This window comes from Lysobacter sp. HA35, assembly GCF_054061195.1.
Window position 1 is genome coordinate 722096 of the sequence record NZ_JBSSDY010000001.1, and the last position, 57390, is coordinate 779485.

51 protein-coding genes, 2 tRNA genes and 3 pseudogenes (2 of these 56 only partly in view) are annotated in these 57390 nt (G+C 66.7%); 42 read left to right on the forward strand and 14 right to left on the reverse strand.

The genetic code is table 11. From position 1 onward, the window contains the following. On the reverse strand, positions 1-173 hold the start of the coding sequence (gene queG / locus ACVWZN_RS03755) for a tRNA epoxyqueuosine(34) reductase QueG (protein WP_456952666.1). The gene continues 913 nt to the left of window position 1, outside the view; the window shows 173 of its 1086 coding nt (coding positions 1-173); it begins with the start codon at positions 171-173; the stop codon falls past the left edge of the window. Positions 174-195: 22 nt separating this feature from the next. Between queG and ACVWZN_RS03760 the strand changes: the two genes are divergently transcribed. From ACVWZN_RS03760 to ACVWZN_RS03785, 6 genes are all read left to right on the forward strand, one after another. Beyond that, complete coding sequence (locus ACVWZN_RS03760) at positions 196-1653, forward strand: NAD(P)H-hydrate dehydratase (protein WP_456952667.1); 1458 nt, start codon at positions 196-198, stop codon at positions 1651-1653. Then, positions 1650-2123 (forward strand): tRNA (adenosine(37)-N6)-threonylcarbamoyltransferase complex ATPase subunit type 1 TsaE, encoded by a 474-nt coding sequence (gene tsaE / locus ACVWZN_RS03765; RefSeq protein WP_456952668.1) that lies wholly within the window; start codon positions 1650-1652, stop codon positions 2121-2123. Before ACVWZN_RS03760 ends, tsaE begins: the two co-directional genes overlap by 4 nt. An 80-nt stretch (positions 2124-2203) precedes the next feature. Further along, a complete protein-coding gene (locus tag ACVWZN_RS03770) occupies positions 2204-3718 on the forward strand; it encodes an N-acetylmuramoyl-L-alanine amidase (RefSeq protein ID WP_456952669.1) in 1515 nt (504 codons plus the stop codon). A gap of 67 nt (positions 3719-3785) precedes the next feature. Continuing rightward, positions 3786-5597 (forward strand): DNA mismatch repair endonuclease MutL, encoded by a 1812-nt coding sequence (mutL, locus tag ACVWZN_RS03775; protein WP_456952670.1) that lies wholly within the window; start codon positions 3786-3788, stop codon positions 5595-5597. Beyond that, entirely contained in the window at positions 5576-6502 is a 927-nt protein-coding gene (locus ACVWZN_RS03780; protein WP_456952671.1) for a DUF1684 domain-containing protein, read from the forward strand. The genes mutL and ACVWZN_RS03780 overlap by 22 nt, the downstream gene beginning before the upstream one ends. Then, positions 6502-7449: a TraB/GumN family protein gene (locus tag ACVWZN_RS03785; protein ID WP_456952672.1), complete on the forward strand. Its 948-nt coding sequence runs from the start codon at positions 6502-6504 to the stop codon at positions 7447-7449. Before ACVWZN_RS03780 ends, ACVWZN_RS03785 begins: the two co-directional genes overlap by 1 nt. Before the next feature lie 13 nt (positions 7450-7462). On the opposite strand, the gene rnfB is transcribed toward ACVWZN_RS03785, so the two are convergent. From rnfB to ACVWZN_RS03800, 3 genes and pseudogenes are all read right to left on the reverse strand, one after another. Beyond that, on the reverse strand, positions 7463-7900 hold the full coding sequence (gene rnfB, locus ACVWZN_RS03790) for an Rnf electron transport complex subunit RnfB (RefSeq protein ID WP_456952673.1): 438 nt from the start codon (positions 7898-7900) through the stop codon (positions 7463-7465). A gap of 28 nt (positions 7901-7928) precedes the next feature. Then, a pseudogene (metG, locus tag ACVWZN_RS03795) lies at positions 7929-10019 on the reverse strand (methionine--tRNA ligase); the annotation flags it as partial. Positions 10020-10118: 99 nt separating this feature from the next. Next, positions 10119-10547, reverse strand: coding sequence for a DUF2147 domain-containing protein (locus ACVWZN_RS03800; RefSeq protein WP_456952674.1), 429 nt, complete (start codon positions 10545-10547; stop codon positions 10119-10121). Positions 10548-10702: 155 nt separating this feature from the next. On the opposite strand from ACVWZN_RS03800, the gene ACVWZN_RS03805 reads away from it, so the two are divergent. Continuing rightward, positions 10703-12268 (forward strand): sulfotransferase, encoded by a 1566-nt coding sequence (locus tag ACVWZN_RS03805; RefSeq protein WP_456952675.1) that lies wholly within the window; start codon positions 10703-10705, stop codon positions 12266-12268. 57 nt (positions 12269-12325) lie between these two features. Here the strand turns inward: ACVWZN_RS03805 and ACVWZN_RS03810 are convergent, their stop codons facing one another. Next, positions 12326-15190 (reverse strand): TonB-dependent receptor domain-containing protein, encoded by a 2865-nt coding sequence (locus ACVWZN_RS03810; RefSeq protein WP_456952676.1) that lies wholly within the window; start codon positions 15188-15190, stop codon positions 12326-12328. Between the two features lie 325 nt (positions 15191-15515). Here ACVWZN_RS03810 and apbC point away from each other — a divergent pair, with 325 nt between their 5' ends. Continuing rightward, on the forward strand, positions 15516-16589 hold the full coding sequence (gene apbC, locus ACVWZN_RS03815; RefSeq protein ID WP_456952677.1) for an iron-sulfur cluster carrier protein ApbC: 1074 nt from the start codon (positions 15516-15518) through the stop codon (positions 16587-16589). A 61-nt stretch (positions 16590-16650) separates the two neighbouring features. Further along, a complete protein-coding gene (gene dcd / locus ACVWZN_RS03820) occupies positions 16651-17220 on the forward strand; it encodes a dCTP deaminase (RefSeq protein ID WP_456952678.1) in 570 nt (189 codons plus the stop codon). A 9-nt stretch (positions 17221-17229) separates the two neighbouring features. Here the strand turns inward: dcd and ACVWZN_RS03825 are convergent, their stop codons facing one another. Continuing rightward, positions 17230-17646, reverse strand: coding sequence for an HIT domain-containing protein (locus ACVWZN_RS03825; protein WP_456952679.1), 417 nt, complete (start codon positions 17644-17646; stop codon positions 17230-17232). Further along, complete coding sequence (locus tag ACVWZN_RS03830) at positions 17643-18305, reverse strand: dienelactone hydrolase family protein (RefSeq protein ID WP_456952680.1); 663 nt, start codon at positions 18303-18305, stop codon at positions 17643-17645. Before ACVWZN_RS03830 ends, ACVWZN_RS03825 begins: the two co-directional genes overlap by 4 nt. A 126-nt stretch (positions 18306-18431) precedes the next feature. Here ACVWZN_RS03830 and rimO point away from each other — a divergent pair, with 126 nt between their 5' ends. Next, positions 18432-19814, forward strand: a complete 1383-nt coding sequence (rimO, locus tag ACVWZN_RS03835; protein WP_456952681.1) for a 30S ribosomal protein S12 methylthiotransferase RimO — start codon at positions 18432-18434, stop codon at positions 19812-19814. 7 nt (positions 19815-19821) lie between these two features. Here the strand turns inward: rimO and greB are convergent, their stop codons facing one another. Further along, complete coding sequence (gene greB, locus ACVWZN_RS03840; RefSeq protein ID WP_456952682.1) at positions 19822-20325, reverse strand: transcription elongation factor GreB; 504 nt, start codon at positions 20323-20325, stop codon at positions 19822-19824. 27 nt (positions 20326-20352) lie between these two features. Beyond that, positions 20353-21825, reverse strand: a complete 1473-nt coding sequence (locus ACVWZN_RS03845; protein ID WP_456952683.1) for a helicase HerA-like domain-containing protein — start codon at positions 21823-21825, stop codon at positions 20353-20355. Between the two features lie 132 nt (positions 21826-21957). Between ACVWZN_RS03845 and ACVWZN_RS03850 the strand changes: the two genes are divergently transcribed. Beyond that, entirely contained in the window at positions 21958-23604 is a 1647-nt protein-coding gene (locus tag ACVWZN_RS03850) for a transglycosylase SLT domain-containing protein (protein ID WP_456952684.1), read from the forward strand. Positions 23605-23687: 83 nt separating this feature from the next. Here the strand turns inward: ACVWZN_RS03850 and ACVWZN_RS03855 are convergent, their stop codons facing one another. The 3 genes from ACVWZN_RS03855 to ACVWZN_RS03865 form a co-directional block, all read right to left on the reverse strand. Next, a complete protein-coding gene (locus ACVWZN_RS03855) occupies positions 23688-24071 on the reverse strand; it encodes a hypothetical protein (RefSeq protein WP_456952685.1) in 384 nt (127 codons plus the stop codon). A gap of 81 nt (positions 24072-24152) precedes the next feature. Then, positions 24153-24998, reverse strand: a complete 846-nt coding sequence (asd, locus tag ACVWZN_RS03860; protein ID WP_456952686.1) for an archaetidylserine decarboxylase — start codon at positions 24996-24998, stop codon at positions 24153-24155. Next, on the reverse strand, positions 24995-25633 hold the full coding sequence (locus ACVWZN_RS03865; RefSeq protein ID WP_456952687.1) for an SCO family protein: 639 nt from the start codon (positions 25631-25633) through the stop codon (positions 24995-24997). The genes asd and ACVWZN_RS03865 overlap by 4 nt, the downstream gene beginning before the upstream one ends. An 81-nt stretch (positions 25634-25714) precedes the next feature. Here ACVWZN_RS03865 and prmB point away from each other — a divergent pair, with 81 nt between their 5' ends. The 11 genes from prmB (at position 25715) to ACVWZN_RS03920 (ending at position 37677) form a co-directional block, all read left to right on the forward strand. Next, positions 25715-26647 (forward strand): 50S ribosomal protein L3 N(5)-glutamine methyltransferase, encoded by a 933-nt coding sequence (gene prmB, locus ACVWZN_RS03870; RefSeq protein ID WP_456952688.1) that lies wholly within the window; start codon positions 25715-25717, stop codon positions 26645-26647. A 4-nt stretch (positions 26648-26651) separates the two neighbouring features. Further along, positions 26652-27743, forward strand: a complete 1092-nt coding sequence (gene aroC / locus ACVWZN_RS03875; RefSeq protein ID WP_456952689.1) for a chorismate synthase — start codon at positions 26652-26654, stop codon at positions 27741-27743. Between the two features lie 131 nt (positions 27744-27874). Continuing rightward, the gene (locus ACVWZN_RS03880) at positions 27875-28888 is read left to right on the forward strand and encodes an aspartate-semialdehyde dehydrogenase (RefSeq protein WP_456952690.1); all 1014 of its coding nucleotides are present in this window, start codon (positions 27875-27877) and stop codon (positions 28886-28888) included. A gap of 81 nt (positions 28889-28969) precedes the next feature. Further along, positions 28970-30661: a type IV pilus assembly protein FimV gene (locus ACVWZN_RS03885; protein ID WP_456952691.1), complete on the forward strand. Its 1692-nt coding sequence runs from the start codon at positions 28970-28972 to the stop codon at positions 30659-30661. Beyond that, positions 30658-31491, forward strand: a complete 834-nt coding sequence (gene truA / locus ACVWZN_RS03890; protein WP_456952692.1) for a tRNA pseudouridine(38-40) synthase TruA — start codon at positions 30658-30660, stop codon at positions 31489-31491. Before ACVWZN_RS03885 ends, truA begins: the two co-directional genes overlap by 4 nt. Then, positions 31488-32156 (forward strand): phosphoribosylanthranilate isomerase, encoded by a 669-nt coding sequence (locus ACVWZN_RS03895; RefSeq protein WP_456952693.1) that lies wholly within the window; start codon positions 31488-31490, stop codon positions 32154-32156. Before truA ends, ACVWZN_RS03895 begins: the two co-directional genes overlap by 4 nt. Positions 32157-32205: 49 nt before the next feature. Beyond that, complete coding sequence (gene trpB / locus ACVWZN_RS03900) at positions 32206-33435, forward strand: tryptophan synthase subunit beta (RefSeq protein WP_456952694.1); 1230 nt, start codon at positions 32206-32208, stop codon at positions 33433-33435. A gap of 102 nt (positions 33436-33537) precedes the next feature. After that, positions 33538-34329, forward strand: coding sequence for a tryptophan synthase subunit alpha (gene trpA, locus ACVWZN_RS03905; RefSeq protein WP_456952695.1), 792 nt, complete (start codon positions 33538-33540; stop codon positions 34327-34329). 120 nt (positions 34330-34449) lie between these two features. Then, positions 34450-35328 carry an acetyl-CoA carboxylase, carboxyltransferase subunit beta gene (gene accD, locus ACVWZN_RS03910; RefSeq protein ID WP_456952696.1) on the forward strand — a complete coding sequence of 293 codons (879 nt, stop codon included), beginning with the start codon at positions 34450-34452 and terminating at the stop codon, positions 35326-35328. Next, complete coding sequence (gene glmM / locus ACVWZN_RS03915) at positions 35325-36674, forward strand: phosphoglucosamine mutase (protein ID WP_456952697.1); 1350 nt, start codon at positions 35325-35327, stop codon at positions 36672-36674. The genes accD and glmM overlap by 4 nt, the downstream gene beginning before the upstream one ends. A 61-nt stretch (positions 36675-36735) precedes the next feature. Then, positions 36736-37677, forward strand: coding sequence for an isopenicillin N synthase family dioxygenase (locus tag ACVWZN_RS03920; protein WP_456952698.1), 942 nt, complete (start codon positions 36736-36738; stop codon positions 37675-37677). 58 nt (positions 37678-37735) lie between these two features. Here ACVWZN_RS03920 and ACVWZN_RS03925 read toward each other — a convergent pair whose 3' ends face one another. Together ACVWZN_RS03925 and ACVWZN_RS03930 are read right to left on the reverse strand one after the other, a co-directional pair. Beyond that, positions 37736-38407 (reverse strand): DUF6445 family protein, encoded by a 672-nt coding sequence (locus ACVWZN_RS03925; protein WP_456952699.1) that lies wholly within the window; start codon positions 38405-38407, stop codon positions 37736-37738. Positions 38408-38414: 7 nt separating this feature from the next. Continuing rightward, complete coding sequence (locus ACVWZN_RS03930; RefSeq protein WP_456952700.1) at positions 38415-38942, reverse strand: DNA-deoxyinosine glycosylase; 528 nt, start codon at positions 38940-38942, stop codon at positions 38415-38417. Between the two features lie 58 nt (positions 38943-39000). Between ACVWZN_RS03930 and tpiA the strand changes: the two are divergent. From tpiA to nusA, 20 genes and pseudogenes are all read left to right on the forward strand, one after another. Continuing rightward, positions 39001-39754 (forward strand): annotated as a pseudogene (gene tpiA, locus ACVWZN_RS03935) (triose-phosphate isomerase). A 19-nt stretch (positions 39755-39773) separates the two neighbouring features. Next, entirely contained in the window at positions 39774-40238 is a 465-nt protein-coding gene (gene secG, locus ACVWZN_RS03940) for a preprotein translocase subunit SecG (protein WP_456952701.1), read from the forward strand. A 94-nt stretch (positions 40239-40332) separates the two neighbouring features. Further along, a tRNA-Leu gene (locus ACVWZN_RS03945) sits at positions 40333-40417 on the forward strand. A gap of 93 nt (positions 40418-40510) precedes the next feature. Then, positions 40511-40867, forward strand: coding sequence for an NADH-quinone oxidoreductase subunit A (locus tag ACVWZN_RS03950; RefSeq protein ID WP_027082978.1), 357 nt, complete (start codon positions 40511-40513; stop codon positions 40865-40867). Between the two features lie 7 nt (positions 40868-40874). Continuing rightward, positions 40875-41441 carry a NuoB/complex I 20 kDa subunit family protein gene (locus ACVWZN_RS03955; RefSeq protein ID WP_456952702.1) on the forward strand — a complete coding sequence of 189 codons (567 nt, stop codon included), beginning with the start codon at positions 40875-40877 and terminating at the stop codon, positions 41439-41441. After that, positions 41438-42178, forward strand: a complete 741-nt coding sequence (locus ACVWZN_RS03960) for an NADH-quinone oxidoreductase subunit C (RefSeq protein WP_456952703.1) — start codon at positions 41438-41440, stop codon at positions 42176-42178. Before ACVWZN_RS03955 ends, ACVWZN_RS03960 begins: the two co-directional genes overlap by 4 nt. Next, a pseudogene (locus ACVWZN_RS03965) lies at positions 42175-43477 on the forward strand (NADH-quinone oxidoreductase subunit D). Before ACVWZN_RS03960 ends, ACVWZN_RS03965 begins: the two are co-directional and overlap by 4 nt. 25 nt (positions 43478-43502) lie before the next feature. After that, complete coding sequence (nuoE, locus tag ACVWZN_RS03970; protein WP_456952704.1) at positions 43503-44030, forward strand: NADH-quinone oxidoreductase subunit NuoE; 528 nt, start codon at positions 43503-43505, stop codon at positions 44028-44030. A gap of 7 nt (positions 44031-44037) precedes the next feature. Further along, on the forward strand, positions 44038-45405 hold the full coding sequence (gene nuoF, locus ACVWZN_RS03975; protein ID WP_456952705.1) for an NADH-quinone oxidoreductase subunit NuoF: 1368 nt from the start codon (positions 44038-44040) through the stop codon (positions 45403-45405). Further along, positions 45402-47633, forward strand: coding sequence for an NADH-quinone oxidoreductase subunit NuoG (gene nuoG, locus ACVWZN_RS03980; protein WP_456952706.1), 2232 nt, complete (start codon positions 45402-45404; stop codon positions 47631-47633). Before nuoF ends, nuoG begins: the two co-directional genes overlap by 4 nt. 3 nt (positions 47634-47636) lie before the next feature. Next, complete coding sequence (gene nuoH / locus ACVWZN_RS03985; RefSeq protein WP_456952707.1) at positions 47637-48698, forward strand: NADH-quinone oxidoreductase subunit NuoH; 1062 nt, start codon at positions 47637-47639, stop codon at positions 48696-48698. A gap of 16 nt (positions 48699-48714) precedes the next feature. Further along, complete coding sequence (gene nuoI / locus ACVWZN_RS03990; protein WP_027082986.1) at positions 48715-49203, forward strand: NADH-quinone oxidoreductase subunit NuoI; 489 nt, start codon at positions 48715-48717, stop codon at positions 49201-49203. Between the two features lie 7 nt (positions 49204-49210). Then, positions 49211-49849, forward strand: coding sequence for an NADH-quinone oxidoreductase subunit J (locus ACVWZN_RS03995; protein ID WP_027082987.1), 639 nt, complete (start codon positions 49211-49213; stop codon positions 49847-49849). Beyond that, positions 49846-50169 (forward strand): NADH-quinone oxidoreductase subunit NuoK, encoded by a 324-nt coding sequence (gene nuoK / locus ACVWZN_RS04000; protein WP_036141954.1) that lies wholly within the window; start codon positions 49846-49848, stop codon positions 50167-50169. The genes ACVWZN_RS03995 and nuoK overlap by 4 nt, the downstream gene beginning before the upstream one ends. A gap of 13 nt (positions 50170-50182) precedes the next feature. Further along, complete coding sequence (gene nuoL / locus ACVWZN_RS04005) at positions 50183-52333, forward strand: NADH-quinone oxidoreductase subunit L (RefSeq protein WP_456954706.1); 2151 nt, start codon at positions 50183-50185, stop codon at positions 52331-52333. A gap of 27 nt (positions 52334-52360) precedes the next feature. Further along, positions 52361-53875: an NADH-quinone oxidoreductase subunit M gene (locus ACVWZN_RS04010; RefSeq protein WP_456954707.1), complete on the forward strand. Its 1515-nt coding sequence runs from the start codon at positions 52361-52363 to the stop codon at positions 53873-53875. A 10-nt stretch (positions 53876-53885) separates the two neighbouring features. Next, entirely contained in the window at positions 53886-55340 is a 1455-nt protein-coding gene (gene nuoN / locus ACVWZN_RS04015) for an NADH-quinone oxidoreductase subunit NuoN (protein ID WP_456954708.1), read from the forward strand. 79 nt (positions 55341-55419) lie between these two features. Continuing rightward, positions 55420-55496 (forward strand) — tRNA-Met (locus ACVWZN_RS04020). Between the two features lie 153 nt (positions 55497-55649). Continuing rightward, positions 55650-56255, forward strand: a complete 606-nt coding sequence (gene rimP, locus ACVWZN_RS04025) for a ribosome maturation factor RimP (RefSeq protein WP_456952708.1) — start codon at positions 55650-55652, stop codon at positions 56253-56255. A gap of 5 nt (positions 56256-56260) precedes the next feature. Beyond that, a protein-coding gene (gene nusA, locus ACVWZN_RS04030) for a transcription termination factor NusA (RefSeq protein WP_027082993.1) crosses the window boundary here: on the forward strand, positions 56261-57390 show its 5' portion. The gene runs 382 nt beyond the window's last position; 1130 of the gene's 1512 nt are visible here — the first part of the coding sequence; the start codon lies at positions 56261-56263; the stop codon falls past the right edge of the window.

The following is a 57390-nucleotide window of genomic DNA, read 5'->3' on the forward strand; positions in this document are numbered from 1 at the left end:
ATCGTTCCGTGCAGGCCGCGATCGAGCCAGTCGGCGAGGAACGCTTCGTCCTCCGCCAGCTCCACCCCGCTGATGCCGCAGCGCTGGAAGCCCATCTCGCGCGCAAGCTCGCGCACCCGCGCGCCCATGGCGGCGAGATCGACGGGCGCGTCGGACACGGCGGCGAGGCTCATGGGCCAAGTATAGAATTCGGCCATGCGCGACCTTCCGCCGCTGTTCGACACCGATTCAGTGCGGCGCTTCGAGGCGGCCGCGATCGCCGCGGTGGGCGACGAATCGATCCTCATGGAGCGTGCCGGGCAGATGGCCTGGCAACGCGTGCTGGAGCTCTGGCCCGCAGCGGCGCGATTGCTCGTGGTCTGCGGTGCGGGCGGCAATGGCGGCGACGGCTTCGTGCTGGCGCGATTGGCCCGTGCGTCGGGGCGCGACGTGCAGGTGATCGAATATCGACCGACGGGCTCCGCGCACGTCGCGGCATGCCACGCGCGCGATGCCTATGTCGAAGCAGGCGGACGACTCGATCGCTGGGGCGGCGCACTGCCCGAGGCCGATGTCGTCGTCGATGCGCTGTTTGGCATCGGACTGTCGCGCGAGCCGCGTGCCGAAGCCGTGGCACTGATCGACGCGATCAACGCACACGGTGCACCTGTGCTTTCGCTGGACGTGCCCAGCGGGGTGGATGCACGTGGCGTCGCGGGCACCGCCGTACAGGCGACGTCGACGCTCGAGTTCCTGCTGCCGAAAGCGGTATTGCGCAGCGGGCCGGCGCTCGGACATGCAGGTGCAAACGCGTGTGCGCCGCTCGATATCCCGGCGTCGATCGACGTTCCCGCGCGTTGCGCGAGCCTCGCATCCGTCGACGCACTCGCGCACTGGCTGCGCCCGCGAAGTCGCGACAGCCACAAGGGCGACAACGGTCGCGTCACCTGTATCGGCGGCGATCACGGCAGTGGCGGCGCCGTACTGCTTTGCGCAGACGGCGCCTTGCGCGCAGGCGCCGGACTGATGCGGGTGCACACGCGCGACGCGCACCTCGCGCCCCTGCTCGCGCGGCTGCCGGAAGCGATGGCGGCGCCGGAGGCCGGTGAGTTCGATGCCGACTGGCCCGACGTCGTGGTCATCGGTCCTGGCCTCGGGCAAGGCAACTGGGGCTTCGCCCATCTGCACCACGTGCTCGACAGCGACGTCGCGACGGTGTTCGACGCCGACGCGCTGAACCTGATCGCGCGCCACGCGTTCAAGGTCAAACCCGATTCGGTGCTGACGCCGCATCCGGGCGAAGCTGCGCGTCTGCTCGGCATCAAGACCGACGCCATCCAGCGCGATCGTCTCGGTGCCGCGGTACAACTCGTCGAGCGCTACGGCGCGGTCGTCGTGCTGAAGGGCGCCGGCACCGTGATTGCGGCGCCGGGCGGGGTGCCTGTAGTTCTCGATGCGGGGAATCCAGGCATGGCCGTCGGTGGCATGGGCGACCTGCTGGCCGGCGTCATCGCCGCGCTGCGCGCGCAAGGTCTCGCGGCGTTCGACGCCGCCTGCTGCGGCGCACTGCTGCACTCGGCCGCTGCGGATATCGCTGCGGCGGACAATGGCGAGCGCGGAATGCTGCCGTCGGATGTATTGCCGCCGTTGCGGCGGCTCGCGAATCCCGCATGAAGTTCGAACTCCCCGACGCCGACGCCACCGCCGCGCTCGGCCGCGCATTGGCGCGCACGCGACCGTCGCATGGCGTCGTCCATCTGATCGGCGATCTCGGTGCGGGCAAATCGACGCTCGCACGCGCGCTTCTTCGCGAGCTCGGCGTCACCGGCGCGATCCGCAGCCCGACGTACACGCTGGTCGAGCGCTACACGGTGGAGGGCGGGGAGGCGTGGCATCTCGACCTTTACCGCATCGGCGATCCGGGCGAGCTCGACTTTCTCGGCCTCGACCCGGCCGATGCGGTGCTGTGGCTGGTCGAATGGCCGGAGCGGGGCGGGGCGGCACTACCGCCGCCCGATCTGCTTATCCATCTGGAACTGTCGGCAACGGGACGCAACGTCGAAATAACGCCCAATTCACCCGCCTCTGACCGGTGGTTGACGGACGCGTCGGCCGTCTTCACATCTGGCGATCTTCACGGCTGACGGAGAAGTCCGCGCCAGGTCACGGATTCACAAGGGAAAAGTCGCTTGCATTGCGGGTCCCGCAGTGCTTGACTACTGACATGCGCGTGAAGGCCGACACTGTGCAGAAATTCCTCCTCGGGGCGGCGCTCATCGCCGCGCTTGCGTGGAACCTTGCGCAAGCGGCGGAAGTCCGCAGCGTCCAGCTCAGCCGCGGTGCCACCGGCACGCGTGCGGAAATCGCGCTGGATGCAGTACCGGGCGACTACCGCCTGATCCATCTCGCTGATCCCGACCGCCTCGTCGTGGATCTTCCGGCTTCGTCAGTGCGTCACGGTGCGTCGCTTCCGGCACCTGCCGGTGTGGTCCGCAGCGTCCGCTACGGCCAGCCCGAGCCGGGCGTCGCCCGCGTCGTGTTCGATCTGGCTCAGCCGATCGCCGCACTTCGCCCGCAGATCGAGCCGTCGGCCAATGGCAGCCGCCTGGTTATCGAATGGCCGGGCGACGATGACACCGCGACCGCGACGGTTGCAGCTGCGACGTCGGCACCGCTGACTGCGAGCCCGTCACCGTCGACCGGCGCTTTGGTCGCGATGGATGTGCCGTCGCAGGTGCCCGCCTCCACGCCGGTGTTGACGCCGACCGTCACCGCGGCCTCGCAAAATTCGTTGGATCGCCTCGTTGCTGGCGTTTCGACCGCCCCGACGACTTCGGTGCCGGTTCCGGCTTCCACGCGGATCGATCCGCCGGCACAGCAGGCCGTCTCGATCGCGCCCGTCTCCACCTACACCTACACCCCGCCGCAGACCACCGTCTCGCCGTCGCCGGCCCGGCCGCTGCGCGACGCGTCCGGCCGACCGCTGCGTCCGCTGGTCATCGCGATCGACGCCGGCCACGGTGGCCAGGATCCCGGTGCGCATGGCCCGACCGGTCGTCGCGAGAAGGACGTGACGCTCGCGATCGCGCGCGAACTCGCACGCCAGGTCAACGCGACGCCGGGCTACAAGGCCTACCTGACGCGCGACTCCGACTTCTTCATACCGCTCAACGAACGTGCACGCCTCGCCAAGCGCGCTGGCGCGGACATGTTCGTGTCGATCCACGCCGACGCCGCCGAAAACGCAGCGGCACGTGGCTCGTCGGTCTTCGTGCTGTCGCTCAAGGGCGCGTCGTCGCAGCGCGCGCGCTGGCTGGCCGACAAGGAAAACTCGGCCGACCTGATCGGCGGCGTGCCGGTCGAGCCCGGCAATACGCTCGCCTCGGTGCTGCTCGACCTCACGCAGAGCGGCAACCTCAAGGCGTCCGAAGACGTGGCCGGGCAGGTGCTGTCGGGCCTCGCGCGCCTCGGGCCGAACCACAAGTCGACCGTCGAACGCGCGAACTTCGCCGTACTGCGCACGTCCGACATCCCCGCGATGCTGGTCGAGACCGCCTTCATTTCGAATCCCGACGAAGAGCAGCGCCTGACCGATCCGGTGCAGCAGGCCGCGATCGCACGCGCGGTGTTCAGCGGCGTCAACGGCTACTTCGTGCGGACGCCGCCGCCGGGCACCATGCTCGCGGCGCAGGGCGCATCGCCGGCTCTTTCCGGCGGCCCCGCGGGCGGCGGACGCTGAGACATTCGACCGCGCGCCCAGAGTGGCGCGCGTCTATCATCGACGGCCGTAACCGCGCGCGAGCGCGATGAATTCCGCCGTGCCGATCCGACAACTTCCTGACGTCCTCATCAACCAGATCGCTGCCGGCGAAGTCGTCGAGCGCCCGGCGTCCGTGGTCAAGGAACTCGTCGAGAACGCTCTCGATGCCGGGGCAGGGCGCGTCGACATCGACCTGGAGGACGGCGGCATCCGCCTGATCCGCATTCGCGACGATGGGCTGGGCATCGATCCGGACGAGCTCGCGCTTGCAGTGCAGCGCCACGCGACGAGCAAGATCGCTTCGTTGGATGATCTGGAAGGCGTGGCAACCCTCGGTTTCCGCGGCGAAGCGCTGCCGTCGATCGCGTCGGTGAGCCGCCTCGCGCTGGTGTCGCGCACGCGCGATGCCGAGCACGCGACGGCGATCGAAGTCGACGGCGGCACGGTCGGTGCACCGACGCCGCGCGCGCATCCGCAGGGCACCACTGTCGAAGTGCGAGACCTGTTCTACAACGTGCCGGGGCGACGCAAGTTCCTGCGCGCCGAACGCACCGAGCTGTCGCATATCGAGGACTGGCTGCGGCAGCTCGCACTCGCGCGTCCCGATGTCGAGCTGCGCGTCTCGCACAACGGAAAGGCGTCGCGACGCTGGAAGGGCGAGCGCGACCTGCTGTCGGGGGAGCGCCTGCACGAAGCGTTGGGTCCGGACTTCGTGCGCCATTCCCTGCGCGTCGAGCAGGGTGATCTCGGCGACGAAGGGCGCGGTCTGCGACTGCAGGGCTGGATCGCCGAGCCCAGCTACAACCGCGCGAGCACCGACCAGCAATTCCTGTTCGTCAACGGGCGTGCGGTGCGCGATCGCGGTGTCGCGCATGCCGTTCGCCAAGCGTTTGCGGACGTGCTCTTCCATGGCCGCCACCCGGCCTACGTGCTGTTTCTTTCGCTCGATCCGCGACGCGTCGACGTCAACGTGCACCCCGCCAAGCACGAAGTGCGTTTTCGCGACAGCCGCCTGATCCACGACTTCGTCTATCGAACGCTTGCGGGCGTGCTCGCGGAGACGCGCGCGGGTTCGAGCGTCGCGACGTTCGGCGCACCGGCGACGGCCGTGCCTGCACCGGGTGCGTGGTCGCCACCGATGCGGCAGTCGCCGCTCGGATTGCAGGTCGCGGAAACCCGGGCGGGGTACGAAGCGCTGTATGCATCGCCGGAGCGCGCTGCGGCGCCGTCGATGCAATCGCTCGTCGACCCGGCCGCGAACGACGAGCCGACGCTGCCGCCACTCGGTTACGCGCTGGCGCAGCTGCAGGGCATCTACATTCTTGCCGAGTGCGCCGACGGTCTGATCGTCGTCGACATGCATGCCGCGCACGAGCGCATCGGCTACGAGAAGCTCAAGAGCGCGCACGACGGTGAAGGCCTGCGCACGCAGCCGCTGCTGGTGCCGCAGACGGTGCCCGTGTCGGAGCGCGAAGCCGATGTCGCCGAGCGCGAAGTCGCGACCCTCGCGGAACTCGGCTTCGAAGTCTCGCGAACCGGGCTGCAGTCCGTGTTGTTGCGCGCTGTACCGGCGCTGCTCGCGAACGGCGATACCGAAAGCCTGCTGCGCGACGTGCTCGCCGACCTGCGCGAGCACGGCGAAACGCGACGCATCGCCGCCGCGCGCGACGAACTGCTTTCGACCATGGCCTGCCACCACGCCGTGCGCGCGAATCGCCGTCTCACGATCCACGAAATGAACGCGCTGTTGCGCGAGATGGAAGCGACGGAACGCTCCGGTCAATGCAATCACGGGCGTCCGACCTGGGCGCGTTTTTCGCTGGCGGAGATCGATAAATGGTTCCTGCGCGGACGCTGACCCGCATCCTCGTCGCGACGGCGTGCATTGCGCTCGCCGCGTGCAATCGCCAGTCGCCGCCGGCGAAGCCCAAGGCGTTGCCCGCCGCGTACCTGCAGGCGGAACAGGCATGGCGCGCGCAGCGCCTCACCGAGCTGACGAAGCCCGACGGCTGGACGTCGCTGATCGGCCTGCATTGGCTCGATCCCGGTTCGCATTACGTCGGCAGTGCGTCCGACAACGGCATTCGTCTCGCGGCGGGCCCTGCGCAGTTCGGCATGTTCGACGTGCGCAATGGTCATGTGCGCTTCGTGCCAAATGCGAAGGCCGGGCTCACCATCGATGGCCAGCCCGCACGCGCGAGCAACCTGCGCGCGGATGACGATCCTGCAGGCGCGAACGTGATCGGCTTCGACGACGGCAAGGGCATCGCGACCGTCATCCATCGCGGCGATCGGTTCGCACTGCGCGTAAAGCATGCCGACGCGCCGACACGTGTGCAGTTCCACGGCCTGCAGTACTGGCCGGGCGGCCCCGACTGGATCATCGACGCAACCTACGTGCCGAATCCGCCGGGCCAGAAGCTCGACATCGTGAACATCGTCGGCATGGTCGAGCCGACGCCGAATCCCGGCCACGTCGAGTTCAAGCGCAACGGCAATCGCTACCAACTTGAAGCGCTCGCGAACGACGATGGCGGTCTGTTCCTCGTGTTCGCCGACCGCACCAGCGGTCACGGCAGTTACGGCGCCGGGCGTTTCGTTGACACCGCGCCGCCGGCGAACGGACATGTCGCCATCGACTTCAACCAGGCCTACGACCCGCCATGCGCGTTCACTCCGTTCGCCACGTGCCCGCTGCCGCCGCCGATGAATCGCATCGACCTCGCCGTCAAAGCGGGCGAGAAAGCGTACGGCGGCCACTGATGCGCGCCATGCACCGTTACGCACTCGCGCTGATCGGCCTACTGCTCGCGCTTCCGGTCGCGGGTTCGACGCCGGTGTCACCCGCGCCGTCGACGCCGCCGGTTCCGCTGCTGTGGAGGGTGTCGGACGCCGACAACAGCATCTACCTGCTCGGTTCCTTCCACCTGCTCGCCAAGTCGGACTATCCACTGTCGCCCGACGTCGACCGCGCGTTCGACGACGCGGAGTCGCTGGTATTCGAAGTCGCGCCGGAAGATCTCGACGATCCGTCGGTGACCGGGCTGATGCTCGGACTCGCGAAGTCCGACCCGGCGTCGTCGCTTGCCAACACATTGCCGGCCGACCTCAAGACGCCGCTCGACGCGCGTCTCAGCGCGATGGGTCTGCAACCCGAACAGATGGGTGGCTTCGAGCCGTGGTTCGTCGACACCATGCTGGTGACGTTGCTCGGACAGCGCAGCGGTTATGCGCCGGACGACGGGCTGGATCGCAACCTGATGGCGCGCGCGCGTGCTGCCGGTAAGCCTACGGGCGGCCTCGAAACCGTGCGTCAGCAATTGGCCACGCTTGATGGCACGCCGCTCAGCGAACAGATCGCATCGTTGCGCGAGTTCGTCGATGAGGGTGACAACGCAGGTACGCGGCTTGATGAACTGCACAACGCATGGCGGGCGGGCGACATCCCGACACTCGAGCGTTTGACGCGCGAGGAAATGGCCGGCTTGACGCCGGTGACGTACCAGCGCCTCAACGTCGATCGGAATCGTGCGTGGATTCCGCGATTCCAGGCCTTGCTCGCGCAGGGCGCCGGGCACGACACGTTGGTCGTCGTGGGCGCCCTGCATCTGCTCGGCGACGACGGTGTGGTCGCCTTGCTGCGCGCGAAGGGTTATCACGTCGAGCGCATCTGCACCGCGTGCGGGGCGGCGAAAGCCACGACGCACTAAATGCCAGTGCGGCTCAGGCCGCGGGCACCAGCACGATGCAGTCCACCGGGCACGCCGGCACGCAGAGCTCGCAACCAGTGCACAGCGGCTCGATCACGGTGTGCATGTGCTTGGCGCCGCCGATGATGGCGTCGACCGGGCAGGCCTGGATGCACTTCGTGCAGCCGATGCAGTCGTCTTCGACGACGAGCGCGACCTGCGGCGGTTTGTGAGTGCCGCGCGTGCGGTCATAAGGCTTGGGCGCAACGCCCAGGACGCGTGCCAACACGCGCGCGCCGTCATCGCCACCCGGCGGACAGTGATCGACATCCGCTTCGCCGCGCGCCATCGCCTCCGCATACGGGCGACAGCCTGCGAATCCGCATTGCCCGCACTGTGTCTGCGGAAGCAGGCGATCGAGCCGCTCGACGAGTGCATCGAGCGGCGTAGCGATGGTCGAGGGTGTGGACATCGACGTCAGGCGCAGTCGCGCCGAAGGATCAGCGTACCGGCATGCCCGGTGCGGCGCCGTTGTCGGCGTCGAGCAGGAACAGCCCGCCGCCGTCGAAGCCTGCCGACAGAATCATCCCTTCGCTCACGCCGAAACGCATCTTGCGCGGCGCCAGATTCGCGATGAACACGACGCTGCGGCCCACGAGCGTGTCGGGCTCGCCATACGAGGCGCGGATGCCCGAGAAGATCTGGCGCTGGCCGAGGTCGCCGGCGTCGAGCAGGAAGCGCAGCAGCTTGTCCGAACCCTCGACGAAGCCGCACTCGAGCACCTTGCCGACGCGCAGGTCGAGCTTCGCGAAGTCGTCGATGCCGATCGTCGAGGTGGACGCAGGGGCCGACGCCGCGGCGGGCGCAGCCTCCGGCTTCGCGACAGGCGCGGCGGTCGCGGCCTTCGTCGCCTCGGTGGTCTGCATCGTGTCTTTGCTGGCGTCGGTCATGGCGTCGATCTGCTTCGGGTCGATACGGGTGAACAGCGGGGTGTACGGCGCGATCTCACGTGCAACCAGTGGCGTAGCGACAGTGCCCCAAGCGGCCACGGGAGCACGCAAGAAGGCTTCGGCCTGCGACGCGACGCACGGCAGCACGGGCTTGAGCGCGACGGCGAGTACACGGAATAGGTTCAAACCTTGCGTGCACACGGCCTGCAGTTCGGCATCCGCGCCTTCCTGCTTGGCGAGCACCCACGGCTTGGTCTCGTCGATGTAGCGGTTCGCTTCATCAGCGAGCGCCATGGTCAGACGCAGCGCGGTAGCGGCTTCGTTGCGCGCGTATGCGTCGGCGATCGGCTGCAGCTGCGCGACGAAGCGTTCGTACGTCGCCGCATCGGGCAATGCGTCCGCGAGGCGCCCACTGAAGCGCTTCTCGATGAAACCAGCGCAGCGGCTCGCGAGGTTCACGAACTTGCCGACGATGTCGGAGTTCACGCGCGCGATGAAGTCGGCGAGGTTGAGGTCGACGTCGTCGACGCCGCCCGACGTCTTCGCTGCGAAGTAGTAACGCAGCGCTTCAGGATCGAGACCCGCTTCGAGGTACGTACGCGCCATGACAAATGTGCCGCGCGACTTCGACATCTTCGCGCCGTCCACCGTCAGGTAGCCGTTGACGTGCAGGCGCGTCGGCGCGCGCAGCCCCGCACCGTTCAGCACCGCCGGCCAGAACAGGCCGTGGAAATTGACGATGTCCTTGCCGATGAAGTGATGCATCTCGGCCGCGGAATCGGCGCGGAGGTAGGCGTCGAAATCGATCCCGTTCTTCGCCGCGAGCGTCTTGAAGCTCGACAGATAGCCGATCGGCGCGTCGATCCAGACGTAGAGGAACTTGCCCGGATGGCCCGGGATTTCGAAACCGAAATACGGCGCGTCACGCGAGATGTCCCACGCGCGCAGCCCGCCTTCGGCATCGAGCCACTCCTGCAGTTTCGCCTTGACGCCGCCGATGGCGACGTCGCGCGATAGCCAGTCACGCAGGAACGCGTCGAAGTGTCCGAGCTCGAAGAAGAAGTGTTCGGACTCGCGCAGCTCCGGCGTCGCGCCGCTGATGACCGAGCGCGGTTCCTTCAGCTCGGTCGGTGCGTAGGTCGCGCCGCAGTGCTCGCAGTTGTCGCCGTACTGGTCGGGCGTGCCGCAATTCGGGCAGATGCCTTTGACGTAGCGGTCCGGCAGGAACATGCCCTTGACGGGATCGAACAGCTGCGCGACGGCACGTCGCGTGATGTGGCCTGCGCCTTCGAGCGCGCGGTAGATCGTCTGCGTCAGCTCGCGATTGGTTTCGGAGTTGGTCGAGTCGTAGTGATCGAACGCGACACCGAAGTCGGCGAAGTCGCGCTCATGGCCGGCCTGGATGCCGGCGATGAAGGCTTCCGGCGTCGTACCGGCCTTTTCGGCGGCGAGCATGATGGGCGTGCCATGGGTGTCGTCGGCGCAGACGAAGTGCACCGTGTCGCCCGACATGCGCTTTGCGCGGGTCCAGATATCGCCTTGGACGTACCCGACCAGATGGCCCAGGTGCAGCGGGCCGTTGGCGTAGGGTAGGGCACAGGTGACGAGGATCTCGCGGGACATGGCGGACGCGTGCGCAGGGGGTCGGAAAGTATCGCACGCGGCGTTTTGCGGGCCGACCTGCCAAAAGAAAACGGCCCGGTTTCCCGGGCCGTTCGAATTACCAGGACGACGAGCCGATCAGTGAACGCGGACCCAGGTCGCCGTCTTGCAGATAAACAGCTTGCAGCCGGTGACTTCGAGCTTGTTGCCGGCATCGACGAGCTTAATGCTCTTGGCCTTGAAGCTCATGCCGGCCGACGGCTTGTAGCCCTCGCCGCCGCCCCAGCCGCCATCGATCGGCGACAGGTTCCAGAGGATCGGCATGCCGACGGTCGCCTTACCCTTCTTCGCGCCGTCGCACTTGGTGCACGTGGCCGCGGCCGGGTCGACAGCCTCGACGATCTTCGCGGCGAGCTTGCCGTTCTGGGCCTGGTAGACCTCGGCGATGGTCATGACCTTGCCGGTCTCGTCGTCGAGCGTCTTCCACTTGCCGATCGGCGAGTTGTCGGCGGCGCCGGCCGCGAGCGGCAGCGCGAGCAGGAGCAGTGCGGTGAACGTGGTGCGCATGGATCCCCCTTGGATGTGATGGCCCGCCGCGGGTGCGGGTGGGTGGCCTTATATAACCCGAATTGCGACGCCGCGGTTTCACCTACGGTCGGTTGTTCAGCATCCGGGGCAGGCAGCGCGGCTCAGCGTTCACATGACCGCCTAGAATTTGCGGAATGGATCCCGCATCGCTGTACGCCGAGGCGATCTCGGCGCTGAACCGTAACGAGTTCCCGCGCGCGTTCGAATTGGCTGGGCAGCTGGCACGCGTGGCGCCGCAGCACGGCGGCGTGCATTTCATCGGCGGCGTCGCGGCGTTGCACATGGACCGGATTCCGCAGGCGATCGCACTGCTGGATCGTGCATGCGTGTTGAGCCCGACACGCCCGGACTACCACGCACAGCGCGCGCGTGCTCTCGCTGCTGCACGGATGTTCCGGGAGGCGATCGATGCCGCAGACCGTGCATTGGCGGCGTCTCCGCAGGACCCGCTGACGCTCGACACGCTGGGCGTCGTGCTGACGCAGGCGAACGACTACGTGCGCGCGGGCGATCTGTTCCGCCGTGCGGTACACGCCGCGCCCGACGTCGCGACATTCCACTTCAACTACGCGACAGCGTTGATGTTCGCCGGGGAGATCGATGACGCGGAGCGCGAATACGAGGCTTGTCTCGCGCTCGATCCGCGCTACGGGCGTGCGCACCTCGCGCTCGCCCAGTTGCGCAAACAGACGGCCGAGTCGAATCATCTCGATCGCCTGCAAGCTCTTCTTGTCGACGCCACGCCCGGCGAGGCTGCGATGTACCTCCAACTGTCGCTCGCGAAGGAAGACGAAGACCTGCAGCACTATCCCGAAGCGTTCGCCCATCTCGTCGCGGGCAAACGCGAAGGTGCTCGCGGACGCAGTTATCGCTTCGAACGCGACGAGCAATTGTTCGCGGCCATCGAGCGTTCGTTCGAAACGCTTCCGACGCCTGCAGCGCCGTCGTCCAGCAGCGAACCGATCTTCGTTTTCGGAATGCCGCGGTCGGGCACGACGCTCGTCGATCGCATCCTCTCCAGCCATCCCGACGTGCAGTCGGCCGGCGAGCTTCAGAACTTCGGCGTATTGCTCAAGCGTTTGTCGGGCACGAGGACGCGCGCGCTCATGGATCCAGAGACCATCGCGGCTGCGCGTCGCGCCGACCTGTCACCGCTCGGCGATGCCTACACCGCAAGCACGCGCCCGGTCACCGGCAACAAGCCGCACTTCGTCGACAAGCTCCCGCACAATTTCCTGTACGCAGGTTTCATCGCGGCGGCATTACCCAATGCGCGGCTCGTGGCGGTTCGTCGCCACCCGATGGATGTCTGCTTGAGCAACTTCCGTCAGCTTTTCGCGCTCACCTCGCCGTATTACGACTACTCGTTCGATCCGGTCGATACGGCGCGCTATTACGTGCTGTTCGATCACCTCATGACGCACTGGCGCGCGTTGGTCGGTGATCGGCTACTCGAAGTGCGCTACGAAACGCTCGTGGATGAGCAGGAGGCCACGACGCGGACGCTTCTCGGGCACTGCGGGCTGGATTGGAGCGACGCCTGTCTCGCGTTCGAGAAAAACGAAGCGCCGGTCGCAACCGCCAGCGTGGTGCAGGTCCGGTCGCCGATGTTCCGCACGTCGCTAGGACGATGGAAACGGTACGGCAATGCGCTCGACCCGATGCGACGAGTGCTTGAAAACGCCGGCATCGAAATCTGAAACAGAAAAAGGGCCCCGGGAGAGACGGGGCCCTTTCCATTTCCATGGGTGACTCGATTACTTCTTGCCGAACTGGTAGCGCGCTTCCAGGTAGAACGCACGGCCCATCGGGTTGAAGTTGTAGCTGTTGTACGGCGCGCTCGACGTGCCCGGATAGGTCCAGTCCATGTCCGGCATGCGGTCGGCCAGGTTGTTGACCATCAGCGACAGCGTGAGCGCCGGGTTGACCTCATAGTTCACGCTGGCGTTGAGCAGCGTGTACGAACCGAGCTTCGCCGCATACGGCGAGTACGCGTAACCGGCCGACGTCAGCGACGCCAGATAGTTCGGCGTCGGGCCGATGTAGTTGGCGTACACCGTTGTCGTCCACTGGTTCTTGTTCCAGGACGCCGACACGTCGGCCTTGTACTTCGGGTCCGTGCTCCAGTACGGGTTGTTCAGCACGTCGATCGACGGATCGGTCGGGTACTGCTGATACTGGTGCTTGAGGTTGCGCGTCCAGTTGCCGTTGAGGTGCAGGTTGCCGTACGCACCGAGGTCGATACCGTAGTGCGTGTCGACGGTCACCGCGTTCAACGTTTCGTTGGACACGTTGACCTTCTTCACGAAGATCGAGTCGATGTTGTTCTGCGGACCACGGGTAATCTGGCCCAGTGCAGCGACGCAGGTACCCGACGTCGCGTCGAGCTGGCCGGTGCGGCAGGCCAGTTCGTCACGCAGCAGCTGGTCGACGCTCTGCTGCGACACCTCGTTGTCAATGCTCCAGTGGTGGTAATCGGCGCCGATCGAGAACTTCGCGGTCGGTGCCCACACCACGCCGTAGCTCCAGACGTCGGCGTTGATCGGCTCAAGGTCGGGATTGCCCGACTGCTGCCCGAAGTACTGCGTCGAGTCGTACGGGCAGGCGTCGGTGTTGCCCGGCTCGAAGCCAGCGACATGGCAGCGGTAGTAGTCGGTCGCCTGGCTGTAGAAGCCGCTCAGGCCCTGGAACTGGTCCGCCAGGGTCGGCGCCTTGAACGCGGTGCCGTACTGGCCGCGCAGCAGCAGGCTCTGCACCGGCCGGTACTCGAGGCCCAGGCTGTACGTCGGCTTGGCCACGTTCTCGTTCGCAACGTGGTAGCTGTCGTAACGCGCGGACGCCGACAGCGTCAGCGGCGCGAAGATCGGCAGACGCATTTCACCGGTCACCGCATAACGCGAACGCTGGCCACCACCGCTGACCGCCGTCGTGCCCCACACATCGCCGTTGAGGAGCAGCGGATCGGGGTTGTATGCCCAGCCCTGGTTGCCCGCTTCCACCGCGACCGCGATACCCGCATCACCGCCCGGCAGCGAGAACAGCGAGCCGTTCGTCACCTGTGCGCGCAACATGTTGTCGTAGGTGCGGCTGTGGCTGTTCGTGCGCGTGGTGAAGCTGTCGAAGTCGGCCGGCGTCATCGGCGTGTAGAACGCCGCGTAGTCCGGCGTGAACACCGGATAGGCGCCGTAGTACGGGTCCAGGCCCTGCTGCGGCCCCAGCACGTGGTCGAGGAACCACTGGTTGATGGGATCGCCGAGACGGGCGAGGCTGCTCTCGTTGAGCTTGTACTCGGTGCGCGTCAGGCCGACGTCGTAATCCCAGTCCGAGTCGCCGATCGTGCCGTTGACGCCGAGTGTGAGCGCGTAGGACTTGTTGGTGTCCTGGTTGTGCGACTTGCCCCACCCGCCGATTTCTTCCGGCGCGAACGCACGCTGCAGGTTGACGAAGTCGTCGAGCGCCGGGTCGTAGTAGTAGCCCCATTCGGCGCCGGTGCCCCACCACAGGTAGTTCGAACCGGTGTTGTACTTGACCTTCTCGTGGGTGTAGAGGAAGTCGCCGTACAGCTGCGTGTGATCGTTGAGGTCGAAGGTGGAATGCGCGTAGACCTGACCTGAGCTCTTGCCGTTCTTCAGCGTGCGATAGCCCGGGGTGTAGAACGAACCGCAGTAGGGCTCAGCTTGGCTGGCGCGCTTCTGGAAGCCTTCCGTCCCGTCGAACAGATTCGTCAGGTTCGAACAGTTGTTCGGATCCAGGAAGTAGTAGTGGTTTGCCGCGCTATAGACGAGGAAGTCGCGGCTGGCGACCGCGGGAGACACGGCCACGATCGACCGCTTGCCCGTCGCAGGGTCGATCTTGAAATCGTGCCCGTTCTGGTTGTACTGGTCGGTCAGGTCGCGCTGGCTCGCGTACACCGGATCGGTCTTCTCGAGCTGGACGCCGAACAGCGTGTTGAAACGGCCGTCCTTGCTGCCGAACGTGTCGGCGAAGCTGACGCGACGGCTCGCGCCGCCGCCATGCTCGTAGCCACCGATCCGCGCGCTGAGCGTAGCGCCGTCGATGTGCTTCTTGAGGATGATGTTGATGACGCCCGCGATCGCGTCCGAACCGTACAGCGACGACTGGCCGCCCGGCAGGATTTCAATGCGATCGACGAGATCGACCGGAATGCCGCTGATGTTGTTGAACACGTCCGAGCCGTTGTACAGCGCCGGATAGTTCGCCATCGGGCGACCGTCGATCAGGTACTTCACGTAGCTCGCCGACAGACCGAACAGGCTGAGCGTCTCGGCGCCCTGCGTGAACGACGCCGATGTCTGGTTGCCCTGGACGCCGCCGGTCGCGAACGAGCTCTGCTGGAGCGCATCGGCGACGCTGGTGTAGCCGCGCGCCTGCAGGTCCTCGGCCGTGATCACGGTGACCGGCTTGAAGGTTTCCTTGTCCGTTTGAGGGATCAGCGAACCCGTGACGACAACCTTGTCGAGTTCGGTGGTCTTCTTGTCATCGGACGACGTGGAGGAAGTGGTAGTCGCGGTGCTCTGTGCTAGTGCGGCCGTCGGCAACAGCAGTGCGGCCAGAAGTGCGGTCGTAAGACGACTGCGCACGATGGTTGAGTTGCGTGACATCAACTTGGATACCCCGTGGGAGAGAGAAAGGCTTCCGTGCGTTTCGTGAGTCAGTGCATTGACCGCGCCGACCGTAACATTCGCGTAACACGCGTCTGACAGGTCATTGGTCATGCATTAGATGCGCGAAACTGAAGTTGTCAGCGACAACGGAAATTCGTGTGTGACGCGCGCCTCAGGCACTTCCACCTTCAAACCTGCATCAGTCATCAGCGAGCGATCGGTGTGTCTCATTGGCTGAGACGAAAGAACGTGCGCTTGCCCACGGCGCGCGCGACAATGCGTGCATGACGTCCGCGACGTCGCGTCTCCATAAGGCAACGTCATGACCACCACCGACATCGAATCCCTCCTGCTCGCCGCCGACGCACCCATCCCCGGCACGACGCTTCGCGACGTCGCGAGCCGAGTGGGGACGAGTAGCCGCGGTGACTTCACGGACGTCGATGTCATCGCCAAGGTGCCGACCGCCCGCATCGACGGCGACCTGAAATCGCGTATCGCCTCGACCCTCACCGCCGCCGGCTACGCGCCCGGCAACGTCACGACCCGCCAGCGCATCGACGCACATGTGCCTCAGACCGGCCTATCGCCGCTCACCACGGTGCGCAACCTGATCGTCGTGGGATCGGGCAAGGGCGGGGTCGGCAAGTCGACCGTTGCGGTCAACCTCGCGGTCGCGCTGGCGCAGGAAGGTGCGCGTGTCGGAATCCTCGACGCCGACATCTACGGGCCCAGCGTCCCGACGATGCTCGGTCTGTCGGGCCGGCCGGAGAGCCCGGACAACAAGTCGATCCAGCCGCTCACGGCGCACGGCATCGAAGCGATGTCGATCGGCCTTCTCGTCGAGCAGGACACGCCGATGATCTGGCGCGGCCCGATGGCGACGTCGGCGCTCACGCAGCTTCTCAACGACACGCGCTGGGGCGATCTCGACTACCTCATCCTCGACCTCCCGCCCGGCACGGGCGACATCCAGCTCACGCTCGCGCAGAAGATTCCGGTGGCCGGCGCGATCATCGTGACGACGCCGCAGGACGTCGCGACGCTGGACGCACGCAAGGCCGTGCGCATGTTCGAGAAGGTCAACGTGCCGATCCTGGGTTTCGTCGAGAACATGGCGCTGCACGTGTGTTCGAACTGCGGCCACGCCGAGCACATCTTCGGCGAGGGCGGCGGCGCGCGGATGGCGGCGGACTACGGCTATCCGCTGCTCGGCAGCCTGCCGCTGGAGCGAGGCATCCGCGAACACGGCGACTCCGGTGCGCCCATCGTCGCTGCGGATCCGGAATCCACCGCGGCGCAGGCCTTCGTCGCTACGGCGCGGCAGGTCGCCGTCGCATTGGCGCGTCGGCCGACGGTCGCGCGTTCGCTGTCGATCAGCCTCGCCGGGGAGTAACCGGGGCCGGCGGGCTATCGCCACCGGCTAGAATGCGTTTTTTAGCCGCACGGGCCGCACGATGAGCATCAAGAGCGATCGCTGGATCCGCCAGATGGCGCAGGAGAAGGGGATGATCGAGCCCTTCGAAGCCGGCCAGGTCAAGCGTTCCGCGTCCGGCGAGCGCCTCGTCAGTTATGGCACGTCCAGCTACGGCTACGACGTGCGCTGCTCGCGCGAGTTCAAGATCTTCACCAACATCAACTCGACGATCGTCGACCCCAAGCATTTCGACGAAGGCAGCTTCGTCGATGTCGAGTCGGACGTCTGCATCATCCCGCCGAACTCCTTCGCACTGGCGCGCACGGTCGAGTACTTCCGCATTCCGCGCGACACGCTGGTGGTCTGCCTCGGCAAGAGCACGTACGCGCGCTGCGGCATCATCGTCAACGTGACGCCGCTCGAGCCCGAATGGGAAGGCCACGTGACCTTGGAATTCAGCAACACGACGCCGCTTCCGGCGCGCATCTACGCCAACGAAGGCGTCGCGCAGATGCTGTTCTTCCAGTCGGACGAAGTCTGCGAGACGTCGTACCGTGACCGCGGCGGGAAGTACCAGGGCCAGGTCGGCGTCACGCTGCCCAAGACCTGAGCTGCCGGCTCAGTCGCTGCGCCCGAACCGTTCCCGCAGCGACTGCAGGACGCCTGGCAACACCTCGGACGAGTAGGGCGCCGCATCGCCGACGCCCCACACCGGCCGCGGCCAGGCGGCGTCGGTACGGAACCGTGCGATCACATGCACGTGCAGCTGCGGGACCATGTTCCCGAGCGCCGCGACGTTGAGCTTGTCCGGCGCATGAAGGTCACGCAGCGCCTCGCTCGCCGCGGCGATCTCGTCGGACAGCCGATGCTGCGACTCCCGATCGAGATCGATCCAGTCGCGTGCGCCGTCGATCCGCGGCACGAGGATCAGCCACGGCCAGCGCGCGTCGTTCATCAGCAGGACGTCGCACAGCGGTAGCGACACCACGCGGTGTGTGTCGGCCGCGAGCTGCGGATGCAGCGACCAGTCGGTCACTTCAGCGCGCCCCTGAAGAAGCGCACTGTCTGCGACCACGCCTCGGCGGCGGCCTTCGGGTCGTAGTCGTCGCGACGGTCGCAGTTGAAGCCGTGGTTGGCGTCGTAGACGTGCACTTCGGCCTGCGGATACGCGCGGCGATGTGCCTCAATGTCGGCGGCCGGGATGCTGGAATCGCGCTCGCCGAAGTGGAACATCATCGGTGCGCGCAGCGGTTCGCCGAGGAACTGCATCGATCGCGCACCGTAGTAGCTCACCGACGGCAGCCCGAGCCGCGTGTTCGCGAGAAGCGCCACGCTTCCACCCCAGCAGAAGCCGACCGCGCCGACCTTGCAGCCGCGGCCGCGCAACCAACCGGCCGCGGCGTCGACGATCGAAATCGCCGTGTCGAAGCCCAACTTGCCGACCAGCTCGCGACCTTTCGCGACGCCAGCGGCGTCATATCCCAGCTCCACGTTCGGCTCGACCGGATCGAACAGCGACGGCGCGGCGACCTCGAAGCCCTCCGCTGCGAAGCGGTCCGCCACATCGCGGATATGCCCGTTCACGCCGAAGATTTCCTGGATCAGGACGATGCCGCCTGCCGGTTCGCGATCAGGCATCGCGTGCCAGGTGCGCACCGCGCCCTGTGGGGTTTCGAGTTCGTGCCACGTGCCCATCGGGCCTCCTGAATGCGATTTACGGCCGCTCGGGACGGCCAATCCCGGCCGTTATACTGGACACCCGCCGCGGCCGATGTCGCGGCCTCCGGGCCGTCGCTTCCGACCGCCCCTCGAGACCACGCCATGTCCGCCCAAAATCCCGTCCGGAACCCCAAGGTGGGTTTCGTCAGCCTCGGCTGCCCGAAGGCCCTCGTCGACTCCGAACGCATCCTCACGCAGCTGCGCGTGGAGGGTTACGAGCTCGTGCAGACGTACGACGACGCCGACGTCGTGGTGGTCAACACCTGCGGCTTCATCGACAGCGCGGTGGAAGAGTCGCTCGACGCGATCGGCGAAGCGCTGGCGGAGAACGGCAAGGTCATCGTCACCGGCTGCCTCGGCAAGCGCGCCGATGTCATTCGTGAGGCGCATCCCGACGTGCTGGCGATCAGCGGCCCGGCCGACTACGCGAGCGTGATGTCCGCCGTGCACGTCGCGGTGCCGCAGGTGCGCAATCCCTTCATCGACCTGCTGCCTGCGAACGACGTCGGGATCAAGCTGACGCCGAAGCACTACGCGTACCTCAAGATCTCCGAAGGCTGCAACCACCGCTGCAGCTTCTGCATCATTCCGTCGATGCGTGGCGACCTCGTTTCGCGCCCGGTGGACGACGTGCTGCGGGAAGCCGAGAAGCTCGTCATGGGCGGCGTGCGCGAGCTGCTCGTCGTCTCGCAGGACACCAGCGCCTACGGCGTCGACGTGCGCTATGCAGAACGCGAATGGCGCGGCCGCGCGTACCAGACGCGCATGAAGTCGCTGTGCGAAGGGCTGTCGCAGCTCGGCGCGTGGTCGCGCCTGCATTACGTGTATCCGTACCCGCACGTCGACGATGTCATCCCGCTGATGGCCGAGGGTAAGGTGTTGCCGTACCTCGACATCCCGTTCCAGCACGCCAGCCCGCGCGTCCTGCGGCTGATGAAGCGCCCGGGTGCGGTCGAGAAGACGCTGGAGCGCGTGCAGAACTGGCGTCGCATGTGTCCGGACCTGACGCTGCGCAGCACGTTCATCGTCGGGTTCCCGGGCGAGACCGAAGCGGAGTTCGAAGAACTTCTCGACTTCCTCGACGAAGCGCAGCTCGATCGCGTTGGCGCGTTCGCGTATTCGCCGGTCGAAGGCGCGGCGGCCAACGATCTGCCCGATCCGGTGCCGGAAGAAGTGAAGCAGGAGCGGCTCGCGCGCTTCATGGAGCGGCAGGCCGAGATTTCGGCCGCGCGTCTCGAGGCCAAGGTCGGCACGGTGCAGAAGTGCCTCGTCGACATGGTCGACGGCGAACTCGCGATCGCGCGTTCGAAGGCCGACGCGCCGGAGATCGACGGTGTCGTGCAGATCCAGAACGGTGGCGAGCTGGGCCTGAAGCCCGGTCAGTTCGTCGACGTCGAGATCATGGGCAGCGACGAGCATGACCTGTTCGGCGAAGCGCTCGTGCCGGAGCTGCCGACTCTCGCTCCGCTGCCCGTTCGCGCCTAAACGCGAGTCAGCCCGGATACGCGACGTCGACGATAACGACGCGTCGCGGCCCGCTTGGGAGCTGCACTTCGACCTCGTCGTCGACGTGCTTCTTCAGCAGCGCGCGCGCCACGGGTGAGTCGATGCTGATGTCGCCCTTTGCCGCGTCGGTTTCGTCCGGCCCGACAATGCGATAGCGCAGCGATTCGCCGGTCACGGCGTCTTCCAGTTCGACGGTCGCACCGAAGAAAACCGCGTCTCGGTCCGACGGCGCACTTTCGATCACCTTGAGCGACGGCACGCGCTTGCTGAGGTAACGCACGCGCCGATCCAGCTCGCCGAGTTGCTTCTTGCGATAGATGTATTCGGCGTTCTCCGAGCGGTCGCCTTCCGCGGCGGCAGCCGACAACGCGCGCACGATCTCCGGGCGTTTCACGCGCCAGAGATCGTCCAGCTCGGCCTTCATGCGCTCGAAGCCTTCGCGCGTGATCAGCGCGGTGCTCTGTTCGCCGGGTGGACGCCAACGGCCCATCGCGTCAAACGAACCTACAGTTCGTGATCACCGGCCACGCCCGCCGAGCAGGCTGCCCAGCAGCCCGCGCACGATCTGCCGACCGAGCTGGCTGCCGACGGTGCGTGCCGCCTGCTTGGCCATCGTCTCGACGATGCCCTGACGATTCGACGCGCGCGGCGCAGGCGCGGAACGCGGCGGGGGTGGTGTCGCGACGGGCGTAGCCGGCGGCGCTTCCGCGCGGCGCGCGAGCATCTCCGACGCGGATTCGCGATCCAGCGCCTGGTCGTACTTCGCGCCCACCGGACTCGTCGCGCGTAGCTGCTGACGCTCGGCCGGCGTGATCGGCCCCATGCGCGAGCGGGGCGGCGCGATCAGCACGCGCTCGACGGGCGAGGGCACGCCTTCGGCCGACAACACCGACACCAGCGCTTCGCCGATCGCCAGCTGCGTAAGCGCGGCTTCGATCTCGATCTTCGGATTCGGCACGAACGTTTCGGCCGCGACGCGCACGGCCTTCTGGTCGCGCGGCGTGAATGCGCGCAGCGCCTGCTGGATGCGGTTTCCGAGCTGGCCAAGGATTTCGCCGGGCACGTCGTCCGGAAACTGCGAGCAGAAATAGACGCCGACGCCTTTCGAGCGGATCAGCCGGACGACCTGCTCGACGCGCTGCTGCAGCGCGGGCGTCGCGTCGTCGAACAGCAGATGCGCTTCGTCGAAGATGAAGACGAGCTTCGGTTTGTCGACGTCACCCACCTCCGGCAACTGCTCGAACAGTTCCGACAGCAGCCACAGCAGGAACGTCGAATACAGCCGCGGCTTCATGACGAGGTTGTCGGCCGCGAGGATGCCGATCACGCCGCGCCCGTCGGGCGTGGTGCGCATCAGGTCCGCGAGTCGAAGCGCGGGCTCGCCGAAGAACTGGTGGCCGCCGTCCGACTCGAGACGCAGCAGCGAACGCTGGATGGCCGCGATCGACTGCGCGCTCACAAGACCGTATTGCGTCGAGATCGACTTGCGCTCCTCGGCGAGATGGCCAAGCACCGCGCGCAGGTCGTCGAGGTCGAGCAGCAGCAGGCCCTGGTCGTCGGCCAGCTTGAACGCGATGTCGAGCACGCCGGACTGCGTGTCGTTGAGCTCCAGCATGCGCGACAGCAGGATCGGGCCGACCTCCGACACCGTCGCGCGGATCTGGTGGCCGGCGGTGCCGAACAGGTCCCAGAAGATCACCGGATTCGCTTCCGGCGCGTGGTCGGTGACGGCGAGCGTCGACAGCCGCGACTGCAGGCGTTCGTTCGGCACACCCGCCATCGAGAGGCCGGCGACATCGCCCTTCACGTCGGCCATGAACACGGGCACGCCGATGCGCGAGAAACCTTCGGCGAGGGTCATTAGCGAGACGGTCTTGCCGGTACCGGTCGCGCCGGCGACGAGTCCGTGGCGGTTACCGGTGCGGGCGGGGAGTTCGACGGGCTTGAGCTCGGGCGGAGCCGTCTTGCCGAGCAGGATCGAAAGCGTCATCGCGAACTCGCAGCGGGGGATGACTCGATTCTAACCACGCGATGCGAACAGCCCGGATTGCGGATGAGGTTCCTTGCCCCGCCGCGCGGGCGGGGGATACCCTCGGCCGTTCCCGCCGTACCGTCCCCCGTGATGACCCCCCAAATTCTTCGATACCGGCTGTCGCTTGCGTGCGCCGCCGCGCTTTTCCTCGTCCCCTCGCTCTCGTTCGCCGCCCGCCGCGAGACCGTCAATGTCGACGCGCTGACCTCGCGCATGCAGGCCGCCGAGGCGCGTTTCACCAAGGCATCGATCGGCGTCCGCAACGACGACCCCGGCGCGCAGACCGAAAGCGACGCCGCGCTGCAGGAGATGGAAGAGGTGATGACCGCCTGCATCCAGCTGCGCGGATGCCCGGTCAATACCTTCCTTGCGACGTACAACCGGCTGCTGAAGCAGTCCGTCGACACCGATGCCGACGATGACGACGACGCGCCGCTCACCGCCGATTCCATCGGCCACGAAGGTGCCGCCGCGAACGTTCCGCAAGCCGCGCACGCCGCGGCGCTTCTGTCGGAGGACCACCGCTTCGATCGCATGGTCGAGTACAACCCGGCCGTGCAGCAGGCGATCCGTCGCTGGCTGACTGACATGCGCGGCTCGCTGCTGTCGAGCTACGAGAACTACGAGAACATGCGCTACCTGATGTGGCCGGAATACGAGCGTCGCGGCCTGCCGGAAGCGCTGCTGTTCGGCATCATGGCCAAGGAATCGAACGGCAAGGTGCATGCGACGTCGCGCACCGGCGCGGCGGGCCCGATGCAGTTCATGTACGCCACTGGCAAGCGCTTCGGCCTCGGCGACGACGGCACCGGCTTCGACACGCGCTACGACCCTCGCTCGGCCGCGCAGGCCAGCGCCGAATATCTCAACGAGCGCATGGGTCAGCTCAACCGCAACATCGAGCTGGCGCTGGCCGCGTACAACGGCGGCGAAGGCCGCGCGCTGCGCGTCTACCAGGGCACGTCGGCGCGGTCGTTCTGGGACGAGTCGGTCTACAACCAGTTCCCCGCGGAAACGCGCGACTACGTGCCGATGGTGATCGGCGCCGCGTGGCTGTTCCTGCACCCGAAGGAATACGGCCTGACGTTCCCGAAGGTGTCGGCCAGGCCCGCGCCGCTGCGTCTCACGCAGTCGGCGTCGATCTACCAGCTAGGCATCTGCCTCGGAAACAAGGGCGTGCGCGAGGGTTACATGCGCACCTTGCGCAACCTCAACCCGCGCTACCAGCCCGAGACGTTCCTGCCGACCGGTACCAGCCTCGTTGCGACGACGCGCATCGTCAGCGCCTACAACCGGTGGTGCGTGAGCGGCGCGCGTGCGGATCTCGCGAAGACGCTGGTGCTCAGCGATCCGAGCCGCGCGGTCGTGCGCACCGGCTCGCTGCAGACCATTCCTGCGGACGACACCGATACCTCGCCGTCCGACACGGTGCCGACTGGGCCGTCGTCGCAGGTGACACCAATCGTCGCACCGCCGGCGCGCGTGGTGCCTGCACAGACGCCGGACGCCGACACGCGTCGCACTGCGAAGGCCGACGCCGATGCGAAGTCGCGCAGCAAGACCGATTCGAAGTCACGCGCGCCGAAGAGCTATCGCGTGCAGGAAGGCGAATCGCTGTCGACCATCGCGAAGAAGTTCGGCTGCGACGCCGACGACCTCGCCAAGGCGAATGGCGTCAAGCGCGCGAATGCGTTGAAGCGCGGCCAGACGTTGATGCTGAAGGGCTGCGAGGGCTGATCGCCTTCCGTTCAAACGAAACGAAAAACGCGCCGGATCACGGCGCGTTTTTCTTTGGAGCTGATGGAGCTGCGCCGCGGCGGTCAGTGCGTCGCCGGCGTGCACTTGATCGCAGCCGACGGGTGCGGCCCGACCGGATCATCCTGCTTCGGGCCGATCGCGATCGCGCCCGTCGACGACGCGAGCGCGCCGGATGTCGCGGCGCTGTTCGGATGCGGCCCGACTGGATCGTCCTGCTTGGGACCGATCGCAGCGCTCGGCGTTCCGCTCATCGAACCGCCGGTTGACGGACCGCAGCCCGGCTGTGGCGTGATGCCGCCCTGCACGATGATCGCGGGCGATGGCGTACTGCGACCGACCGTCGCGGTCGGCGGCATGGGCTTCGGAGCGGGATGCGGCGCTTGCGCAACCGCGATGCCGGCGGTCGCCAGCCCGAACGTCAGAACAAGAGTATTGATGGTGCGCATAGCGATTCCTTCGCAACAGGAATGCCGATGCTAAGAGTGCTCCGACACCGTGATGCCACCGTTCGTCGCGTTAACCGGGCTCTAACGTGGAAGCAGTGTGGCCAGCCGCTCGCCGAGACGTACCGCCGATTCCGCCTGCAATGACGGATCGAGTGTCGCAACACCTGCCGGCAGCAGCACGATCACCGTCGAGCCGTAATTGAAGCGCGCCATCTCGGAAAAGCGCTCCAGCGTGATGCCGCGCTCGTACGTTTTGACGTTGATGCGGTCGCCGTACTGCGGAATCTCGATGCCGCTCCAGACGGTTTCGACGCCCGAGACCAGCAACGCGCCGACCATCACCATCACCATCGGTCCGAAGTCGGTGTCGAAGTGGCAGACGAGGCGCTCGTTGCGTGCGAACAGTCGCGGCACGAGTCGAACGGCGTTCGGGCCGACGCTGAACAGCCGACCCGGCACGTGCACGGTGCGCGTCAGCGTGCCGGTCCACGGCATGTGCACGCGGTGGTAGTCGCGCGGTGACAGATACACCGTCGCGAACACGCCATCCGCGAATGGACGCGCATCCTCTTCGCTGCCGAGCAGTTCCGCAGCGGTGAAGCTGCGTCCCTTCGCCTGGAAGATCTCGCCGTTGCGGATCGGCCCGCACTGACTGATGCGGCCGTCGGCCGGCATCACCAATGAGTTCGCGTCGACGTGCGCCGTGCGCGCGCCGCGCTTCAGCGAGCGGGTGAAGAACGCATTGAACGAGTCGTACGAACGTGGGTCTGCTTCAGCAGCTTCCTCGAGGTCGACGCCGAACTTGCGCGTCACCGTGTCGATCAGCCAACGGCTGACGCGCGGATGCTTCGAGTACGCAAGCGAACGCGCCAGCGACGACAGGAAGCGATGGGGCAGGGCGTAGGTGAGGCGGGTGACCAGGCTCATCGCATCGTCTTCGTCAGGGTCGTGAGGTCGCTGGCGATCGCGGCGGGATCGAGCGGCGGCTGCAGCAGACCGGCCATGCGGCCTTCGGGGTCGAGCGCGATCATCGCCGCGCTGTGGTCGACGGAATATGCATCCGCGGGTGCGCCCGGCGCGGGCGGCGACTTCTCGAACACGAGGCCGATCGAGCGCGCGAAGCGTTCCAGCGTCGGCACGTCAGCGGTGGCCGCGAGCGTGTCGCGATGGAAGGCGTGTGCGTATTCGCCGACGCGATCGGGCGTGTCGCGGTCCGGGTCGACCGACACGAACAGCAGGCGCGGGCGCGTGGTTTCGGGCAGCGATTCCCACTGCTTCTGCGCGCGTGCCATCTCGGCAAGCGTGGTCGGGCAGACGTCCGGGCAATGGGTGAAACCGAGGAACACCAGCGTCCAGTGACCCTTGAGTTCGCCGGGCACGAGCTGGGTGCCGTCGGACTGGCGCAGCGCGAAGGCCGGAATGGGGCGCGGGTCGATCAGGTGCACTGCTTTCAAGTCGGGCGCCGTCGAGGCCGCAGGCGCGAACACGTGGCGTGCGGCGAGCAGCCCGAGGCCAGCGGCGAGCGCGGCGGCGAGAACGATCAGCGTCGTCCGGTTGAACATGGTCGGCTCCAGGCCCGACGGGACCGGCGATGATACCGGCCGCCCGCTATAATCGCGGGCCTTCCTGCGTGTGCGACGTCAATGGGCGCTGGCCTTCCGAACTTTCAGCAGGTCTCGATCATCGACCTGATCCGCCACGGCGGGTCCTTGTTCAATGCATCCGACCTGACCTTCGGCCACAGCTACGACAACGCGCTGGACGAAGCGACGCAGCTCGTCCTGCATGCCTTGCACATGCCGCACGACCTGAATCCGATCTACGGTGCGTCGCGCGTGACCGACGACGAGATGCGCGCCGTGCTGGATCTGTTCCGCCGCCGCATCGACGAGCGCGTGCCCGCCGCTTACCTCACCGGCGAGGCGTGGTTTGCTGGCCTCAGCTTCAAGTCCGACCGCCGCGCTCTGGTGCCGCGTTCGCCGATCGCCGAACTCATCACCGCCGGTTTCGAGCCGTGGCTGGGCGAGCGCGATGTCGAACGTGTGCTCGATCTCTGCACGGGCTCGGGCTGCATCGCGATCGCGACCGCGCACTACCACCCGAACTGGGACGTGGTCGGCATCGACATCAGCGACGAAGCGCTTTCGCTCTCAGCCGAGAACAAGGAACGCCTGCATGTTCCGAACGTCTCGTTCGTGAAGTCCGACCTGTTCGACGGGCTGCAGGGCGAGCGTTTCGATCTCATCGTCACCAATCCGCCGTACGTCACGAACGACGAAACGGACGCGTTGCCGCGCGAGTATTCGTACGAGCCCGAGCTCGGCCTGCGTGCCGGCGACGACGGCCTCGACCTGGCGCTGCGCATCCTGCGCGACGCCCCCGAACATCTCACCGAGAACGGCCTGCTGATCTGCGAAGTCGGCGAAGCCGAGCGGGCGCTGGGCGATCTGCTGCCGGAGCTGCCGATGGCGTGGGTGGAGTTCAAGGTCGGGCAGATGGGCATCTTCGTCGTCGAGCGCGACGACCTGGTCGAGCACCACGCGCGCATCCGCGAACTCGCCGACGCACGCGCCTGACGCCTTGAACACCTTCGGCCATCTGCTGCGCGTCACGACCTTCGGCGAAAGCCATGGTCCGGCGATCGGCTGCGTGGTCGACGGTTGCCCGCCCGGTCTGCCGATCGCGGTCGAGGATTTCGCACGCGATCTGGAACGACGCGCGACGGGCCGCACGCGCCATACCTCGCAACGCCACGAGGCCGACGAGGTCGAAATCCTCAGCGGCGTGTACGAGGGCGTCACCACCGGCACGCCGATCGCGCTGCTCATACGCAACACCGATGCGCGCAGCAAGGATTACGCGGCGATCGCGCAGCAGTTCCGGCCCGGGCATGCCGACTACACGTACTGGGCGAAGTACGGCGTGCGCGATCCGCGCGGCGGTGGTCGTTCGAGTGCGCGCGAGACGACGATGCGCGTCGCCGCCGGCGTCATCGCGAAGAAGTGGCTGGCATCCGCATTCGACGTGCAGGTGCGTGGCTACCTGTCGCAGCTCGGCGAGATCCGTTCGTCGTGCCCGGATATTCCGGACTGGACCGACGTCGAGGCCAATCCGTTCTTCTGGCCCGATGGCGCGCAGGTCGCCGAGCTCGAGGCCTACATGGATGCGCTGCGCAAGTCCGGCGATTCGGTCGGCGCGCGCATCGAAGTCGTCGCGCTCGGTCTTCCGCCGGGCTGGGGCGAACCCATTTACGGAAAGCTCGACGCCGAGCTCGCTGCGGCGCTGATGAGCATCAACGCGGTCAAGGGCGTCGAGATCGGTGATGGGTTCGACGCGGTGCCGATGCACGGCTCGGTGCATCGCGACGTCATGCGTCCTGGCAGCGATGGCCTGCCGCAGTTCGACAGCAACCATGCCGGCGGCATCCTCGGCGGAATCAGCACGGGCCAGCCTCTGCGTTGCTCGGTCGCGTTCAAGCCGACGTCGAGCCTGCGTCTGCCGGTCGAAAGTGTCGACGTCGACGGCAATGCCGTCGAAGTGATCACCACCGGCCGTCATGACCCCTGCGTCGGCATCCGCGCGACGCCGATCTGCGAGGCGATGGTCGCGCTCGTACTGATGGACCAGGCGCTGCGCCATCGCGCGCAGTGCGGCGACGTGAAAAAACGATAGCGGCCAGCCGCTGCGCGCGCCGAGAGCGCGACGCTCGCCTGCGCCGCGACGTGCGTTGCCCGACACTCCAACTATTCGCCAGCGCGCACGCAGCCCAGTGCCGGCGCGACGGCCCCAGAGAGAACGAACACATGAAGAACCCCGTGAATGTCGCAGTCGTGGGCGCCACCGGCGCCGTCGGCGAAACCATGCTGAAGGTGCTCGCCGAGCGCGAATTCCCCATCGCCGAACTGCACCTGCTCGCGAGCGAACGCTCGGCCGGTGAAAAGATCGACTTCAAGAATCGCAAGATCGTCGTGCAGGACCTCGCCACGTTCGACCCGACCGGCGTCGACATCGCGCTGTTCTCGGCGGGCGGCGACATCTCGAAGGAATACGGCCCGAAGTTCGCGCAGGCTGGCGCCGTCGTCATCGATAACTCGTCGGCGTTCCGCTACATGGACGATGTGCCGCTGGTGGTGTCCGAAGTGAATCCCGAGGCGCTGAAGAACCGGCCGCGCGGCATCGTCGCCAATCCGAACTGCTCGACGATGCAGCTGATGGTCGCGCTCGCGCCGATCCATCGCGAAGTCGGCATCGAACGCATCAACATCGCGACGTACCAGTCGGTGTCGGGCACGGGTCGTCGCGCGCTGGAAGAGCTCGGTCGCCAGACGGCCGCGATGCTCAACTTCCAGGACCCGAAGCCCGAGGTCTACCCCGTGCAGATCGCGTTCAACGTCATCCCGCACGGTGGCGACTTCCTGGAAAACGGCTACACCAGCGAGGAAATGAAGCTGGTCTGGGAGACGCGCAAGATCCTCGGCGACGACTCGATCCTGGTGAACCCGACCGTCGTGCGCGTGCCGGTGTTCTACGGCCACTCCGAGGCCGTGCACATCGAGACGCACGAGAAGATCACCGCCGAACGCGCCCGCGAGCTGCTCGAAGCGTCCCCGGGTCTGGAAGTGGTCGACGACCGCGAGCCGGGCGGTTATCCGACGCCGGTGACGCATGCGTCGGGCAACGATGCCGTCTACGTCGGCCGCATCCGCGAGGACATTTCGCATCCGCGCGGGCTGTCGCTGTGGGTGACGGCGGACAACATCCGCAAGGGTGCCGCGCTCAATGCGGTGCAGCTCGCCGAGCTCGTGATCGCCGAATAAGCCGGTACCGGTCGCGTCGCACGGCTCGTGCGACGTCGGCCCGGCCTGCTAGAGTCGCGGCGGAACGTAGGGGAGACATCCGTGAGGCCATTGTTGCGATCCGTCGGGCTGCTGGCTCTCGCGCTGGCGAGCGGGTCGGCCCATGCCCTCGGTCTGGGACAGCTGCAGGTGAAGTCCGGGCTCGGGCAGCCGCTGCTGGCGGAGATCCCGGTCGTCAGCAACGACCCGTCGGAACTCGTCGACCTCCAGGCCGCGCTCGCCTCGCCCGAAACGTTCACCCGCGTCGGGCTTGAGCCGCCGATCGGCATCGTCGCCGACCTCCAGTTCACCGTCGGCAGCGACCTGCAGGGCCGCCCGGTGATCCGCATCACCACGGCGCAGCCGGTCACCGAGCCGCTGCTCGATTTCCTCATCCAGGTCGACTGGGGCGAAGGTCGCCTGGTTCGCGAATACACCGCGACGGTCGCGCAGCCGGGTTCGATCGATTCGCAGCCCGCGGTCGTCGTGCAGGCGCCTGCGGTCGAGTCGCCGGCGGTAATCGAGCGCCCGGTCGCGGTCGAACCGACGCCTGCGCCGACTCCCGCAGCGCCGACAACACCTTCGGCGACGGCGAGCGCGACTCCGACATCCGCGCCCGCGCCGGCACCGATCGCTGCGCAGCCCGCACCGAGCTCCGCGCCGGGCACCGAATACCGCGTCCGTCCGGGCGACACCGCGTCGCGGGTCGCCTCGCAGGTTGCGCCGCAGGGCGCGAGCAACGAGCAGACGATGATTGGCCTGCTGCGGGCGAACCCCGAGGCGTTCATCGGCGGGGACCTCAATCAACTTCGCAGCGGCAGCGTGCTGCGCGTGCCGGCGACGTCGGAACTGCAGGCGGTCGAGGCGCGCGAAGCGGCCGACCTCGTGCGCACCTACGCGCGCCAGTACCGACAGGCGCGCACGCAGCCGCAGGCGCCCGTGGCGCAGGCGACGCAGCCGAACCGTCCGGCGTCGGCTCCGGCCGAGGCGGGCGGTCGACTCGAAATCGTGCCCCCGGGCGCCGGCCGAACGGCCCGCGGCGGCACCCAGTCCGGCATCGATGCCGGAGGCGAGGGGGAAATGCTTCGACAGGAACTCGTGCAGACCAAGGAAACGCTCGCCGCGCGCGACGCCGAAGTGCAGGAACTCAAGAGCCGCGTCGCGGAACTGGAAAAACTGCAGACCGATCGACAGAAGTTGCTGGCGATGCAGAACTCGCAGCTCGCCGCCGCGCAGCAGCGCAAGGCAACGCAGCCGCCGGCCGTGCAGCCGCCGCAAGCGGAACATTCGTCGCCGCTGCCGTGGATCGGTGGGGGAGTGCTGGTGCTCCTCGGTCTCGCCGCCGCGGCCTGGGCGCGCCGTCGCTCGCGTCCGGAGCCCGTGTTCCGCGCGCCGTCGACCGAGCCGCGTTCGTCGCTGGCCGACGCGTTCCCGGCCGGCCCGGCCGCGCCGATTTCCGCGCCGGAGCCGGAGCCCGTCGATGCCACGCCGTCGTGGGACCGCTCGCCGGCAGCGGCCAAGACGCCGCGTCGCAGGGCTCCCGCGAAGGCCGCGGTCGCACCTGCTGCCGCCGTCGAGCTGCCGCTCGAACCGTCATCGGCCGACGCCAACAGCGTCGAGCGTCTGGAACTCGCGCAGGCCTACCTCGACATGGGTGACCGCGAGCGCGCACGCAATTTGCTCGCCGAGGTCGCCGAAACCGGTGACGCCACCACCCGCGGCGTCGCCGCGAAAATGCTGCGGGACATGGGATGACCGACGGCGCGGCCACGGAGCCGGCCGGCGGCGAGACCACGCGATACGCGATCGGCGTCGAGTACGACGGCACCTGTTTCAGCGGCTGGCAGCGCCTGAGTGCGCGCGGTGAGCCCGAACCCACACCGCTCCCGACCGTGCAGGCCACGGTCGAGGCCGCTTTGTCGTTCGTCGCGGGCCGGTCGATCGAAGTGACCTGCGCCGGCCGCACCGATGCGGGCGTCCACGCCGCTTGCCAGGTCGCGCATTTCGACTCCACCGTGCAGCGCGATCCACGCGGCTGGATGCTCGGCGCGACGTCCCGGCTTCCGCCCGAAGTCGCCGTGCTCTGGTGCCGCGAAGTGGCGCACGACTTCAACGCGCGGTTCTCTGCACGCGCCCGACGCTACGTCTATCGCATCCTCAACCGTCCCGTCCGCCCGGCGCTCAAGCGCCAGGTGCTGGCATGGGAACGACGACCGCTTGACGCCGCCGCGATGCACCGGGCGGCACAGTCCCTTATCGGCGAGCGCGATTTCTCGGCGTTCCGCACCGTGCACTGCCAGGCTGCGCACGCACGGCGCGAGATGCAGGAGGTGCTCGTCCGCCGCGCCGGCGACGTGGTCGAAGTCGAAGTCCAGGCCAACGCGTTTCTGCACCACATGGTCCGCAACATCGTCGGCAGCCTGCTGATGGTGGGTCGTGGCGACAGGCCGGAAGGCTGGATCGCCGAGCTGCTCGAAGGCCGGGATCGCACGCGCGCCGGCCCGACGGCGCCGTCGGCGGGCCTGGTTTTCCTGGGCCCGCTCTACCCCGCGGAATGGCACCTTCCCCCCGAGGTCACCTTGTGAATCGAACTCTCTTCCGTACCCGCATCAAGTTCTGTGGCTTCACCCGTCCGGGCGACGTGCGCCTGGCCTGCGAGCTCGGCGTCGATGGCATCGGCTTCGTGTTCGCGCCGAAGAGCCCGCGTCGCATTGCGCCGGAAGAAGCGCGTGCGATGCGCCAGGCGCTCGCGCCGCTGGTCGATGCGGTCGCGTTGTTCCAGGACAACTCGCTGGAGGAAGTGCGCGACGTCGTGCGCCAGGTCCGTCCGAGCCTGCTGCAGTTCCACGGCAACGAAGACGATTCGTTCTGTCGTTCGTTCGGCCTGCCGTACCTGAAGGTGGTGCCGATGGGCGAGGAGATCATGGCGCCGCATTACCTGCAGCTGCGGTTCCCGGGTGCCGCCGGCTTCCTGCTGGACAGCCACCGCACGGGTGAAAGTGGCGGCAGCGGCAAGACGTTCGACTGGACGCGCATCCCGCGCGACCTGCAGAAGCCCTATGCACTCGCCGGCGGCCTGACCCCCGAGAACGCATTCGAAGCCGTCACCACCGCGACGCCGTGGGCCGTCGATGTGTCCAGCGGCATCGAGGGCGAGCCCGGCATCAAGGACGGCGACAAGATGCGTCGTTTCGTCGAGGAAGTGCGTCGCGCCGATTGCCATACCGACGCGGCCGTGGCGGCCTGCTGATCGCCTAAACTGGCGGGCGCGCTCCCCCGCGTCCTGCCGGCCCCCGACGATGTCCGACGCTGCACCGACCTCCGCGGTCGACGATTACAACGCCTATCCCGACGCCGACGGCCACTTCGGTCGCTTCGGAGGGCGGTTTGTCGCCGAAACATTGATGGGCCCATTGCAGGAATTGGCCGACGCCTACGACGCCGCGCGCGCCGATCCGGCGTTCGTCGACGCGTTCGATCGCGACCTCGCGCATTACGTCGGCCGCCCAAGCCCGATCTATTTCGCCGAGCGCCTGAGCCGCGAAGTCGGCGGCGCGCGCATCCTGCTCAAGCGCGAAGACCTGAACCACACCGGCGCGCACAAGATCAACAACACCATCGGCCAGGCGCTGCTCGCCAGCCGCATGGGCAAGACGCGGATCATCGCGGAGACCGGCGCCGGCCAGCACGGGGTCGCGAGCGCGACGGTCGCCGCGCGGCTCGGCCTCGAATGCGTCGTCTACATGGGCGCGACCGACATCGAGCGCCAGAAGATCAACGTCTATCGGATGAAGCTGCTCGGCGCGACGGTCGTGCCGGTGACGAGCGGATCGGCGACGCTCAAGGACGCGCTCAACGAAGCGATGCGCGACTGGGTGACGAACGTGCGCGACACGTTCTACATCATCGGCACCGTCGCCGGCCCGGATCCGTACCCGCGCATGGTGCGCGACTTCAACGCGATCGTCGGCCGCGAGGCGAGGGCGCAGATGCTCGCCGAATACGGCCGTCTGCCGGATGCGGTGACGGCATGCGTCGGCGGCGGCAGCAATGCGATCGGCATCTTCCACGCCTTCCTCAACGATCGCGACGTACGCCTCGTCGGCGCAGAGGCGGCGGGCGATGGCATCGACACCGGTCGCCACGCCGCGTCGCTCGCCGCGGGTCGTCCCGGCGTGCTGCACGGCAACCGCACGTACGTAATCTGCGACGACGACGGCCAGATCATCGAAACGCATTCGGTGTCGGCGGGCCTCGACTATCCCGGCGTCGGTCCGGAACACGCCTTCCTGAAGGACACCGGCCGTGCGCAGTACGTAGGCGTAACCGACGACGAAGCGCTCGAAGCATTCCATCGCCTCGCGCGCACCGAAGGCATCCTGCCGGCGCTCGAATCGAGCCATGCGATCGCGCAGGCGGTGAAGCTCGCGCGTGATCTGCCGAAGGACGCGCTGGTGCTGTGCAACCTGTCCGGCCGCGGTGACAAGGATGTGCACACGATCGCCGCGCGCGACGGCATGACGCTCTGATGCACCTCGAGCGCAACGCGACGCCGCGATGGCGACGGTCGCACTGATCGACCGACGCCCGCCGGCACCTTCGACGAAGGTGCGCCATCGAATTTGGATTCCATGTCCCGCATCGACACGCGCTTCGCGCAGCTCAAGTCCGCCGGCCGCAAGGCCCTCGTCCCGTTCCTGACCGCGGGCGATCCGTCGCTCGAATCGACGGTTCCCGTGATGCACGCACTGGTCGAAGCCGGCGCTGACGTCATCGAACTCGGCGTGCCGTTTTCCGACCCAATGGCCGACGGCCCGACCATTCAGCGCAGTTCCGAACGCGCGCTGGCACGCGGCGTCGGCATCGATTACGTGATGCGCAGCGTGCGCGAGTTCCGCACGTGCGATGCCGACACGCCGGTGGTGCTCATGGGTTACCTCAATCCGGTCGAGATCCGCGGACCGCTGGCGTTCGCGAAGCTCGCCGCGGAATCGGGCGTCGACGGCATCCTGCTGGTCGACCTGCCGCCGGAAGAAGCTGCGGAATTCCGCGACGCGTTCGAGGCCGCGGGTGTCGCGCTGATCCTGCTCGCGTCGCCGACCTCGTCCGACACGCGCATCGCGATGCTGCAGAACCTGGCACGCGGCTATCTGTATTACGTCAGCTTCGCCGGCGTGACCGGTGCCGATCGCCTCGACACCGGCGCCGCGGGCGAGCGCCTCCGCGTCATCCGCGAAGGCACCGACGTCCCGGTCGTCGCGGGCTTCGGCATCAAGGACGCCGCTAGCGCGGCCGCGATGGCAGTCGACGCCGATGGCGTGGTGGTCGGCAGCGCGCTGGTCTCGGCGCTGGCCGATGCTGCCGATCCTGCCGCCGCCGCCCGCGCGTTCCTCGCACCGCTGCGCGCCGCGCTCGACGCCTGACGTCCGTCGCAGTCCGCGACAGGAAGCCCGCCCGGCTCAACCGGCCGGCCCGGAGCGCTGAGCTACACTGACCCGCTGGCCGCGTGGCGGCCGTTCGTCCGACAGGGGAGAGCCTCCAGCATGTCCTGGCTCAAGAAACTGATGCCGTCCGGCATCCGCACCGAAGGCACGCAGCGCCGCCGCAGCGTGCCGGAAGGTCTATGGGAAAAGTGCGACCGCTGCGCCACCGCGCTGTATCGCCCGGAGCTCGAGGAAAACCTCGAGGTCTGCCCGAAGTGCAGCTTTCACATGCCGATCCGCGCGCGCGCGCGGCTCGCGGCGCTGTTTGACGCTGACAGCACCAGCGAGATCGGCGCCGAACTCGGCCCGACCGACGTGCTGAAGTTCCGCGACCAGAAGAAGTATTCCGACCGCATCAAGGCCGCGCAGAAGTCCACTGGTGAGCGCGACGCGCTGATCGCCATGCGCGGCACGCTGGACGGTCGCGACCTCGTCGCCTCGTCGTTCGACTTCCCGTTCATGGGTGGCTCGATGGGTTCGGTTGTCGGCGAGCGCTTCACGCGTGCGGCGGAAATGGCGCTGGAAATCGGCTGTCCGTTCGTGAACTTCTCGGCGTCGGGCGGCGCGCGCATGCAGGAGTCGCTGTTCTCGCTCATGCAGATGGCCAAGACATCCGCGGCGCTCGGTCGCCTGCGCGACGCCGGCCTTCCGTACATCTCGGTGCTCACCAATCCGACCACCGGCGGCGTGTCCGCATCGTTCGCGATGCTGGGCGACGTCAACATCGCCGAACCCGAAGCGCTGATCGGCTTCGCCGGTCCGCGCGTCATCGAGCAGACGGTGCGCGAGAAGCTGCCGGAAGGTTTCCAGCGTTCGGAGTTCCTGCTCGAGCACGGCGCCATCGACATGATCTGCGACCGTCGCGAACTTCGCGAACGCCTGTCGCACCTGCTCGCGTTGATGATGAAGCAGCCCAAGCCCGCGGACGCCGCGGCATGAGTCGTCGTTATTTCGGTACCGACGGCATTCGCGGCCGCGTCGGCGAGGGCGCGATTTCCGCCGATTTCGTGCTTCGTCTCGGCAATGCCTACGGCCACGCGCTGCGTTCGAGTGCGCCGTCGTGGCGCAAGCCGGTCGTCATCATCGGCAAGGACACGCGCATCTCGAACTACATGTTCGAAGCCGCGCTCGAAGCCGGGCTCGTGGCGGCAGGCGTCGACGTGCAGCTGATGGGCCCGATGCCCACGCCCGCGGTCGCGCACCTCACGCGCTCGCTGCGTGCGGACGGCGGCATCGTGATTTCGGCGTCGCACAACCCGCATTACGACAACGGCATCAAGTTCTTCTCGGCCGAAGGTGAGAAGCTCGACGACGAAACCGAACTCGCGATCGAAGCCGCGCTCGACGAGCCGTTCCGAACGGTCCCATCCGACGAACTTGGCAAGGCGGTGCGCACGCGCGAAGCGCTCGGTCGATACGTGGAAGCCTGCAAGGGCAGCGTTCCGCGCCGCTTCGACCTCGCCGGCATGCGCATCGTCGTCGACTGCGCGAACGGTGCGACGTACCAGGTCGCGCCCGTCGTGTTCCGCGAGCTCGGAGCGCGCGTCACCACGATCGGCGTCGAACCCAACGGCACCAACATCAACGACGGCGTCGGCTCGACCCATCCCGAACTTCTCGCGAAGACCGTGGTGGAGCAGGGCGCCGACCTCGGCATCGCGTTCGATGGCGATGGGGACCGCGTGCTGTTCGTCGACGGCGAAGGCAACGTGCGCGACGGCGACGACCTGATCTACGTGCTCGCCACCGACTGGCAGGCCGCAGGTCGACTGCGCGGCCCGGTGGTCGGCACGCTCATGAGCAACTTCGGCCTCGAGCAGGCGCTCGGCCAGCGCGGCATCAATTTCCTGCGCGCGAAGGTCGGCGACCGTTACGTGCATCAGCAGCTCGTCGCGCACGAAGCTGTGCTTGGTGGCGAAGCGTCCGGTCATCTGCTGTGCCTCGATCGCGTCAGCACCGGCGACGGCATCGTCAGCGCGCTGCAGGTGCTCGAAGTGCTTGGTCGTCGCGGCATGTCGCTGATGCAGGCGCTCGAAGGCCTGCGTCGCGTGCCGCAGAAGACGGTGAATGTCCGCTACGCGGCGGGCAAGAAGCCGGCGGAAGCCGAGAGTGTCAAGGCCGCGCTCGCGGATGCGCAGCAGGCGGTGCTGGGTCGCGGTCGCGCGTTCCTGCGTCCGTCCGGCACCGAGCCCGTCGTGCGCGTCACGGTCGAAGCGGATGACGATGCACTCGTCGACGCCACGCTCGCGCAGCTCGCCGCCGCGGTGCAGGCCGCCGCGGCCTGACCTCGATCAAATCGATGGAGTCGGCGGTGATCCACACTGCCGGCTCGACAAGAGAACCGACATGAGCCAGATCCCGACCCTCGACATCAAGCGTTTCGACGACCCGTCGCAGCGCGACGCCTTCGTCGCCGAAGTGGGCGCCACGTACCGCGAATGGGGCTTTGCCGGCATCCGCAATCACGGCATCCCGCAGCAGCTGATCGACGACGCCTACCGCGTGTTCGCCGAATTCTTCGCGCTGCCGGACGACGTGAAGCGCAAGTACCACATCGCCGGCGGCGGCGGCGCGCGCGGCTATACGCCGTTCGGCATCGAGACCGCCAAGGGCGCGCAGCACTTCGACCTCAAGGAGTTCTTCCACATCGGTCGCGAGATCGCGCGCGATTCGAAGTACGCCGACGCAATGCCAGCGAACGTGTGGCCGACGGAAATCGCCGAGTTCCGCGACGTCGGCTACCGCCTGTATTCCGAGCTCGACGCGCTCGGCTCGCGGATGCTCAGCGCGCTCGCGCTGCACATCGGCCTGCCGGAAGACTACTTCGTGACGGTGACGGACCAGGGCAATTCGATCCTTCGCCCGATCCACTATCCGCCGATCACCACGCCCGACGTGCCGAACGTGCGCGCCGGCGCGCACGAAGACATCAACCTCATCACGCTGCTGGTCGGCGCGAGCGCGGAAGGCCTCGAGGTTCTGTCACGCAAGGGCGAGTGGATTCCGTTTACCGCGCAGTCCGACACCATTGTCGTCAACATCGGCGACATGCTGCAGCGGCTCACAAACCACGTGTATCCGTCGACGACGCACCGCGTGGTGAATCCGCCGGGCGAGAAGGCGCGCCAGCCGCGTTATTCGACGCCGTTCTTCCTGCATCCGAATCCCGACTTCGTCATCGACGTGCTGCCGTCGTGCGTGAGCGCAGACAACCCGAGCCGCTATCCGGAGTCGATCACGGCGCAGGGCTATCTCGAAGAGCGGCTTCGCGAAATCAAGCTGAAGTGATACGCAAAAAAAACCCGGCTTCGGCCGGGTTTTTTGTTGGTGCGGTGGACAGCGAACTTCAGGCCATCCAGAAGAACACCGCGGCCATGCGTTTGGTTTCCAGCGTGCGGCCCCAGTAGCGCGTCGCGCTGTGGATCAAGTTCGCGCGATAGACGAGCAGACGGTTGTAACGATGCGCGACCGCGATGTCCTCGACGAAGCTGCCGTCGGCCACGAACCGCGTTCCCAGCGCTTCAACGAGGTTGTTGTGCGGCGGCATCACGGAATTGCCGCCGAGTTGCCCTGTCGGCAGGCGCTGGCGGAAGAAACTCGTGCCGCAGTCGTCCGGCACCTTGGGGTTGAGATACAGCACCGCGGCGTAGCGGCACAGCGCACGCGAATCCGTATGCGGCCGCACTTCGCCTTCGTTGTCGCCGACCGCCTGGATGCAGTTGTGGTTGAGCGTCGTACCGTCGGGTGATGCCTGCACCCAGAGCTTCGTCGCACCCGTGAGCGCCTTGACGCGCGCGTCCACGCCCTCGAGTTCGTCGGGCTCCAGTCCCGGCATGATCCGCGCGCCGGGCCAGCTCTCTTCGCGATGCGGCCAGCCGAGCGTCCAGTCCTCTCGGGCGAGCGCACGTTCGCGCACACGCCCTGGCTCCGGAAGCGCATCGTCGACGACCCAGAAGTCGCGGCCTTCGGTGGGCTTTCGATACGGAAGAACGGGGAGACGGACGGGAGCAGGGCGCATGTCCGGACTATACCGGCGGTGCCGCCAGCATCCGAACGCCCGCGTCGGTCAGTGCGCCGCGCCATGCCTCGAGCTTCGTCGCGGTGGGGATCGAGCGATTCGCCGGGCTGGTGGACGGCAGCTGGATCAGCTGCACGTCTGATGGCGCCACCTCGACCGGCACCTGCCGCAGGAACGTCGCTTCCGCCGTCGCGCCGTTGAACAGCACCGCACGCAGCCGCGGATGCGCGGCGAAGAACGCGCTGAAGTCATTCGCGACCGCGCCGCGGATCGCGCTGTCCAGGCTGCCCGTCCGTTCGCAGGTCGCGATCACGTCCCAGAGCGCGACGCCGGCCGAGCGCAACTGTTCGATGCGGCGCTCGTACGTCCACTCGGGCTGCGCGCCGACCAGCTCACCCATGAACGTCCAGAACAGGTTCTGCGAATGCGCGTAGTAGCGGCCCGCGCGCAGCGATGCGCCGCCCGGCATGCTGCCGAGCACCAGTGCTCGCGCGTCGGGATTCTCGATCGGTGGCAGGCCGTGGAGGGTCGTCATGGTCGGTGGCGTCGCGGGTTGGGCTAGACTTCGCGCCGGATTTCGAGGGGAACACGCGATGCGTCGTCGAATCGTCGCCGGAAACTGGAAACTGCACGGAGATCGTGCGTTCGCCGCGTCGCTGCTCGATGCGATCGTTGCGGAAACGGCGGTCGCCGGGGTCGAGCGTGTGATCCTGCCCCCGCTGCCGTACCTCGCCGAGCTGGTGCAGCACTACGGCACGCGCGGCCTCGCATTCGGCGCGCAGGACGTGAGCGCGAACGAGCAGGGCGCGTATACCGGCGAGGTGTCGGCGTCGATGCTGAAGGATGTCGGCGCGGTCTACGGGCTGGTCGGGCATTCCGAGCGTCGCCAGTACCACCACGAGTCGAACGAGCTGGTCGCGCGCAAGTTCCGAGCCGCCAAGGCCGCCGGCCTCCTGCCGATCCTGTGCGTCGGCGAGACGCTCGAAGACCGTGAAGCCCGGTCGCACCTGGTGGCGGATCGAGCAGCAGCTGGAGCCGCTGCTCGCCGGCGACGGCGTCGCGGACCTCGACGGTGCGGTCGTCGCCTACGAGCCGGTGTGGGCGATCGGTACCGGCCGCACCGCCAGCCCGGAGCAGGCGCAGGAGGTCCACGCCTTCATCCGTGGCGAGATTTCCCAGCGCGATGCTAGAATCGGCGGCTCGCTGCCGATCCTGTATGGCGGTAGCGTCAAGCCTGACAACGCGGCCGAGCTGTTTGCCCAGCCCGACGTCGATGGCGGACTGGTCGGAGGCGCATCGCTGAAGGCCGCGGACTTCCTGGCGATCGCGCGAGCGGCCGCCCCCTGAGCCTCGACGGGGCCACTCCATGCTGCTGTTCTTGAACATCATCTATGTGCTGCTTGCGATCGGCATGATCGCGCTGATCCTCATGCAGCGGGGCGCTGGCGCGCAGGCCGGTTCCGGCTTCGGCGGCGGCGCTTCGGGCACCGTGTTCGGCTCGCGCGGTTCGGCCAACTTCTTGTCGAAGTCGACGAAGTGGCTGGCCGTCGTGTTCTTCGTGCTCAGCCTGCTCATCTCGTGGAATGTCTCGCGCAATGCGAGCAAGCCGGATGCCGACAACGGCGGCAGCATCATGTCGCAGGTGCCGAACGCGCCGGCGTCGAAGACTGCAGTTCCGGCCGCGCCGGGCAGCGCAGTGCCGTCGGCACCGAGTGCGATTCCTGCAGCGCCGACGGCGGCACCGTCGGTTCCTGCGACGACGCCCGCCACTGCGCCGGCGCAAACCGCACCTGTGACGACGACGCCGAATGCGCCGTCGCAGGGTGGTTAAACCGCGCGATTTAGTTACAATGTGCTGCTCCGGCACGGAAGCGCGGAGTGGGTCGCAAGCGACCCGAAAAAGTCGTCCCGGATGACATGTTTTTGCCCAGGTGGCGGAATTGGTAGACGCACTACCTTGAGGTGGTAGCGACTTAGGTCGTGGGGGTTCGAGTCCCCCCTTGGGCACCACACGAAGCATCCCCCGGCCGCGACGGTGCGGGGTGACCGAAGCGCGCCGTGCGGCATACGCCGGCCCGCCGCGCGAGAGCCGAGAGAACACGAGTGCTGGCCGAATATCTGCCGACCCTGCTGTTCCTGATCGTCGCCGGCGGTATCGGCGTCGCCTTGATCATTGTCGGACGCGTCCTCGGGCCGAAAACCCCGACGGTCGAGAAGTTGCTGCCCTACGAGAGCGGCTTCAACGCGTTCGAAGACGCGCGCATGCAGTTCAACGTGCGCTATTACCTGATTGCGATCATCTTCATCGTCTTCGATCTGGAGATCGCGTTCGTATTCCCATGGGCGCTGGTGTTTCGCGAGCTCGGACCGTTCGGCCTCGTCGAGATGGGCACCTTCCTCGCGCTGCTGGTAATCGGTTTCGCCTACGCGTGGAAGCGCGGCGCCCTGGATTGGGAGTGAGGTCGCCATGAAGTCGCTTTCCGACCGTATGTTCAATCCGCTGCCCGAAGGGCGGCTCGACGACATCCTGCTGCCCGAGGCCGATAACCCGGTCATGCAGCAGGGCTTCGTTACGACGAACCTCGACACGCTGTGGAACTGGGCGCGCACCGGCTCGATGTGGCCGATGACGTTCGGTCTCGCCTGCTGTGCGGTCGAGATGATGCATGCGGGTGCCGCGCGCATCGACCTCGATCGCTTCGGCGTCGTGTTCCGCCCGTCGCCGCGCCAGTCCGACGTGATGATCGTGGCGGGCACGCTGGTCAATAAGATGGCGCCTGCGCTGCGCCGCGTGTACGACCAGATGCCCGACCCGAAGTGGGTCATCTCGATGGGCAGCTGCGCCAACGGCGGCGGCTACTACCACTACTCGTACTCGGTCGTGCGCGGCTGCGATCGCATTGTGCCGGTCGACATCTACGTGCCGGGCTGCCCGCCGACGGCCGAAGCGCTGACGTACGGCATCCTGCAGCTGCAGAAGAAGATCCGTCGCGGCACGAACTTCGGCGACACCCGCGAGGGCGTGCGCGCATGAGTGCGGTGCCGGAAGCGATCGAACCCGTTCTCGCGTCGCGCCTGCGCGAACGCTTCGCCGACGGCATCGTGACCGTCGCGCAGCCGCGTGGCGAAGTCACGCTTGAACTGCCGCACGACGCATGGCTCTCGACGCACGTCGCGCTGCGTGACGAATTCGGCTTCGAGCAGGTCGTCGACCTGTGCGGCGTCGACTACCTGAGCTACGGCAGCGATGAGTGGGACACCAGCGTTTCGTCCGAAGGCTTTTCGCGCGGCGTCGAAGGCAAGGGCATGGGCCGCTTCGTCTGGGGCGAGCAGCCGAACGGCGCGACGATCGCGCCCGAGCGCCGCTACGCCGTGGTCACCCATCTGTTGTCGGTGCAGCACAACGCGCGTCTTCGCGTGCGTACGTTTGCGCCCGACGATGCGGTGCCCGCGGTCGCGTCACTGGTTGGCATCTGGCCGGGCGTGAACTGGTTCGAGCGCGAAGCGTTCGATCTCTACGGCATCGTGTTCGATGACCATCCGGACCTGCGCCGCATCCTGACCGACTACGGTTTCGTCGGTCATCCGTTCCGCAAGGATTTCCCGCTGATCGGCAACGTCGAAGTGCGTTACGACGCCGAGCGTCGCCGCGTGGTCTATCAGCCGGTGACGATCGAGCCGCGCGTGCTCGTGCCGCGCGTCATCCGCGACGACGCGCGCTACGAGACGTCCGTCGGCGAAGCCGCGCAGCGCGCGGAGGTGAAGAAGTGAGCGCCGTTCCGTCCCAGGCCGAACCGCTGCGCCCGACCAACCTTGGTCCCGAGATCCGCAATTACACGCTCAACTTCGGCCCGCAGCATCCGGCCGCGCACGGCGTTCTGCGCCTGATCCTCGAGATGGATGGCGAAGTCGTGCGTCGCGCCGATCCGCATATCGGTCTGCTGCATCGCGCGACCGAGAAGCTTGCCGAATCCAAGCCATTCAACCAGTCGGTTCCGTACATGGACCGCCTGGATTACGTCTCGATGATGTGCAACGAGCACGCCTATGTGCGCGCCATCGAAACGCTGCTCGGCATCGAGGCTCCGGAACGCGCGCAGTGGATCCGGACGATGTTCGACGAGATCACGCGCATCCTGAACCACCTCATGTGGATCGGGTCGAACGCGCTCGATCTCGGCGCGATGGCGGTCTTCCTCTACGCGTTCCGCGAACGCGAAGAGTTGATGGACGTGTACGAGGCGGTGTCCGGCGCGCGCATGCACGCCGCTTACTACCGACCGGGTGGCGTGTACCGCGACCTGCCGGATCGCATGTCGAAGTACCGCGAGTCACCGTGGCGCAAGGGCAACAACCTCAAGCGCTTCAACGAGTCGCGCGAAGGCACGATGCTCGACTTCATCGAAGCCTTTACCCGCGATTTCCCGGCGCGCGTCGACGAGTACGAAACGCTGCTCACCGATAACCGCATCTGGAAGCAGCGCACCGTTGGTATTGCGCGTGGTGTCGCCGGAAGACGCGCACGCCTGGGGCATGTCGGGTCCGATGATTCGCGGCTCGGGCATCGCTTGGGACCTGCGCAAGATGCAGCCGTACGCGCGCTACGACCAGGTCGAGTTCGATATTCCGGTCGGCAAGACCGGCGACTGCTACGACCGCTATCTCGTCCGCGTGGCCGAGATGCGCGAGTCGAACCGCATCGTCCAGCAGTGCGTGAAGTGGCTGAAGGCCAATCCGGGCCCCGTCATGGTCGACAACTTCAAGGTCGCGCCGCCCAAGCGCGAAGAGATGAAGGACGACATGGAAGCCCTCATCCACCACTTCAAGCTGTTCTCGGAAGGCTATTGCGTGCCGGCGGGCGAGACCTATGCGGCGGTGGAAGCGCCCAAGGGCGAGTTCGGCGTGTACCTGGTTTCCGACGGCGCGAACAAGCCGTTCCGCCTGAAAGTGCGCGCGCCGGGTTTCGCGCATCTCTCGTCGATGGACGCGATCGTCAAGGGCCACATGCTGGCCGACGTCGTCGCGATGATCGGCACCTACGACATCGTTTTCGGCGAGATCGACCGCTGAGTCGATCGCTGGAGCACTCACCGAAATGAAAGCCACCGGCAACTTCGAAGCCTGCCAGAACGTCGACCCCATGGTCGCGCTGACGGATGCTACGCGCGCGCATATCGACCACTGGCTGTCGAAGTTCCCGGCGGACCGTCGCCGCTCCGCCGTGCTGCAGGGCCTGCACGCTGCGCAGGAGCAGAACGACGGTTGGCTGAGCGACGAGATCATCGCCGCGGTCGCAAAGTACATCGGCATTCCGCCGGTGTGGGCGTACGAGGTCGCGAGCTTCTACTCGATGTTCGAGACCGAGAAGGTCGGCCGTCACAACGTCGCGTTCTGCACCAACATCAGCTGCTGGCTCAACGGCGCGCAGGAATTGGTCGAGCATGCCGAGAAGAAGCTCGGTTGCCGGCTCGGTGAATCCACGGCCGACGGCCGCGTGTACCTGAAGCGCGAAGAGGAATGCCTCGCCGCCTGCTGCGGTGCGCCGGTCGTCGTCATCAACGGCCATTACCACGAGAAGCTCGACGCGACGAAGGTCGACGCGCTTCTGGACGGGTTGGAGTAATCGCGCGATGGCGCATTCGCACCACGACTATTCCAAGGGCTACGGCCCGGTCGGCCCGGCGCCGCAGGAGCACAACGTCGTCTACACGACGTTGCACTTCGACACGCCGTGGTCGTACGACAACTATCTGAAGACCGGCGGCTACAGCGCCTGGCGCAAGATCCTCACCGAGAAGATCGAGCCGGCTGCAGTGATCGACATGGTCAAGCAGTCGGGCCTTCGCGGCCGCGGCGGCGCGGGCTTCCCGACCGGTCTGAAGTGGTCCTTCATGCCGAAGGGCGCCGGGCAGAAGTACATCCTCTGCAATTCCGACGAGTCCGAACCGGGCACGGCGAAGGATCGCGACATCCTGCGCTACAACCCGCATTCGGTCGTCGAAGGCATGGCGATCGCCTGCTACGCGACCGGTTCGACGGCGGCGTACAACTACCTGCGTGGCGAGTTCCATCACGAGCCGTTCGAGCACTTCGAGCAGGCGCTGAAGGAAGCGTACGAGAACGGCTGGCTGGGCAAGAACGTGCTGGGCAGCGGCATCGACGTGGACATCTACGGCGCGCTCGGCGCCGGTGCCTACATCTGCGGCGAAGAAACGGCGCTGATGGAATCCCTTGAAGGCAAGAAGGGCCAGCCGCGCTACAAGCCGCCGTTCCCGGCGAACTTCGGCCTGTACGGCAAGCCGACGACGATCAACAACACCGAAACCTACGCCTCCGTGCCGGCGATCATCCGCAACGGCGCGGAGTGGTTCGCTGGTCTTGGCAAGCCGAACAACGGCGGCCCGAAGGTGTTCTCGGTATCAGGCCATGTCGCCAACCCGGGCAATTTCGAGATCCGCCTCGGCACGCCGTTCTCGGAACTGCTGCAGATGGCCGGCGGCGTTCGCGGCGGTCGCAAGCTGAAGGGCGTCATCCCCGGCGGCTCCTCGATGCCGATTCTGCCCGGCGACACGATGATGTCGCTGACGATGGACTACGACTCGATCCAGAAGGCCGGTTCCGGCCTCGGCTCGGGCGCGGTCATTGTGATGGACGACACGACATGCATGGTCCGCGCATGCCAGCGCATCGCTCGCTTCTACTTCAAGGAGTCGTGCGGCCAGTGCACGCCGTGCCGCGAAGGCACCGGCTGGATGTACCGCATGCTGACGCGCATCGTGAACGGCGAAGCGACGCTCGACGACCTGCAGATGCTGCGCGCCGCCGCTGGCCAGATCGAAGGCCACACCATCTGCGCGTTCGGCGAAGCCGCTGCGTGGCCGGTGCAGGGCTTCCTGCGCCACTACTGGCATGAATTCGAATACGCGATCGTCAACAAGCGCTTCCTCGTCGACGACGAAGCCGCGGGCACGGTCGTGCAACAGGTGGCCGCCGCATGAGTGCGCAACCCGTCAATCCGAACCTTCCACCGGACCACGTCACCGTCTTCATCGACGGCGTCGAGATGGCCGCGCCCAAGGGTTCGATGATCATCCATGCCGCGGACAGGGCCGGTATTCCGATTCCGCGTTTCTGCTACCACGACAAGCTCAGCGTCGCGGCGAACTGCCGCATGTGCCTGGTCGAAGTCGAGAAGATGCCGAAGCCGGCGCCGGCCTGCGCCACGCCGGTGATGGACGGCATGAAGGTCGTCACGCGTAGCGAGAAGGCTCTCAAGAGCCAGCGCAACGTGATGGAGTTCCTGCTCATCAACCATCCGCTCGACTGCCCGATCTGCGATCAGGGCGGCGAATGCGAGCTGCAGGATCTGTCGATGGGCTACGGCCGATCGATCTCGCGCTTCTCCGAGCGTAAGCGCACGGTGCCCGACGAGGACATCGGTCCGCTGGTCGCGACCGAAATGACTCGCTGCATCCAGTGCACGCGCTGCGTCCGCTTCACCGCGGAAGTGGCGGGCACGTACGAACTGGGTGGCATGTATCGCGGCGAGAACCTGCAGATCGGTACGTACGACGGCAAGCCGTTGACGACGGAACTGTCGGGCAACGTGATCGACGTCTGTCCGGTTGGGGCGCTGACCAACAAGGTGTTCCAGTTCAAGGCGCGCCCGTGGGAACTCATGGCGCGTGAGTCGCTCGGTTATCACGACGCGCTTGGCAGCAACCTGTTCCTGCACGTGCGTCGCGGCGAAGTGCTGCGCACCGTTCCGCGTGACAACGACGCGGTCAACGAGTGCTGGCTGTCCGACCGTGACCGTTACTCGCACCAGGGCCTGTACGCCGCGGATCGCGCGACGCGTCCGATGGTCAAGGACGCCGGCGAGTGGCGCGAAGTGTCGTGGGAGCAGGCGCTCGCACGTGCGGCGCAGATCCTGCGCGACAACGGCGCCGACAAGCTCGGCGTGCTCGTACATCCGTCGACCTCGAATGAGGAGGGCGCGCTGCTCGCACGCCTCGCCGATGCGCTCGGCTCGGGCAACATCGATCACCGCCTTGCGCAGGTCGACCTGTCCGACGCCGCCATCGCCGAACCATTCGCGATGCCGGTGGCCGATATCGACACCGCATCGACCATCGTCATCGTTGGCTCGAACATCCGTCACGAACTTCCGCTGGTCCATGCGCGCATCCGTCGCGCTTGGACGCATGGCGCGAAGGTGTTCGTCGTCAATCCGGTCGATTTCGATTTCACGTTCGAGATCGCCGGCAAGCAGATCGTCGCGCCGGCGCGAATCGCGGATGCGCTGGGCGATGCTTCGCTGCGTGATGCGCTGTCCGGTGCGACGTCGGCCGCGGTCATCGTCGGTTCGATCGCCGAGAACGGCCCGCACGCCGCGCGCATCCGCGCCGCTGCGCGCCAGCTCGCCGAGTCGACGGGTGCCAAGCTCTGCCGCGTGCCGCAGGGTGCGAATTCGGTCGGTCTTGCGCGTCACGGCGTGCTGCCGACGTCGCGCGACACGCAGGCGATGCTGGCGGACGCTCGCTCGGCCTATGTCCTGTACGGCATCGAGCCGGGCCTCGACTTCGCGGACACTGCACGCGCGATGTCGGCACTCAACGGTGCGCAGGTCGTCGCGTTCAGCCAGTTCGCCTGCGAGTCGACGCGTGCGGTCGCGGACGTGATCCTGCCGATCGGCGCACTACCGGAAATCGACGCGACGCTGACCAACCTCGAAGGTCGCGAGCAGATCGCAGTTGCCGGCGGCAAGCTGCCGGATCAGGCGCGCCCGGGTTGGCGCGTGCTGCGCGCGCTGGCGACGGAGCTTGCGGTTCCGGGTTTCGAATTCGTCGACTTCGCCGGTGCTCGCGCGTCGATTGCGCCGCGCAACGTGCAGGTCGCCGCCGGCCGTGCGCCTGATGCAGGGCAGGGCGGTCTCGAACTCGCCGTGAGTCCGGCGATCTATCGCGTCGACGCGGTGGTTCGTCGCGCACCCGCGCTGCAGTCGCATCCGCTCAACCATGCGCCGCGTGCGTACGTGAACCCGCAGGATGCGCAGTCGCTCGGTCTCGAACACGGTTCCGTCGGTCGCTTCGCGGTCGCTGCGGGCTCGGCCAAGTTGCCGGTCGAAGTCAGTGCAAAGGTGGCGGTCGGCACCGTGCATATTGAAGGCGGTCACGGCGCGACGTCGCCGCTCGGCACCGCACGCGTCGACGCCGGGAGGGCCTGATAGATGGTGCATGAGGCCATTGATTCGATGCACGGCTGGTTGGACGGTTTCGGCGTCACCGGTCAGCTCGTCTGGATCGTCCTGAAGGTCCTTGCGATCACCATGCCGGTGATCATCTCGGTCGCGTTCTACGTGGTCTGGGAGCGCAAGCTCATTGGCTGGATGCACGTGCGCCACGGACCCATGTACGTGGGCATGGGCGTGCTGCAGGCGTTCGCCGACGTCTTCAAGCTGCTGTTCAAGGAAGTCATCCAGCCCGTGCGCGCCGACAAGGTGCTGTACGTGCTCGCACCGCTGATCGGCCTCGCGCCGGCGTTCGCTGCATGGGCCGTGGTGCCGTTCGATACGAAGGTCGTGCTGGCCGACGTCAATGCGGGCCTGCTCTATCTGCTCGCGATGACCTCGCTCGGCGTGTACGGCATCATCCTCGCCGGCTGGGCGTCGAACTCGAAGTACGCGTTCCTCGGCGCCATGCGCTCCGCCGCGCAGGTGGTCTCGTACGAGATCGCGATGGGCTTCGCGCTTGTCGGCGTGCTGATCGGCGCGGGCAGCCTCAACCTGTCGGAAATCGTGCGCGCGCAGGCCGGCAATGCCGGCATGTTCGAGTGGTTCATGTGGCCGCTGTTCCCGCTGTTCGTCGTCTACTTCATCTCGGGCGTGGCGGAAACCAACCGCGCACCGTTCGACGTGGTGGAAGGCGAGTCGGAAATCGTCGCCGGGCACATGGTCGAGTATTCGGGTTCGCAGTTCGCGCTGTTCTTCTTGGCCGAATACGCGAACATGATCCTCGTCAGCTTCCTGACGTCGCTGTTCTTCCTCGGCGGCTGGCTGAGCCCGTTCCAGGGCCTCGGCATTCCGCTGCTGTCGGTGGACGGCTGGTGGTGGCTGCTGCTGAAGGTCGCGTTCTTCGCGAGTGCCTTCATCTGGTTCCGCGCCTCGTTCCCGCGTTACCGCTACGACCAGATCATGCGTCTCGGCTGGAAGGTATTCATTCCGATCACGATCGCGTGGATCTGCGTCACCGCCCTGATGGCCTATTACGGCGTCTTCGTGCCCTACAAGTGACGGACGCCCGGACCCCATGAAGCGCATTACGTCCTACTTCAAAAGCCTGCTGCTCATCGAGCTGATGCAGGGCCTGTGGCTGACGGCGTCGTACCTGTTCAAGCCGAAGTACACGGTCATGTATCCGATGGAGAAGATGCCGCAGTCGCATCGTTTCCGCGGCATCCATGCGCTGCGCCGTTACCCGAACGGCGAGGAGCGCTGCATCGCGTGCAAGCTGTGCGAGGCGGTGTGCCCGGCGCTGGCGATCACGATCGACTCGGAGAAGCGCGAGGACGGCACCCGCCGCACGACGCGCTACGACATCGACCTGTTCAAGTGCATCTACTGCGGCTTCTGCGAAGAGTCGTGCCCGGTGGACTCGATCGTCGAGACCCACATCCTCGAGTACCACTTCGACACGCGCGGCCAGAACGTCGTGACGAAGCCGCAGCTGCTCGCGATCGGTGACCGGCTTGAAGCCGAGCTCGCCGAGCGTCGCCAGCTCGACGCCCGTTTCCGCTGAGGCCGCCATGGACTTTGCGCAGATCGCCTTCCTTCTGTTCGCCGCCACGGCCGTCATCGCCGCGGGCGCGGTCATCACCCTGCGCAACCCGGTGCATGCCGTGCTGTGCCTGGTGCTGACGTTCTTCTCCGTCGCCTGCACCTGGATCGTCGCCGGCGCCGAGTTCCTCGGCATCGCGCTGATCCTCGTCTACGTTGGCGCGGTGATGGTGCTTTTCATGTTCGTCGTGATGATGCTGGACATCGACGTCGCGCCATTGCGCAAGCATTTCGTGCGCTTCCTGCCGATCGGCCTGATCGTCTCGATCGTCATGCTGGTCGAGATCGTCACGCTGATCGGCGTCCGCGCGCAGATGGCCGCCGGCTTGCCTGCGAACGCCGCGGCCGGCACGGACGTGCCGAACACCGTGTGGCTCGCGCGCACGCTGTTTACGGACTTCCTGCTGCCGTTCGAAGTCGCAGCCGTCATCCTGACCATCGCGGTCGTCGCGGCAGTGATGCTGACGCTGCGCCATCGCGGCGGGGTTCGCCAGCAGGATCCGTCGTGGCAGTCGAGCATTCGCGCGGCCGATCGCGTGCGTCTCGTGCGCATGGATGCAGTGCGTCCGGCGAAGGCGCCCGTTCCGCCCACCGGAGGTGACGCATGATCCTGACGGCGCACGGCATCACGCTGGGCCATTACCTCGCGCTCGGCGCAGTGCTGTTCTGCATCGCGGTCGCGGGTATCTTCCTCAACCGCCGCAACATCATCGTCCTGCTCATGTCGATCGAGCTGATGCTGCTGTCGGTCAATGTCAATTTCGTCGGGTTTTCCCGGCAACTCGGCGACGCGTCGGGTCAGGTGTTCGTGTTCTTCATCCTGACCGTCGCAGCGGCCGAGGCCGCCATCGGCCTGGCGATCCTCGTCACGCTGTTCCGCAATCGGCGAACGATCAACGTCGCCGAAATCGATTCGCTGAAGGGTTGATCCGATGCCCGGTGTGGAACACGTCATTTCCAAGTCCGTCCTCGTCGCGATCGTCCTCGCGCCGCTGATCGGCTCGATCCTCGCGGGCCTGTTCGGCCGCAAGATCGGCCGCGCCGGCGCGCACTGGGTCACGATCCTCGGCGTCGCGACGAGCTGCGTCCTGTCGATGAGCGTGCTGTGGACGCTGGTCGGGCAGGGCGCCGCGCCGTTCAACGAAAATCTCTACACCTGGTTCGACATCGGCGGGCTGCAGGCGCACGTCGGTTTCATGATCGACCGCCTCACCGCGATGATGATGGTGGTGGTCACCTTCGTGTCGCTGCTCGTGCACATCTACACGATCGGCTACATGGAAGAAGACCCGGGCTACCAGCGGTTCTTCAGCTACATCTCGCTGTTCACCTTCTCGATGCTCATGCTGGTCATGAGCAACAACTTCCTGCAGCTGTTCTTCGGCTGGGAAGCGGTCGGCCTCGTGTCGTACCTGCTGATCGGCTTCTGGTTCAAGAAGCCCACCGCGGTGTTCGCGAACCTCAAGGCGTTCCTCGTCAACCGCGTGGGCGACTTCGGCTTCCTGCTGGGTATCGCGCTGCTGCTGTACGCGTTCGGTTCGCTGGACTACGGCACCGTGTTCGCGCGCGCGCCGGTGATGACCGGTCACCTGCTGGGCGACATGTTCAACCATCCGGCGGCGACGAGCGGAATGTGGTCCTGGTCCGTGATGACCGTGGCCTGCGTCTGCCTCTTCATCGGCGCGATGGGCAAGTCCGCACAGGTGCCGCTGCACGTCTGGCTGCCGGACTCGATGGAAGGCCCGACGCCGATCTCCGCGCTGATCCATGCCGCGACGATGGTCACGGCCGGCATCTTCATGGTGGCGCGCATGTCGCCGTTGTTCGAGATGAGCCAGACGGCGCTGAACTTCGTGCTGTTCATCGGTGCGACGACGGCGTTCTTCACCGGTCTGATCGGCATGGTGCAGTACGACATCAAGCGCGTCGTCGCGTATTCGACGTTGTCGCAGCTCGGCTACATGACCGTCGCGCTCGGCGCGTCGGCGTACTCCGCGGCCGTGTTCCACCTGATGACGCATGCCTTCTTCAAGGCGCTCCTGTTCCTCGCGGCCGGCAGCGTGATCATCGGCATGCACCACGAGCAGGACATGCGGAAGATGGGCGGCCTGCGCAAGTACATGCCGATCACCTACTGGACGAGCCTGATCGGCACGCTCGCGCTGGTCGCGACGCCGTTCTTCAGCGGCTTCTACTCGAAGGACATGATCATCGAGGCGGCCAAGTTCGCCGCGGAACACCGCGACGGCTGGATCGCGAAGTACGCGTACTGGTGCGTGCTGCTCGGTGCGTTCGTCACCTCTTTCTACAGCTTCCGCCTGCTGTACATGACCTTCCACGGCCGCGAGCGTTTCCGCGACGTCGTTCCGTCCGACACGCACCACAACGTGGATGCGCATGCCGAGGGTTCGCAGACGCTGCACGAGCCGCTGCACGACGACGGCCATGGTCACCACGACGACCACGGGCATCATGGCGTGCACGAGCCGCATGAGTCGCCGTGGGTGGTGACGCTGCCGCTGGTGCTGCTCGCCATTCCGTCGATGCTGATCGGTTTCTTCACCGCGGGCCCGATGCTGTTCGGCACCGACTGGACCGGGCACACGAAGCAGTGGCCGTTCTTCCTCGGCGCGATCGACCTGCAGGCCGCGCGCGACACCATGGCGAAGATCGGCGAGGAGGACTGGCACGGTCCTGCGCAGCTCGCACTACATGGTTTCATGGCGCCTGCGTTCTGGCTGACATTCGCCGGTTTCGCGCTCGCCACCGTCATGTACTGGTGGAAGCCCGAACTCGCGGACCGCGCGCGTCGCATGTTCGCGTGGCCGGTGCGCGTGCTCGAGAACAAGTACGGTTTCGACAATCTGTGGATTGACGGCTTCGCGGGTGGCGGTATCGGCCTCGGTCGCGCTTCGCGGATGTTCGATTCGATCGTGATCGATGGCGTCGCCGTGAATGGCAGCGCCCGCCTGGTCGACGTGGTCGCGCGCCTCTCGCGCCGTCTGCAGTCCGGCTATCTCTACCACTACGCGTTCGCGATGATCGTCGGCCTGATTCTGCTGTTGGCCTTCCTCATGCGCGGCTGGCATTGACGAGGGAATGACGTGAGCCCCGAGCCCTTGAACGGGACCTTTCCCTTGCTGAGCCTCCTCATCTGGCTGCCGATCCTCGCCGGTGTGATCACGCTCGCCTTCGGCAACGAACGCCCGAACGCCGCGCGCTGGTTCGCCGTCGCGAGTTCGATCGTCGTGCTGGCGCTGACGATTCCTCTGTTCACCGGGTTCGACTTCTCGAACCCCGGCATGCAGTTCGAGGAAGCGCGCATCTGGATCGCCTCCTACGACATCCAGTACCACGTCGGCACTGACGGCATCTCCGCTGCGCTGATCGCGCTGACCACGTTCACCTCGGTCCTCGTGCTCATCGGTGCGTGGGGATCGGTGGATGCGCGCGTCAGCCAGTACTACGCCGCGTTCCTGATCCTCGAAGGCCTGATGATCGGCGTCTTCGCGGCGCTGGATTCGATGCTGTTCTATGTCTTCTTCGAAGGCATGCTCATCCCGATGTTCCTGATCATCGGCGTCTGGGGCGGCCCGCGCCGCATCTACGCGTCGATCAAGTTCTTCCTCTACACGTTCCTCGGCTCGCTGTTCATGCTGGTCGGGCTGATCTACCTGTACCTGAAGGGCGGCAGCTGGCAGCTCGCCGACATGTACGCGCTGCCGCTGACGATGAAGGAGCAGACCTGGCTGTTCTTCGCCTTCTTCATCGCGTTCGCGGTGAAGGTGCCGATGTTCCCGGTGCACACGTGGTTGCCGGACGCGCACGTCGAGGCGCCGACCGCAGGCTCCGTCGTGCTGGCCGCGATCATGCTGAAGATCGGCGGTTACGGCTTCCTGCGCTTCGCTCTGCCGATCGTCCCCGACGCGAGCTGGTATTGGGCGTGGCTTCCGCTGACGCTGAGCATCATCGCGGTCGTCTACGTCGGCCTCGTCGCCCTCGTACAGGACGACATGAAGAAGCTGATCGCGTATTCGTCGATCTCGCACATGGGCTTCGTCACCATCGGTACGTTCATCGCGCTGAGTCTCGTGCGCGAGATGGGCAACGCGACCGGCGCGGAACTGGGCCTGCAGGGCGCGATGGTGCAGATGATCAGCCACGGCTTCGTGTCGGGCGCGATGTTCAGCTGCGTCGGCGTGCTCTACGACCGCATGCACAGCCGCATGATTCGCGACTACGGCGGCGTCGCGAACGTCATGCCGTGGTTCGCCGCCTTCATGGTGCTGTTCGCGATGGCGAACTCGGGCCTGCCCGGCACGTCGGGTTTCGTCGGCGAGTTCATGGTCATCATCGCGAGCTTCCAGAAGAATCCGCTGCTGGCGTTCGGCGCTGCGTTCACGCTGATCATCGGCGCCGCCTACACGCTGTGGCTGGTCAAGCGCGTCGTCTGGGGTGAGGTCGCCAACGAGAACGTCGCGGCGCTCACCGACATCAACAAGCGCGAGGGCTTCGTGCTCGGCGCGTTCGCCGTCGGCGTGCTGCTGCTGGGCTTGTGGCCCAAGCCGCTCACCGACCTGATGCAGCCTTCGATCGCGCAGCTCGCCAAGCAGATCGAGTCGTCCAAGCTGTAATGCCGACGGAATACCGCCGCCCATGATCGCCCCGATGCCCACCGCCGCCGACCTGATGCCGCTCCTTCCGGAGATGGTGCTGGTGGGTGCCGCCTTTGTCCTGCTGATGCTGGACCTGTTCCTCGACGAGGGCCGCCGGATCGTCACGCATGCGGGCGCGATCGTTGCGCTCGTTGCGGTGGCCATCATGGTCGCGACGGGGGTCGGTGGTGACGCAACGACGCTTGGCGGCATGTTCGTGCGCGACACCGCGGCAGACGTGCTGAAGGTCGCGGTGCTGGTCGTCTCCGCGCTCTCGATGCTCTACATGTGGCCGTTCCTGCGCGCGCGTGAGTTGTATCGCGGCGAAGTGGCGGTGCTGGTGCTGTTCGCGACCGTCGGCATGATGCTGCTCGTGTCCGCCGGCAGCCTGGTGATGATCTACCTCGGCCTGGAAATGCTGGCGCTGTGCTCGTACGCGCTGGTCGCCATCGATCGCGACAGCGCGCTCGCGTCCGAGTCGGCAATCAAGTACTTCGTGCTCGGCTCGCTCGCGTCGGGCCTGCTGCTGTACGGCATGTCGCTCGTGTACGGCGCGACCGGCTCGCTGGACCTGACGCGCATCGCGTCGGTGGTCGCGAGCGGGGAGGGCGGCACGATGCTGGTGACAGGCGTCGTCTTCATGCTCGCGGGCGTGTCGTTCAAGTTCGGCGGCGCGCCGTTCCACATGTGGCTGCCCGACGTCTACACCGGTGCGCCGACGCCGATCACGCAATTCATCGGCTCGGCGCCGAAGCTCGCGTCCTTCGGCATGGCGTATCGCCTGTTCGAAGTCGGCGCGGGTGGCCTCGATGAAAAGTGGCGTCTGCTGTTCGCGGTCATCGCCGTCGCGTCGCTCGCGATCGGCAACCTCGGCGCGATGGTGCAGAGCAATCTGAAGCGCATGCTCGCGTACTCGACGGTGTCGCATGTCGGCTTCCTCTTCATGGGCATCGCCGGCGGCGGTTCGCAGGGTTTTGCGGCTGCAATGTTCTATGCGATCAGCTACGCGCTGATGGCCGTTGCCGCGTTCGGCATGATCGTGGTGATGTCGGCGCGTGGTTTCGAGGCCGATCAGATCGACGACTACAAGGGCCTGAACGCGCGTCATCCGATGCTCGCCGGCATGGTGCTTTGCGTAATGGCTTCGCTGGCCGGCCTGCCGCCGTTCCTCGGCTTCTGGGCGAAGCTCGCGGTGCTGCGCGCGGCGCTCGACGGCGGAATGATGTGGCTCGCCATCGTTGGCGTCGTGTTCGCGGTAGTCGGCGCGTTCTACTACCTGCGCGTCGTCAAGGCGATGTACTTCGATGACGCGGACAGTCACACGCAGCCCGTGGTCGCGAGCCGCCCGCTGCGCATCGTGTTCGCGGTGAACGCACTCGGACTTCTGGCGCTCGGCTTCGCGTGGAGCCCGGTCATGGCGTGGTGCCAGCGCGCATTCGCCTGACCATTCGCCGAACGCGGCGTCATTGACCGCAATTCAGGCTTGCGCGAATCCGGCGTCACCCATACAATTGTCGGCCTGATGCGGGGTGGAGCAGTCTGGCAGCTCGTCGGGCTCATAACCCGAAGGTCGCAGGTTCAAATCCTGCCCCCGCTACCAGCTTCGGGTTCTTCAATGTTTCGAAGAGCCGTTGCTTGGGCTCGACGGTCGCGGCTCCACGCGATCGACCGACATCCAGCAGTACCGGACAAGGGGCCCAATGGGCCCCTTGTTGTTTTCGGACGCGGCGCATGCCGCCCGGGAGTTGAGCGAATGGCGGACAAAGCCACACAGATCACCGCTCTTTTGACGCCGACCGTCGACGCCCTCGGGCTCGAGCTGGTCGGTGTCGAGTACCTGCCTGCACCGGGCAGCGCAGTGCTTCGCCTGTACATCGATGTGACGCAGGACGCCGCGGCCGAAGGCCGCATGGTCACGATCGAGGATTGCGAAAGCGTCAGCCGCGAAGTGTCGGCGCAGCTCGACGTCGAAGATCCGATCACGGTGCATTACACGCTCGAAGTGTCGTCACCCGGCGTCGATCGCCCGCTGTTCACCGCTGCGCAGTTCGCGCGGTTCGCTGGCGAGGAAGCGAAGGTCACGCTGAAGCTTCCGCAGGACGGTCGTCGTCGCCTGCAGGGCCGCATCGTCGGCGTCGAAGGCGACACCGTGCGCATGGATATCGAAGGCCTCGGCGGCCAGCGGCTCGACATCGACGTCGCCATCGGCAACGTCGAGAAGGCACGCATCGTGCCGGACTGGGTCGCGCTCGGCCTCGCGCCGCAGAAGGAAAAGGGTCGTGGCGGCAAGGCCGCCAAGGCGCCGAAGAAGAACACCCAACCTAAGCCGGCGGATTCGAATCCGTCCGAGGCGGAGTAATCGAGATGAGCAAGGAACTTCTGATGGTCGTGGATGCGGTCGCCAACGAAAAGGGCGTCCCGCGCGACGTCATTTTCGATGCGATCGAAGCCGCGCTCGCGTCGGCTGCGAAGAAGCGCTACCACGACGAGGACGTGCTCGTGCGCGTCACCATCGATCGCAAGGACGGCAGCTACGAGACCTTCCGCCGCATGGAAGTCGTCGCCGACGACGTGGTGATGGAATCGCCGGATCGCCAGATCCGCATGATGGACGCGATCGACGAAGTCGAAGGCGTGGAAGTCGGCGACTTCATCGAAGAGCAGATCGAGAACCCGGACTTCGGCCGCATTGCCGCGCAGGCTGCCAAGCAGGTCATCGTGCAGAAGGTGCGCGAGGCCGAGCGCCAGCAGGTCATCGACGCGTGGAAGGATCGCGTCGGCGAGCTGGTGACGGGCATCGTCAAGCGCGTGGAGCGCGGCAACATCTACGTCGACCTCGGCGGCAACGCCGAAGCGATCATCCCGAAGGACAAGGGCATCCCGCGCGACGTGCTGCGTACCGGCGACCGCGTTCGCGGCTTTCTGTACGACGTGCGCCCGGAGCCGCGTGGCCCGCAGATTTTCATCAGCCGCGCCGCGCCCGAATTCATGATGGAGCTGTTCAAGCTCGAAGTGCCGGAAGTCGGCCAGGGCCTGGTCACGATCCGCGCCTGCGCGCGTGATCCGGGCGACCGCGCGAAGATCGCGGTGCTCGCGCACGACAACCGCACCGATCCGATCGGGGCCTGCATCGGCATGCGCGGTTCGCGCGTGCAGGCCGTGAGCAACGAGCTCAACGGCGAGCGCGTCGACATCATCCTGTGGTCGGACAATCCGGCGCAGTTCGTCATCAATGCGATGGCGCCGGCCGAAGTGCAGTCGATCGTCGTCGACGAGGACAAGCACTCGATGGACCTCGCGGTCGCTGAAGAGCGCCTCGCGCAGGCGATCGGCAAGGGTGGCCAGAACGTGCGCCTTGCCAGCCGCCTGACCGGCTGGCAGCTCAACGTCATGACCGCCGACCAGGTGCAGGCCAAGAGCGAGGCCGAACAGGCCGCGTCGCGCCAGCTGTTCGTCGACAAGCTCGAAGTCGACGAGGAAATCGCCGGCATTCT

Bases quoted from the DNA above. Each gene is read 5' to 3' on its own strand.
- ACVWZN_RS03960 (WP_456952703.1), top strand. From the start codon at position 41,438: ATGAGTGCGGTGCCGGAAGCGATCGAACCCGTTCTCGCGTCGCGCCTG.
- secG (WP_456952701.1), top strand. From the start codon at position 39,774: ATGCTGCTGTTCTTGAACATCATCTATGTGCTGCTTGCGATCGGCATG.
- ACVWZN_RS03930 (WP_456952700.1), bottom strand. From the start codon at position 38,942: ATGACGACCCTCCACGGCCTGCCACCGATCGAGAATCCCGACGCGCGA.
- ACVWZN_RS03800 (WP_456952674.1), bottom strand. From the start codon at position 10,547: ATGCGCACCACGTTCACCGCACTGCTCCTGCTCGCGCTGCCGCTCGCG.
- rimO (WP_456952681.1), top strand. From the start codon at position 18,432: ATGTCCGCCCAAAATCCCGTCCGGAACCCCAAGGTGGGTTTCGTCAGC.
- nuoG (WP_456952706.1), top strand. From the start codon at position 45,402: ATGAGTGCGCAACCCGTCAATCCGAACCTTCCACCGGACCACGTCACC.
- greB (WP_456952682.1), bottom strand. From the start codon at position 20,325: ATGGGCCGTTGGCGTCCACCCGGCGAACAGAGCACCGCGCTGATCACG.
- apbC (WP_456952677.1), top strand. From the start codon at position 15,516: ATGACCACCACCGACATCGAATCCCTCCTGCTCGCCGCCGACGCACCC.
- ACVWZN_RS03770 (WP_456952669.1), top strand. From the start codon at position 2,204: ATGCGCGTGAAGGCCGACACTGTGCAGAAATTCCTCCTCGGGGCGGCG.
- ACVWZN_RS03880 (WP_456952690.1), top strand. From the start codon at position 27,875: ATGAAGAACCCCGTGAATGTCGCAGTCGTGGGCGCCACCGGCGCCGTC.
- nuoI (WP_027082986.1), top strand. From the start codon at position 48,715: ATGAAGCGCATTACGTCCTACTTCAAAAGCCTGCTGCTCATCGAGCTG.
- ACVWZN_RS03865 (WP_456952687.1), bottom strand. From the start codon at position 25,633: ATGTTCAACCGGACGACGCTGATCGTTCTCGCCGCCGCGCTCGCCGCT.
- ACVWZN_RS03920 (WP_456952698.1), top strand. From the start codon at position 36,736: ATGAGCCAGATCCCGACCCTCGACATCAAGCGTTTCGACGACCCGTCG.
- glmM (WP_456952697.1), top strand. From the start codon at position 35,325: ATGAGTCGTCGTTATTTCGGTACCGACGGCATTCGCGGCCGCGTCGGC.
- dcd (WP_456952678.1), top strand. From the start codon at position 16,651: ATGAGCATCAAGAGCGATCGCTGGATCCGCCAGATGGCGCAGGAGAAG.
- ACVWZN_RS03780 (WP_456952671.1), top strand. From the start codon at position 5,576: ATGGTTCCTGCGCGGACGCTGACCCGCATCCTCGTCGCGACGGCGTGC.
- ACVWZN_RS03855 (WP_456952685.1), bottom strand. From the start codon at position 24,071: ATGCGCACCATCAATACTCTTGTTCTGACGTTCGGGCTGGCGACCGCC.
- ACVWZN_RS03925 (WP_456952699.1), bottom strand. From the start codon at position 38,407: ATGCGCCCTGCTCCCGTCCGTCTCCCCGTTCTTCCGTATCGAAAGCCC.
- ACVWZN_RS03995 (WP_027082987.1), top strand. From the start codon at position 49,211: ATGGACTTTGCGCAGATCGCCTTCCTTCTGTTCGCCGCCACGGCCGTC.
- accD (WP_456952696.1), top strand. From the start codon at position 34,450: ATGTCCTGGCTCAAGAAACTGATGCCGTCCGGCATCCGCACCGAAGGC.
- ACVWZN_RS03810 (WP_456952676.1), bottom strand. From the start codon at position 15,190: ATGTCACGCAACTCAACCATCGTGCGCAGTCGTCTTACGACCGCACTT.
- tsaE (WP_456952668.1), top strand. From the start codon at position 1,650: ATGAAGTTCGAACTCCCCGACGCCGACGCCACCGCCGCGCTCGGCCGC.
- prmB (WP_456952688.1), top strand. From the start codon at position 25,715: ATGGGCGCTGGCCTTCCGAACTTTCAGCAGGTCTCGATCATCGACCTG.
- rimP (WP_456952708.1), top strand. From the start codon at position 55,650: ATGGCGGACAAAGCCACACAGATCACCGCTCTTTTGACGCCGACCGTC.
- mutL (WP_456952670.1), top strand. From the start codon at position 3,786: ATGAATTCCGCCGTGCCGATCCGACAACTTCCTGACGTCCTCATCAAC.
- asd (WP_456952686.1), bottom strand. From the start codon at position 24,998: ATGAGCCTGGTCACCCGCCTCACCTACGCCCTGCCCCATCGCTTCCTG.
- nuoE (WP_456952704.1), top strand. From the start codon at position 43,503: ATGAAAGCCACCGGCAACTTCGAAGCCTGCCAGAACGTCGACCCCATG.
- nuoK (WP_036141954.1), top strand. From the start codon at position 49,846: ATGATCCTGACGGCGCACGGCATCACGCTGGGCCATTACCTCGCGCTC.
- ACVWZN_RS03850 (WP_456952684.1), top strand. From the start codon at position 21,958: ATGACCCCCCAAATTCTTCGATACCGGCTGTCGCTTGCGTGCGCCGCC.
- ACVWZN_RS03760 (WP_456952667.1), top strand. From the start codon at position 196: ATGCGCGACCTTCCGCCGCTGTTCGACACCGATTCAGTGCGGCGCTTC.
- truA (WP_456952692.1), top strand. From the start codon at position 30,658: ATGACCGACGGCGCGGCCACGGAGCCGGCCGGCGGCGAGACCACGCGA.
- ACVWZN_RS03830 (WP_456952680.1), bottom strand. From the start codon at position 18,305: ATGGGCACGTGGCACGAACTCGAAACCCCACAGGGCGCGGTGCGCACC.
- ACVWZN_RS03785 (WP_456952672.1), top strand. From the start codon at position 6,502: ATGCGCGCCATGCACCGTTACGCACTCGCGCTGATCGGCCTACTGCTC.
- ACVWZN_RS03805 (WP_456952675.1), top strand. From the start codon at position 10,703: ATGGATCCCGCATCGCTGTACGCCGAGGCGATCTCGGCGCTGAACCGT.
- ACVWZN_RS03845 (WP_456952683.1), bottom strand. From the start codon at position 21,825: ATGACGCTTTCGATCCTGCTCGGCAAGACGGCTCCGCCCGAGCTCAAG.
- rnfB (WP_456952673.1), bottom strand. From the start codon at position 7,900: ATGTCCACACCCTCGACCATCGCTACGCCGCTCGATGCACTCGTCGAG.
- trpA (WP_456952695.1), top strand. From the start codon at position 33,538: ATGTCCCGCATCGACACGCGCTTCGCGCAGCTCAAGTCCGCCGGCCGC.
- trpB (WP_456952694.1), top strand. From the start codon at position 32,206: ATGTCCGACGCTGCACCGACCTCCGCGGTCGACGATTACAACGCCTAT.
- nuoF (WP_456952705.1), top strand. From the start codon at position 44,038: ATGGCGCATTCGCACCACGACTATTCCAAGGGCTACGGCCCGGTCGGC.
- nuoH (WP_456952707.1), top strand. From the start codon at position 47,637: ATGGTGCATGAGGCCATTGATTCGATGCACGGCTGGTTGGACGGTTTC.
- ACVWZN_RS03955 (WP_456952702.1), top strand. From the start codon at position 40,875: ATGAAGTCGCTTTCCGACCGTATGTTCAATCCGCTGCCCGAAGGGCGG.